We start from the raw sequence: 56,172 nt of genomic DNA on the forward strand, positions 1-56,172 counted from the left end.
CGAAGGCTGTGCCCACCCTGGTGTCGTATGCGGCTGCCGCGTGCACCATCGGTACGTATGCATTGCCGATCCTCGTCTTCGGATCCCGCTGGCCCTCGACACCGGGGAACGCGAGATCGCCACCGGTGGACATCGCCCAGGCATCGTCGACGACACGCGCGAGCTCCCGCTGCACGGCAGCGGACGGCCCGTGGTCGTCGAGGAGGCGGCCCATTGCGGTGGCTTCGAGGGCGGCGACCGTCATCCCCTGGGCATAGATCGGATCGAAACTGCAGAACGCGTCGCCGAGGACGAGGAATCCGTCGGGAAATCGGTCGAGAAGGTCGTAGCGATGCCATGTGCTCGCCCGGAAGCGATACCGGACGACGTCCTCGACCCATTCGGCATCCGCGATCGCGTCGTACACGTCCGGGTACCGCAGGGACCGTGCGAATTCGAGATAGTCCCTCCGGGTCGCCGGCACGGTTTCGCCGCGGACCCCGATCAGAGCCACCATGCATCGATCCGATTCGAGGGTGAGCAGGGCAGCGCCGCGTGGGTGTTCGGGTGTGGGCGCCATGACGATGCCCCGGTCGCCGCCGAGTGCAACCGACGAAGCGCGGAACACCGCGGTGGCGTAGCCCACATCGAGTTCGACGGTGTCGACCCGGGGCCGCGGGCAGCCCTGTCTCCCGAGCCATTCGGAGGCGCGAGATCCGCGTCCGGTCGCATCGACGACGAGGTCGGCATCGAGCACCTGCTCGGCACTTCCGTCGGCATGGCGGATGATCCGCGCACCGGCCACCCGGCTGCGGTCCGCGGTCGTGACGAGACCCGCGGCATCACACCGTTCGACGATCTCGACGTTCGCCAACGCCGCCACACGGTCACGAATGCGGCGCTCCAGCAGCGGCCGACCGGCCGCCAGCACTCGAAGTCCGCTCGGCGCACGACGAATCCGGTGACCACTGAGAATCCACCGTACGTCGCCCAGATGGTCGAGGGTGGGAACACCTGCAGCGGTCAGCTCCTGTGACAACCCGGGGAACATCTCCTCGACGAGCTGCTGTCCCCGTGAGATCAGCACGTGGATGTGCCGTCCCTGGGGCACCCCACGGCGTGGTTCGTCCGTGGCCGGCAGACGGTCACGATCGATCACCGTCACCTCGGCGAACCTGTCCGACAGGACACGGGCCGCCGACAATCCGCTCATGCTCGCGCCGAGAACCACGGCGCGCTCTCCGATCGACATGATCACACCTCCTCCGCGGAATCGATCGTCGCTGCGGAAGGTGCTCGGGCGACAGGCCGGAATCTGCTCACATGTGCTCACGGGCGGACGGTGCCTCGCCGTACACCTCCAGATCCCACAGCCATCCGACGACGCGGGTGACGCCGCGGGTCAGATGTCGGCGGTAGGTACTGAACGGCAGCCCGAGTCTGGCTGCCGCTGCTTCCTGTGTTGCAGCACCGCGCACGTACGTGCGGTCCACCGCACGGAAGAGCTTGTCGTCCCGAGGGTCGCTCGCCAAGGAGTCGATCGCCTCACGAAGGAGCGCGCGCAGCACCGCCGGATCGGGATCGTCGGGAGAGGACCGTTTGTGGAGGACCCTCGTATGCAACAAGGGATTACGAGAGAGGAGATCGGGCCGATGGAGGTCATGTAACGCACTTCGGACCGCCTCCGCGAATTCTCTCTCCGACAGGGTGAGAGGTGGGGGCATCGTGGGTTCGGGACCGCTGTGCCCCTGAGCCAGAGCACGATCGGTGACGACGGTGAGCCACTCGTCGACATCCCGTCGGCGGAAGTCGTGGGCGAACAGTCCGTAGTGACGATCGCCGACCGTGAAATCCGCTCCTTCGGCACGGGGGAGATCTGCAACCGCGAAGTACTCGTTCCACCGGTCGGGTTCCGCCAGCGTCAGGAAGTCCCACGACAGACGGGGCAGGGTGAGATAGCGCTGGAAGGTGAGCACCGGAACCGAGTTCATTGTCGGAGAAGGATTCTGGTACTCAGCGCGGTCGATGACGAGGCGTGTGATCGTGACACACTCGCCGGGACGGGGAGGCGCTGTCCGCCGGGCGAAATCCCACGCGGCGCGCGTCGCGGGATCGGCACCGACATCCTCGGGTGACGCTCGCGAGAGTTCCAGGAGACCGATCACACCACGTATCGATCCGTCGGTGTCGCGCAGCACGAAGAACCCCTCGGGTTGCCGCTCGAGCCAGCGTCGCGCGTGCACCGCGGATTCGTTTCCCTCCGATGTCCGCACGAGTTCGACGATCGCGGAGTGATCGGCCTGCTCCGCACGTTCGGGTTGCGCGCTTCCCCACGACTGCCAATCCACCGGCGAGAGCACACCGGGAAGATTGCGGAACACGAACTTCAGGTCCACGATGGCCTGCTGCTGTTCGCGTTCTTCTGCAGAATCGAGACCGCGGCGAATGGCCTTCCACACGCGGTGGAAGGTGTACCGGTAGGCGTCGGGATCCCGCCAGCGCAGATCGGCGTCGAGGACGTCGCGTGCCAGATCGTGGGGAAACAACCCGTCCGGCCCTGCTTCGACGAACGACAGCCCACGGAGCCAATCGAACTCGGCGTGTGCATCGGCGAGCTCGAGGGCGTCGCGCAGCAGGGCTTCGCTGGTCACCCGGGCGAGCGCACACACTTCCAGGGCACGGCGATGTGCGATCCCCGGCTCGGTGTCGAGAAACCGTCGGAGCAACATCCCGACGAGATCCGGCGGCCACGGCGCACGTACGTCGCCCCCTCGGACGAAGACGTCCGTGAGCAGAGCGAGCCCGAGCGGATGTCCGTGCGTTGCCCCGATGATCTCGTCGTGCAATTCCTCGGGAACCCGCGCAGCGGTGAGGTAGGCAGCGCTCGTAGCAGGGTCGAAATTCCTGAGAGACACGATCCGGAGCAGATCACCCCAGCCCGGATCGGTGCGCCATCCTGCGGAGGGCGGCGACCTGTCGGCGATCACCGTCAGCGTCGTCGCAGGAAGACCGGGAAGAAAGTCGGTTCGGATCCAGTCGTCGAGCACACGTAGCCGCTCGTACGAGTCCAGGAGAAGCACCCTCGGCCGGTCGCCGATGCGACGATCGACCGACGCGAGGACCGAACCGGGCGACGCATCCGTGTTGCGCCCGTCGATCACCGTCACCGCGCGACGGCGCCGTTCCGCAAGATCGGAGATCGCGCCGAGCAGGCAGGTCTTGCCGATGCCTCCGGGACCGTACAGGTACAGCACGGCGATCGAGGGTTCGGGGGAGTCCAGTGCGGAGCGAACGATCTCGAGCTCGGCATCGCGACCGACGAACACGCGTCGCGCCCGTGCGGCGAGACGATCGCTGAGAGGCCGTGAGGACCGCGAGGCGCTCCCCATGCCACCCGATGCTACGCCCGGGGGACCCAACGGTCGGGCAGTCCGACGAGCCGTGCGCTCTCGCGCCACAACCGTTCGGCCTGCTCGTCGCTGCGAACGAGCACCGACGGTTCCGCCCACCACGGCTCGCCGCGGCGCAGTGCGAAACAACCCCGCTCGTCCGGAACGTCGATGTCACCGAGAACGAGGTCTGCGAGCGTGTTCCCGGCTTCGGTCTGCGTGTTGAAGGTGTCCTGCACAATGTCGAGGCGGTAGAGGCATGCTGTCCCGCTTTGCGGCGATGAGAATCCGGGCCGGACAGGGTCTGCCTTCGTGACAGTGGAACACATTCGACGACACGAGGAGTCACGATGCCCAGGATCACCCCGTGGTTGTGGTTCGACATGAACGCCGAGGAGGCCGCGAACTTCTACATCGGTGTCTTCCCCAACTCCGAGATCGGTGAGATCACCCGCTACACCGAGGAGTCCACCGGAGGCGACATCCCGGTCCCACCGGGAACTCCGATGACGGTCGAGTTCTTCCTCGACGGTCAGGTCTTCTACGGACTCAACGGGGGACCGCAGTTCCGGTTCTCGGAAGCGGTGTCCTTCCAGATCGACTGCGCCGACCAGGAGGAGGCCGACCACTACTGGTACGCGCTGACCGCCGACGGCGGCGAGGAATCCGCCTGCGGATGGTTGAAGGACAAGTACGGCCTGTCGTGGCAGGTGGTACCGAAACGGCTGAACGAACTGCTCGCCGACCCCGATCCGGAGGTCGCGAAGCGCGTGACCGCCGCGATGATGAAGATGCGCCGGATCGACGTGTCGGCGCTCGAGGCCGCCGCGCGCGGCTGATCGGCGCCCGAGCGCTGCGGTACGTTTCGGTGCATGACCACTCGCACCCAGCGGCTCGACGACCTGCCGTTCACCGGCAGACATCGCCGCCTGCTGACCGGCTCCGGCGTGGGCTGGGCCCTCGACGCCATGGACGTCGGGTTGATCTCGTTCGTCATGGCAGCCCTGGCCGTGCAGTGGGATCTGTCGTCGACGCAGCTCTCGTGGATCGGATCCATCGGCTTCGTCGGCATGGCGATCGGTGCGTCCCTCGGTGGTCTGCTCGCCGACCGTATCGGACGCCGGCAGGTCTTCGCCGCGACGCTGCTCGTGTACGGACTCGCGACCGGTGCGGCGGCGTTGTCGACCTCGGTGGCGATGCTCATCGTCCTGCGGTTCGTCGTCGGACTCGGTCTCGGCGCCGAACTGCCGGTCGCGTCGACACTGGTCAGTGAGTTCGCGCCCCGCAAGGTACGAGGACGCGTGGTCGTCGCCCTCGAGGCGTTCTGGGCGGTCGGCTGGCTCCTGGCCGCGCTCATCGGTTATTTCGTTGTTCCCACCAGCGACGACGGGTGGCGGTGGGCGCTCGCCGTCGGGCTCGTCCCGGCCGCCTATGCCCTCGTCGTCCGGTTCGGCCTACCCGAATCGGTGCGCTATCTCGAGAGTCGCGGACGGCACGCGGAAGCCGAGGCGATCGTGCGCGACTACGAACGCTCGGCCGGTGTCACGTCCGCGCCGGAGGACGAACAACCCGTCCGGACCGTCGCGGAAGTCGAGCGCGCACCCCGAGGCTCGGTGTGGGCGCCGAACCTGCGCCGCCGCACCGCGGCGCTGTGGATCGTGTGGTTCGGCATCAACTTCTCGTACTACGGCGCGTTCATCTGGTTGCCGAGCCTGCTCGTCGCGCAGGGCTTCGACCTGGTCACCTCGTTCGGCTACACGCTGCTCATCACGCTCGCGCAGCTACCGGGCTACGGCGTCGCGGCGTGGCTGATCGAGGTGTGGGGACGCCGCCTGACGCTGGGGGTCTTCCTCGCCGGGTCGGCCGTCTCGGCGGGGTTGTTCGGGCTCGCCGAGACTCCGTCGACGATCGTCGCGGCAGGCATGGCGCTGTCGTTCTTCAACCTGGGCGCCTGGGGTGCCCTGTACGCGATCGGACCCGAGCTGTATCCCACGCCGGTCCGGGGCGCCGGCACCGGTTCGGCGGCGGCCTTCGGGCGGCTCGCGTCGATCATCGCGCCGCTGCTGGTACCGGTGCTGCTGGGCGCCGGGGGCAACGGTCTGGTCTTCGGTGCGTTCGCCGCGTCGTTCGTCGTCGCCGCGCTCGCGGCGTTCACGCTGCCCGAGCGGGCCGGGGCGGTTCTCGACGAGAGGTGACGTCGGGAACCGCCCCGGCCGGTGCTCAGAGACGCTCGCGCAGTTCGACCTTGCGGATCTTGCCCGAAGCAGTCTTCGGCAAAGCGCCGAAGACGATGCTGTCGGGAACCTTGAAACCGGCGAGCTGCGAACGCACGTGCGCGCGCAGTTCCGCCTCGTCGGCACTCGCGCCGCTGCGCAGTGCCACATAGGCCACGGGACGTTCGCCCCACTTCTCGCTCGGCGCCGCGACGACGGCGGCCTCGAGAACGGCCGGGTGGCTGATGAGGGCCGCCTCGACCTCGACGGACGAGATGTTCTCGCCACCGGAGATGATGACGTCCTTCGCGCGGTCGCGGATCTCGATGTAGCCGTCCGGATGCATGACGCCGATGTCGCCGGTGCGGAACCAGCCGTCCGGCACGGCGCGGGCGGTCGCGCCCGGGTTGTTGTAGTAACCGAGCATCACGTTGTTGCCGCGCAGCGCGATTTCACCGGTCGTCTCGCCGTCGGCGGGCACGTCGGATCCCATCGGGTCGACGATGCGGAGTTCGCCGGCCACGACGTTGCCCACGCCCTGCCGCGAGCGCAGCCGTGCCTTCTCGTCCTCGGGGAGGACGTCCCACTCCGAACGCCACTCGCAGATCGCCGCCGGGCCGTACGTCTCGGTGAGCCCGTACAGGTGCGTGATGTCGAGTCCGAGCGCGGTGCACCGCTCGATGAGGGCGGGCGCCGGCGGTGCGCCACCGATCGCCGCGACGACACGATGATCGATGCCGCCCGCATTCGGGGCGTCGACCAGCGACGCGAGAACGGTCGGCGCGCCGCACAGGTGCGTGACGCTCTCGGTACGGACGAGATCCCAGATCCGCTCGGGGTCGACCTTGGGCAGGCACACGTGCGTGCCACCCGCTGCGGTGACGGCCCAGGTGAACGTCCAGCCGTTGCAGTGGAACATCGGCAGCGTCCACAGATAGGTGGATCCGCTGTCGAGCCCGAAGTGCGCGACCATCGCCAGGGCCTGCAGGTAGGCGCCGCGCGCGTGGTACATCACGCCCTTCGGATCACCCGTCGTGCCGGACGTGTAGTTCAGGGCGATCATCGTGCGCTCGTCGGCGAGCGGCACGTACCGGTGGCGGGCGGCGGCGAGCTTGTCCTCGTAGTCGTCACCGACGACCGTGATCGACGGCAGATCGGCCGTCGCCTCGCGGGCCAGGTCGGCCAGCGATTCCTCGACGAGCAGGACCCGGCTGCCCGAGTGCTCGAGGATGAACCGCAGCTCCGGCGCGGTGAGGCGCGTATTGAGCGAGACGAGCACGGCGCCCGCGTAGAGCACGCCGTAGTGCGCCTCGAGCATCAACGAGGTGTTCGGCGCGAGCACCGCGACACGGTCGCCGGGTTCGACACCGAGAGCGTGCAGCATGCCCGACTGCCTCAGGCACCGGTCACGCAATTCGGCGTAGGTGCGGCGGACGTCGCCGTCCACCATTGCGAGGTCGTCACGGAAGACCCGGGCGGAACGGTCGAGAAATGCCGTGGGCGTGAGTGTTTCGAAACTGAATTGCTCGGTCACGTCTGTCGGTGCTCCTTCGGATTACGTCGCGCGCGCACTCCCCATCGCGAACGATGATGCGCACACCTCCCCGTGTGCTGTGAGGGCATTGCTCATTCTTCCAAGAGCCATTACCGATCTTGAACAGGGTCCATCCCTTTGCGTACCGGGTGAACGCTCCGTCGGCCGTTGACCGGACCCGGAATCCGGCGTTCACTGAGAGGCACCGTGCCCGTCCACGAGAGAAGGCGAGCGGTATGAGTGCTCGGCAGAACGAAGCCCGCCGCACCTCCCGTCCGGCGCGGCGGCCGACCGCGACGCGCGCGAGGACCACGAGGACGGAAACCCCCGCCGAGCCTGCGCGGACGCGCAGCCGTCGACCTCGCGAGCCCGAACCCACCGCGCGGCGCGGCACTAGCGAACCCGGCAACACCGCGCGGCGTCGGGATCGCGACCCCGGAACCGGCTCGCGGCGGACCTCGACCCGAACCTCCTCCCGATCGACCACTCGGACATCGACCCGTTCGGACGCCTCGCCCCGCGCTCGTGCGAAGCCGGCGCCTCCGCAGGAGAGGCGACGATCGCGTCCGCCGGTGAACGACGCGCGGACAGGGAAACCGACCCGTCCCGCGCGTGAGCGGACACGATCCGAGCAGACACGGTCCGAGCAGGCACCGCCGGAACCCACATCGCTCCTCGAGAGGTTGAAGGATGCTCTGCGGGCCGGTGTCCGCACCGCGCTGGCCGGACTCCGGGGACTCGGGGCGAGACTGATCCGGAAGATCCGCGGATGGGTGGACTCGCTCCTCGGCGAGGTCACCAGCGGCGGCGTGGGACTGCAGGCGGTCCTCGCCGGCATCCGGGCGGCGTTGGAGGGTCGCAACCCGGCCCTCGCCGCGCTGGGCGGGCTGATCTCCGGACTCAGCACCAAGGCGAAGATCGGCCTGGCCGTCGTGATCGCGCTGGTGCTGCTGCTCGGACCCGTCCTGCTCGTGATCCTGCTGCTGGCCGTCCTCGTCGCAGCGGTGATCAGCGCCGTCCGGTCCGCGGGGGACTGACCTGCCGGAACGACCGGTCCGTCTGCCGTGAGCAGACGGACCGCCGATTCGCGCCCGCCGGGGGTCAGGCTGGCTGCATGACGACCACCGAACCACTCTCGTACCGGGACCAACTGGTCGACAGACTCTTCCGTCAGCGCATCCTGCGACTGACCGGAGAGGTGGACGACGAGATGGCCGAGCGCGTCTGCTCGGAACTCGTCCTGCTCGCCTCCGCCGACGACCGGCGCGACATCGTCCTGCACATCAACTCACCCGGCGGATCCGTCTTCGCCGGCCTCGCCATCTACGACACGATGCAACTCGTTCCCAACGACATCGTCACCGTGGCAGCGGGATTCGCCGCCAGTATGGGGCAGGTCCTGCTCGCGGCGGGCACCAAGGGCAAACGCGCGAGTCTTGCCCACAGCCGGATCATGATGCACCAACCCTCGGCCGGATTCTCGGGGACGGCCGTCGACATCGCGATCCAGGCCGAGAATCTCGAATACATGAAACTGCAGTCACAGCAGATCCTCTCGGACGCCACCGGACATTCACTCGAGGAGATCGAACGCGACAGCGACCGCGACCGGTGGTTCACCGCCGAAGAGGCACGCGAGTACGGCATCATCGACACCGTCGTCGGGTCGCTCGCCGAACTGGCACCGTTCGCCACCGGACGGCAGATGGGACTGGGACGATGAGCACCTACACGATCCCCAACGTCATCGAACGCACACCGGCGGGGGAGCGGTCGTTCGACGTCTTCAGCCGGTTGCTCAACGAACGCATCGTCTTCCTCGGCACCGAGATCGACGACGGGGTCGCCAACGTCGTGATGGCGCAAATGCTGCATCTCGAGGCCGAATCCCCCGACCGGGAGATCGGCCTGTACATCAACTCTCCCGGCGGATCGTCCACCGCGATGCTCGCGATCTACGACACCATGCAGTTCCTGCGCCCGAAGGTCGCGACCTATTGCATGGGACAGGCCGCTTCGGCGGCCGCCGTGCTGCTCGCGGCCGGAGCGCCCGGTCGTCGGCACGTACTCGCACATTCGCGGGTACTGCTGCATCAGCCGTCGGCGCAGGGGCAGGGCACCATCTCCGATCTGGCCCTGCAGGCAGCGGAGGTGATGAGGGTGCGGGCCCAGACCGAGGAGATCCTGGCCGCGCACACCGGACGCGACATCGAACAACTGCGCCGCGACACCGACCGCGACCGGATCCTCTCACCGACGGAGGCGGTGGCCTACGGTCTCGCCGATCACGTCGTCGTCGACCGGGACGGATGACCCGTCACACCGTCACGTGGTCATACCGTCATGCCGCGCACAACTCGACGCCGGCGTGACCCGTGGTCCGGAGTGTGCGGTGCGCGGTCATCCGGCGGATCCCGCGCGCGAGCAGTTGCTCCATCGGAAGCTCCAGCGCATCGCACACGGACCGCAGCATCTCGGACGAGGCCTCCTTGCGCCCACGCTCGACCTCCGACAGGTACTGCTTCGACATCCCGACCGTTCGGGCGACGTCCTCGAGGCTGCGGTCCTGATCGCGACGCTCGTCGCGCAGGATCTCCCCGTAGATCTGGCGGAGCAGCCGGGGCTCGGTGCTGTCGGCTCCCCGCTCAGGGGTCCGCGCAACTCGTGCCGCCCTAACGGCGGTCACACGTGCCGACTCCGCGGCGCTGACGAAATCGATCACGCGACCCTGCTCCGGCTCCATGCCGACCATTGTGCCGTCGATCCGACGGCATCGGACCGGGTTCCGCCGAGGACGAACACCGCTCCGGCAGATGTGTAACGGGCCCGTAACCGCAGTTAACCGAACACATGACCTGGCGCCGATAACGTCGGCGCACCACGACGTATACAGCCGTGGATACAGGACAGGAGTTCGGGTGCCGACAGGATTGCACAGGCTTGCGGCTGCGCTCGACGCGCAGCTCGCGGACACCGACGCGGCATACGCCGCGACCTATCCCGGGACCGACGGTGCCCGCCAACCGGTGCACACCGTCTACGTCCCGGCCGACCGCTACGACGCCGGGATCGCAGCACGGTGGGGAGCCGACGCACTCGACGTCCTCGACACCCACATCGACGGTCCCGCGGACCTCGCCGCGGTCACCGGCATCGAACCCGAACTGGCCGACGCCGTCCTCCCGCTCGTGGAGGTCAAACTGCGCACCGAACCGATCGAGGATCTGCGCATCGACTTCGAGGACGGTTTCACCCGCCCCGGCATTCCCGAGCACGAACGCGACGCCGACGAGGACGCCCACGTCGCCCGTGCCGCCGTCGCGCTCGCGACCGATCCCACCGCGACACCCTTCGTCGGCATCCGGTTCAAGTCCTTCGAGGCCGCCACTCGGCGCCGCGGACTCCGCACGCTCGACGCCTTCGTCGGAGAACTCACCGGAAGGTGCGCTCTCCCGGACGGATTCGTCGTCACACTGCCCAAGGTCACCGCACCCGAACAGGTCGCCGCCATGGTGACGGTCTGCGAACATCTCGAGTCGACCTACCCGCTCGTCGCACCCCTGCGGTTCGAGATCCAGATCGAGACGCCGCAGGCGATCTGCGGACCCGACGGCACCGCGGCCGTCGCCACGATGATCCGAGAGGCCCGGGGGCGCTGTTCGGGGCTGCACTACGGCACCTACGACTACTCGGCCGCGTGCGACATCGCCGCGGAGTACCAGGCGATGGACCACCCCGTCGCCGACCACGCCAAGGCCACGATGCAGGTCGCGGCAGCGGGCACGGGGGTGCGGTTGTCCGATGGGTCCACCAATCGCCTTCCCGTCGGCACCCGCGACGAGATCCGCGCGGCATGGGGACTGCACGCCCGCCTGATCGACCGGTCGCTGCGCCGCGGCTTCTACCAGGGGTGGGACCTGCACCCGGCGCAGCTGCCCACCCGCTACGCCGCGACCTTCGCGTTCTACCGCCGGTCGCTGTCCACCGCCGCGGGACGCATCGCGGCCTACATCGACCCGGCCCTGTCGTCGGGATATCTCGACGAACCCGCCACCGCCCGTGCTCTCGCCGCCTTCCTCCTGCGAGGAGCGAGTTGCGGAGCCCTCACCGAGAAGGAAGTATGCGATCGCACCGGCACGAATCTCGACCACCTGGCCCGACTTGCGGGTCGACCGACGGTGGTGACGCGATGACCACCGTGATCCGCGCGCAACGCGCCGTGGTGGGGGACGAGGAACGCAGCTGCGCCGTCCATGTGCGCGACGGCCGCATCGTCGCGATCGACGAGTACGACGGTGCCGCTCCGGCCGGTGCGCGGGAGATCGTCCTCGCCGACGACGAGGTGCTGCTCCCCGGCCTGGTGGATACGCACGTCCACGTCAACGAACCCGGCCGCACCGAATGGGAGGGTTTCGCGACGGCCACGCGTGCCGCCGCGGCCGGGGGAGTGACGACGATCGTCGACATGCCCCTCAACTCCATCCCGTCCACCGTCGACGTAGCGGCCCTCGAGGTGAAGCAGAAGGTCGCGGCCGAGCAGGTCACCGTCGACGTCGGATTCTGGGGTGGTGCGATCCCCGGCAACCTCGCCGATCTCGAACCGCTCTGGGACGCAGGGGTGTACGGCTTCAAGTGCTTCCTCGCGTATTCGGGTCTCGACGAGTACCCACCGCTGGACCGCGAGCAGATGATCGAGGCGATGCGCGTGATCGCCGGCTTCGGCGGTCTGCTCATCGTGCATGCGGAGGACGGACCGACCCTCGACGCGCAGGACCCGCCCGCCGGACCGCGCTACGACGACTTCCTGTACTCGCGACCACCGGTCGCCGAGTCCCGCGCTGTCGCCCAGGTCATCGACGGCGCGCGGCAGACCGGATGCCGCGTTCACATCCTGCACATGTCGGATGCGGGAAGCCTTCCGCTCGTGGCCGCGGCGAAGGCCGAGGGTCTGCCCGTCACCGCGGAGACCTGCCCGCACTATCTGTCGCTGTTCAGTGAGGAGATTCTCGACGGCTCCACACATTTCAAGTGCTGCCCGCCGATTCGCGAGGCCCGTAACCGGGAAGCGTTGTGGCGCGGCCTGGCCGACGGCACGCTCGACTGCATCGTCTCCGATCACTCACCGTGCCTGCCGGAGCTGAAGAAGTTCGTCACCGGCGACTTCGGCGAGGCGTGGGGCGGTATCTCATCGCTGCAACTCGGACTGCCCATCGTGTGGTCGGAGGCCCGCAAGCGCGGGCACACACTCGTCGACGTGGTGCGCTGGATGGCCGGTCGCACCGCAGACCTCGTGGGGCTGGCCGACCGCGGTGCCATCGCCGTGGGCAACAGTGCCGACCTGTGCGTCTTCGCACCCGACGACGCGTTCGTGGTCTTCCCGGAGCGGCTGCACCACCGCAACGCCGTGACGCCCTACGCCGAACGCGCGCTCGCCGGGGTCGTGCGGCAGACCTGGCTCGCCGGTGAACCGCTCACGGTCACCCTCGGCGCCACCGACCCCGCACCGCGTGGTGCGCTGCTCTCCCGAAAGGAAAACCGTTGACCGAAGCAGATTTCCTGCAACTGCCCGATCTCGTCGCGCGATCGCTGGGCGGGGCCGTCGTCTATGCGAACGACGAGTTCTTCGCGAGTCGCGAGAACCTGATCTCGCCGGGCGCACCCGATTTCGATCCGTCCGAGTTCGGGCACAAGGGAAAGGTCTACGACGGGTGGGAGACCCGGCGTCGCCGCGAACCAGGGCACGACTTCGCGGTGGTCCGGCTCGGCGTGCCCGGTGTCGTCGAGGGCGTGGTGATCGACACCGCCTGGTTCACGGGCAACTACCCGCCCTACGCGTCCGTCGACGGGGTGAACCTCGACGGCTACCCGACCGATCAGGAGTTGCTGGACGCGCCGTGGGAACCGGTCCTCGAGCGCGTGGCCCTGAAGGGCGATACCGCGAACGCCTTCGCGGTGGACGACGACCGGCGCTGGACGCATCTGCGCCTGAACATCTTTCCCGACGGCGGTGTGGCCCGATTCCGCGTGCACGGACATGCCCGCCCGGACCCGGCCTTCCTCACAGGCACGATCGATCTCGCGGCCCTCGAGAACGGTGGCGACGTCGTCGCGTGCTCGAACCGTTTCTATTCGTCGCCGCGCAACATCATCGGCCTCGGTCGCTCGCGGCACATGGGGGAGGGCTGGGAGAACGCCCGCCGCCGCGACGACGGCAACGACTACGTGGTGATCCGCCTCGCCGGGCAGGGCTGCGTCGACCACGTGGAGATCGACACCTCCTATTTCGTCGGCAACGCACCGGGAGCGGTACGCCTGAGCGGAATTCCGAGCGAGGACGCGATGTCCGACGAATCGTCCTGGGTCGAACTCGTGCCGCGGACCGCACTGCTGCCGGACTGCCGGCATCGTTTCCGCGTCGATTCGCCGACGCCGGTGGAGTTCGTGCGGCTCGACGTCTATCCCGACGGCGGCATCGCCCGCCTGCGCGTGAACGGACGGCTGACCTAGTTCTGATGCGGGTGCGGTGAGCGGTTTCTTACCCGCACGAAACACGATGACTCGAGCCCGAAAACTTCGGCCCCCAAGCTGTATCCGGCACCGTATACAGCACTGCATCCGAAATGGGAGCGATCACATGACCTCACCGCACCCCGTCGACGCGCGACTGCCGTTCCTCCGGCAGTTCGCGTTCGGCCTCCAGCATGTCCTCATCATGTACACCGGATGCATCACCGTCCCGTTGGTTTTCGGCGCGGCCGTCGGACTCGACCGCGACACCATCGCGATGCTCATCAGCGCCGACCTGCTGATCGCCGGCCTGATCACCATCGTCCAGAGCCTCGGTGTCGGCAAACTCGTCGGCGTCCGCCTGCCCATCGTCTGCGGCGCGACCTTCGCAGGTCTGACGCCGATGATCCTCATCGCGAAGGAATACGGCCTGCAGGCCGTCTACGGCTCCATGCTGATCGGCGGCATCGTCGGTCTCGCCCTGGCCTGGCCGTTCGCCAGGATCATCCGGTTCTTCCCGCCGCTCGTCACCGGTGCCGTCCTCACCGTCGTCGGTATCTCGCTCATCGGCGTGGCAGGTGGGCTGATCGTCGGCACCGACCCGTCGTCTCCCACCTTCGCCTCGCCCACCAACATCGCCCTGGCCGTGCTGGTGATCGTCGTCGCCGTCGGCTTCCTGTGCCTCGGTCGCGGCATCTGGGCGCAGCTCGGGGTGTTGATCGCCCTCGCGGTCGGCACGGTCGTCGCGGTCCCGCTCGGCTTGATCGACCTCGGTGGCGTGGCCGGTTCGTCGTGGGTGGGTCTGCCCGCCCCCTTCCACTTCGGCGCACCCGAATTCCCGATCACCGCGGTCGTCGCCATGAGCATCGTCATGGCGGTGGTCTTCGCCGAATCCACCGCGAGCATGCTCGCCGTCGCCGAGATCACCGGCAAGCGCGTCAGCAAGGGTGACATCGCCCGCGGACTCGCCGGCGACGGAGCGTCCGCTGTGCTCGCCGGTGTCTTCAACGCCTTCGTCGACACCGTCTTCACCCAGAACGTCGGTGCGGTCGCCACCACCCGCGTGTACAGCCGCTACGTCACCGCCACGTCGGGTGTGATCCTCGTGGTCCTCGGGGCGTTGCCGAAGGTGAGCTCGGTGGTCGCGGCGCTGCCGAAGCCGGTCGTCGGCGGTGTCGGCCTGATCCTGTTCGCCACCGTCGCCCTCGTGGGCATCAACACACTGCGTTCGGTGGACCTGTCCGACCGCATCAACTCCACGATCGCCGCCGTCGCGGTGGGTGTGGGTCTGTTGCCGGAACTCGCCGAGGGCATGTTCGAGCGCTTCCCGTCCGCCGCGCAGATCCTGCTCGGCAGCGGCATCACGCTCGCCGCAATCGCGGCGTTCTCGTTGAACCTGCTGTTCAACCACACTCGTCTCGGGACACTGGCTCGCGCGTCCCGGTCCGGCACGCCGGCCCCCGTCACCTCGGCCGGTACCACCTCTCCCCACGGAGTTGCCCATGAACCAGTCGCCGTCTGACGCCTTCGTCGTTCCCGCCGTCGACATCGGCCCGTACGTCCGGGCCGGCGGTGACATCGGCCCGTACGTCCGGGCCGGCGAGGATGCCGAACGCGCCCGTGTCGCCCGTGAGATCGACGAAGCCTGCAGCCGTGTGGGATTCGTCCAGATCCTCGGGCACGGCATACCCGATCCGGTGGTCGACGGCCTCACCGGCGCCCTCGACGACTTCTTCGGTCTGCCGATGGACGACAAGCAGCAGTACCGGGTGGTCGGCGCGAACCGCGGATACAGCCCGCCCAAGAGCGAGTCGCTGAGCCTGAGCCTCGGCGTCGAATCCGCCAGCCGCATGAACGATTTCTTCGAGGCATACAACGTCGGCGTGGAGGCCCGGTCGTTCCCCCACCTGGACCTGTCGGAGGACGACTACGGACTCAACGTCTGGCCCGACGTCCCCGGTTTCGAGGACCGCGTGCAGACCTATTTCATCGAGGCCTCGCGGGTCGCGCGGACCCTCACCCGGATCTTCGCCGACGCGCTCGGGCAGGCTCCCGACTACTTCGAACAGCTCACCGACCACTCGATCGACGTGTTGCGCATGAACAACTACGCGCTGCCCGAGGGCACCGTCGACCTCGACGGCGACCTCACCGGCATGGGTGAGCACACCGACTTCGGGATCGTCACCGTGCTGTGGGCCGACCGGGTCGCAGGGCTGCAAGTGCTCGGGTCCGACGGAATCTGGCACGACGTCGAACCGCTGCCTGGGGCTCTGCTCGTCAATCTCGGTGATCTCACCGCCCGCATCACCGACGACCGGTGGATGTCGACGCTGCACCGCGTCAAGCCACCGATCGTCGACGGTCGTATCCGACGCCGTCGTTCGGTGGCGTTCTTCCACGACGGCAACGTCGACGCGGTGGTCTCCACCCTGCCCGAATATGCGGGCCCGGAGCCCTACGAACCCATCCTGATCCGCGATCACATCAAGGCCAAGCTCGCCGGGTCGCGGCACGGCAAGGCCAACACCGCTGCTGTGCGCGAAGCCGCCCGTGTGCTGGCGGCGACGGGGGAGAACCGCGCGTGAGTCATGTCGTGCTCGTGCACGGCGCGTGGGCCGGAAGCTGGGTGTGGGACACGCTGCTCGAACCGTTCCGCCGGTCCGGGCACGTCCCACACCCGCTCGCGCTTCCCGGTGTCGGATCATGGGGCGCCGACGACGTGACGCTCGACGACGTCGCCGCGGTCGTGGCCGACCACGTTGCCGGACTGGATGGCCCTGTGATCCTCGTCGGTCATTCCGGTGGTGGCATCGTCGTCACGCAGGTCGCGGAGATGCTGCCGGAACGTGTCGCCGGGGTCGCCTACATGGCGGGGATGATGCTCCCGTCCGGGGTCGACTTCGGGATGCTCTGTGACGGAATCGGTCTCGAAGCGCCGGTGGGTATCTCGCGGTGGCTCGAACCCACCGACGACGGTCGCGGCACGATCGTGCCCCCGGAGGCCGGCGCCGCGGTGTTCTTCCACGAGACGGATGCGGCCGACGCGATCGGTGCCGCACGCCGACTCGTGCCGCAACTCGAAACCGCCCGGCTCATGGCACCCAGCTGGACGCCGGAACGGTTCGGGCGCCTGCCGCGCCTGTACATCGAAGCGACACTGGACCGTTCGGTTCCCCTCGTCACCCAGCGGGCGATGCAACGCCTCACCCCGGGTGCGCAAGTCGTGTCGCTCGAGTCCGACCATGCACCACAGCTGTCCGCCCGCGACGACCTCGCGGCGGCACTGGTGGAGTGGTGCACCGAGCGCGTCCGGACATAGGCCGGATCTACGGAACGAGACCGACGTTGTGTGCGATTTCCAGCCGGAAATCGCACACAACACCGGTCTCGGCGGATCGGTCTCACTGCATGAGGCGCCAGATGCGGTCGCGGGAGAGCGGCAGCTCGTGCGGCCGCACCCCGATGGCGTTGCGCACGGCGTTCGCCAGCGCCGGGGCGACCGGATTGAACGGGGCCTCGCTCATCGACTTCGCGCCCATGGGGCCGAGTTCGTCGTAGGTGTCGGCGAAGTAGACCTCGGTACGCGGGACGTCCGCGAACTGCGGAATGTGGTAGTTGCGCAACGCATCCGTCGTCACGCGACCCGCGTCGTCGGTGATGATCTCCTCGTACATCGACGCACCGAGCGCCTGCGCAGCGCCGCCTTCGATCTGCCCGCGGCACTGCTCGGGGTTGAGGACGGTGCCGGCATCGGCGGCCTGGACCGAGCGGAGGATCCGCACCTCGCCGGTACGGGTGTCGACGGCGACGCGGAATGCCTGCACGTTGAACGACAGCGACCGCGGCAGACCGCCGTGCCGGCCCTCGGCGCGCAACCGGCCACCCGCGACCTGCAGCAGCTCACTGGGAGGAACGAGACGATCGCCGCACCGCACGCCGTCGGCCTGCAGTTCGGCCTGCTCCGGGTCGAGGCCGGTCAGCTCCGCAGCGGCCTTGGTCATGCTGCGTCGCAGTTCGTGGGAGGCTGCCAGCAGGGCCTTCGACGCGACGACCGTGCCCGACGAACCGAACGCGCCGGTGTCGTGAGTGGTGACGTCGGTGTCGGACTGGTGGACGACGATCCGGTCGGGGGTGGTGCCGAGCGCGGTGGCCGCGATCTGGGTGTGGACGGTGGTGGTGCCGTTGCCGAACTCCGCCGTGCCCACCCGGGCGAGATACCGGCCGTCGGGCAGAAGTTCGATCGACACCTCGGAGATGTGCCCGTTGGGTGGGTTGGTCGCGATCATCGCGAGCGCCATGCCCTCGCCGATCCGCCAGTGATCACCCGTCGGCGCGGGCCGGCCACCCGTGCGCGCCATCGCCCGTTCGGCAAGATCGAGGCACTCGTCGAGTCCGTAGCTGCCGTACGTCAGGTCGGCGCCCTCGGGATGCGCGGCAACCAGCGGGTCTCCCGGCACGATGATGTTGCGGCGCCGGAACTCGTACGGATCGATGCCGAGTTTTCCGGCGAGTTCGTCCATGGCCGACTCCACGGCGAAGATCACCTGGCCGAGGCCGTAGCCGCGAAAGGCACCCGACGGCCGGTTGTTCGTGTACACGGATTCGGCGTCGACGCGCTTGTTCGGGCACCGGTACACCGCGATCGACTCTGTGCAGCCGTGGAACATCACCCCGGGGCTGTGGTTGCCGTAGGCGCCCGCATCGGCGAGCACGTCGATCGCGAGGGCGGTGAGGACACCGTCGGCGTCGGCGGCGAGGGTGACGTCGACTCGCATGGGATGCCGGCACGGAGCGACGGTGAGCTGATCGGAGCGGGTGAACTCCCACTGCACCGGGCGCCCCGTCTTCAGGACCGCCGCCGCGACGACATCCTCGACCAGCATCTCCTGCTTGGCACCGAAACCGCCGCCCACCCGGGCCGTGTGCACGCGCACCCGATCCCGGTCGAGTCCGAAGATGTGGCACAACTCGTCGCGCACCAGGAAAGGCACCTGTGTGGAACTGCGGATGACGAGCCGACCGGTCTCGTCGAGATGCCCGATGGCTCCGTGTGTTTCGAGGTGGGTGTGCTGGACGCGGTGAGTCTGCCAGCGTCCCTGCACCACCGCCGCAGCGGAGGCGACCGCCGCGTCGACGTCCCCGCTGCTGCCGTGGATCGCGGCGACGACGTTGCGTCCGGGATCGGCGATGCGCGCGTCGGCGGACTTGTCGGCGTGCAGGAGGGGAGCCCCGGGTTGCCGGGCCTCGTCGGGATCGAGGACGAAGGGCAGTTCCTCGTACTCGACGTGGATCGACGCGAGCGCCTGGTGCGCGATCGCCGGGCTCTCGGCGACCACCGCGGCGACCCGCTGTCCCCGGAAGCGCACGACCCGGTCGAACAGGTAGGTGTCGTCGGGATCGTCGTTGCGGTTCTCGTGACGTGCGGTCGAATAGGCGGTGGCCGGCGCGTCACGGTGGTACAGCACCGCGTGGACACCGGGGAGTGCCTCGGCGGCCGAGACGTCGACGGAGAGGATGCGCGCATGGGTGTGCGGGCTGCCGAGGACGGCGATGTGCAGCAGGCCCTCGACGGTGGTGTCGAGGGTGTACGGCTCGGTGCCGCTGACGACACGCGTCGCGGCCGGCGCGCGCTGCGAGCGACCGCATGAGGGGCCTTCGACCTGTTCGACGTTGGTGCGCGACCGCAGGGCGTCCTCGATCGAACGGTAGCCGGTGCACCGGCACAGGTTGCCCTTCAAACGTTTCGGCAGGTCGTCGAGATCCTCGTCGGTGAAGGTGGACGCGGTGACGATCATGCCTGCGGTGCAGAAGCCGCATTGGAAACCGGCGGCGTCGGCGAATCGCTGTTGGACGGGATGCAGGTCGTCGGGGGTGCCCAGTCCGGCGACCGTGGTGACCTCGCGGCCCTCGACCCGCACGGCCGGGACCACGCACGAGTGGACGGGTTCGCCGTCGAGCAGGACCGAGCACGCGCCGCAATCGCCGGCGTCGCAGCCCTTCTTGACCTCGAAGTGTTCGGTCTCGCGCAGCAGGGTGCGCAGGCACTGGCCGGGCCGGGGGTCGACGTCGCGTTCGCGGCCGTTGACGGTGAGTTTCACGGCTGGACCTCCGTATTCGACAGCGCAGCATTCGACAGCTCGGTGCGGATCTCTTCGGCGAGAATCGCGGTGACGGCACGTCGCCAGTCGGCGGCGCCATGCGCATCGGCGTAGTAGCTCGTTGCCGGGACGAGACGGGCCAGTGCGTCGGACAACGCCTGTGCCGACGGGATCTCCGTGAACCGCAGGAGACAGGGACGCACCGTCGACGCGGTGATCGACAGCGTGACACTGCCGTCGTCGTCGCGGCGCCCGATCACGACCGCTCCCGAGCGCCCCAGCGGCGACAGGGCGATCTTGCGGAAGGCCGTGCGGGAATTCAGAGCATGCAACGGGATCCGGATGCTCCGCAGGAGCTCTCCGGGTGCGAGGGCGTTGGAGGCGACTCCGAGAACGAAATCGGCCACCGGGATCCGCCGTTCGCCGCCGTCGATCGTCCAGATCACCGCGTCCGCGTCGAGCGCGGTCGCCAGCGAGATCATGGCGCCGGCGGGGAAGGACAGGCAGATGTTGCCACCGACCGTGGCGCGCTTCCAGATCTTCCACGACGCCAGCAACGCCTCGGCGCACTGCCGGAACAGCGGTGCCGCACACCATTCCGGTTCGTCCGAGAGTGCAGCCAGGCGTTCGACCGTGCAGGTCGCGGCGATCTCCAGGGCGTCGGGATGCCGGGTCACCGCGGGCCAGTCGAGGCCGGACAGATCCACGAGTCGGTGCAGGTGCGGTTGCGGTTCGGAGAACAGCCAGGTGCCGCCGCCGAGCGGGGCCGCGCCGTCCTCGAAGGTCAGATCGGCGCGGTCGCGGGCGATGTCGTAGGCGGTGATGTTGTGCAGATCCATCGCCTTCACCCCGCCTTGGCGACCAGCGCGGCGTGTTCCGCCGCGACCTGCCGTGCCACGACGTCCTCGTCGACGGTGCGGACCTCGTCACGGACGACCACCTCGCGACCGTTGATCAACAGCAGTTCGAGAGGCGGGGTGCTGCCGAGGACGAGGGCCGCGACCGGATCGGCGATGCCGGAGTGGGCGAGGCCGTCGATCCGCCACAGCGCCAGATCGGCGAGCTTGCCGGCCTCGATCGATCCGATCTCGTTCTCGCGCCCGAGGACCCGGGCACCGCCGATGGTGGCGAGTTCGAGGCTCTGCCGCACCGTCATGGCGCGGGGGCCGCTGCGGGCACGGGCGAACAGGGCGGCGTGGTGGGCCTCTTCGAGCATGCAGCACGACTCGTTGCTCGCGGCACCGTCGACACCGAGGCCGAGCGGCACGCCCGCGGCGTAGAGGTCGGCGGCGCGGGCGATGCCGGCACCGAGCCGGGCGTTCGAGGTGGGGCAGTGGGCCGCACCCGTACCCGACGCGGCGAGCACACCGATGTCACGGTCGTCGAGGTGCACCGCGTGCGCGTACCAGACGTCGGGGCCGGTCCAGCCCAGCGACTCCATGTACTGCACGGGCTTGCATCCGAACTTCTCGAGGCAGAAGTCCTCCTCGTCGAGGGTCTCGGCGAGATGGGTGTGCAGCCGCACCCCGAGGTCGCGGGCGAGCAGCGCGGACTGCTTCAGCAGCTCGCCGGTCACCGAGAAGGGCGAGCACGGCGCGAGCGCGACCCGCAGCATCGAATCGAACGACGGATCGTGCCAGCGCTCGACGGTCTCGCGGCTGCCCTCGAGGATCGCGTCGATGTCCTCGACGATGTGATCGGGCGGCAGACCCCCGGCGCTCGCACCGAGGTCCATGGACCCGCGGCAGGGATGGAAGCGGATACCGACCTCGGCCGCTGCGGCGATCTCCGCGCCGAAGACGTCACCGCCCTCGCGGGGCACGACGTAGTGGTGGTCGGTGCTGGTCGTGCAGCCGGTGCGCACCAGATGCGCGAGTGCGCCCTTGGCCGCGACGTGCACGGCGTCGGCGTCGATGCCACCCCAGACGGGATAGAGGGTGGTGAGCCATTCGAACAGCGTGTGGTCGGCGGCGAGCCCACGCGCGATCCATTGGTACAGGTGGTGGTGGGTGTTGATCAGGCCGGGGGTGAGCACGCACCCGGTGCCGTCGACGATCTGCGCGTCGTCGTAGCCGGTCGGTTCGCCCGACCCGACCGCGACGATCCGGTTGCCGGAGACGACGACATATCCGTCGCGGTGTTCGGCGCGGGCGGCGTCCATGCTCACCACGTGTGCGCCGCGGATGACGAGCGGCCGGGTGGTGGGATTCGCGTGCATAGTCGACTCCTCGGATCGTCGGGAGTCTCCAGTCAACTGCGCCGAACAGATGTACCTCTGCGGCAGCACGCACGAAACACCTCGGAAATCCGCGGCTCGTACTGTGCGATCGTCCAAGACCGTCACCAGGAGGTGAACATCGTGCTTCTTCGAGATGTGGTGGAGGCGCCGGGGCTCGGAATCGGTGTACTGCACGGCGACACGGAGGCCCTGAGCCGTCCGGTGCTGCGCGCGTGCACCACCGACATGCCCGACCCCACGCGCTACGTCAGCGCAGGCTCGCTCGTGTTCACCGGCCTGGTGTGGCGACGCTCCGCCGAGGACTCCGACCTGTTCGTCAAACGACTCGTCGGAGCGGGGGTGACGGCGATGGCCGCCGGCGAGGCCCTGCACGGCCGCGTCCCCGACGACGTGGTCGAGGCGTGTGCACGACACCGCATGCCGCTGCTGGTCGTGCCCGACGAGGTGCCGTTCAGCCGGGTCATCGAATACATGACCGGGCGGATGGCCGGGGCCCGGATGGATCGTCTGCAGACGGGGCTGGCGCGGCAGCGGCAATGGCTCGCCGCCGTCGCCGACGGTCGAAGTGTGGGGGAGCTGCTCGACGGACTCGCGCAGCAATTCGTGGTGGAATCGGCGCTGATCACCTCCACGGGCGTGACGGTCGCAGGAGGTGCCGAGCTCGACGAGACCGAACTCGACCGGATCACCGCAGCAGCGCTGACCGCCGACCGCTTTCCACTGCGGCTCGCGGGCGACCTCACCGTCCTGCCGGTGGGACGCGGACTGACGGACCGGATCGACGCGTGGTTCCTGGTGATCCGGCACGATGAGAGCGGACCGGAGTGCGTCGAGGCGTTCTCCGAGCTCGCCTCGGTGGTCGCTCTCGATCGGATCCGGCGCGACGAACGGCGCCGGGTGGCATGGGAGATCACCGACCGGGCCACGACCGTGCGTGCTGCGGACTCGCGGGTCGCGGTGATGGCCGAAGCCGAGGGTCGGATCTCGCCGGACGTCCTGCGCGGTCTCGTCGAGGATGTTCTCGACGGCGCCGTCACGTCCGTCGACGCGGCGAACAGGGTGGTCGCCCCGGCGATCGGCAACGACGTCGACGTGGCACGGCTGTTGAGCCGACGGCTCGGCCGTCTCGCGCCGGCACTGCGCGGCGACCGGATGTTCGTCGGTGTCGGCGGGCAGAGTTCCGACGACGACCCGGCGGGCGCGGTCCGCGCGGCAGCGTCGGCATGCGCTGCCGCACACAATGATCCGGGTCCGGTGTCGGTGCGGCGCGCCGAACTCGATTCGGCGCTCGACCTGCTGTCGACCCTGCCCGACGAACTGCGTCGCGCCTACGCCGACCGGCTGCTCGGGGACGTCGTCGAACACGACCGGCGCACCGATGCGGGTCTGCTCGCGACCCTCGAGGCATTCCTCGACTGCGACGGATCGTGGCGGCGCACGGCCGATCGACTGCACGTGCACCTGAACACGGTCCGCTACCGCATCGGGCGGGTCGAAGCGCTCACCGGGCGTTCCCTCGCGCGCACCGGTGACCGCTTCGACCTGTATCTCGCGTTGCGTTCCTTGGAACCCGCTCTCGCGTGAGCGGTATCCGTTGTCGTGCCGCGTGAGTGGTCACATGGCGCCGGTGTAGGGCTCCCAGGAGATGCCGGCATCGGGGGCGTCCTCGCGCAGCACGCTCGCCTGGATCAGTCCGTAGGGCCGGTCGTCGGCGTGGAAGACCTCACCGGCGTTCTCCACTCCGAAACGTGCCAGATCGTAGAGGAAGTGGTGCTTGTTCGGTGCGGACAGGCGGATCTCGGCGATCGACGGGTAGCGCTCGAGCACGGCGCGGCCCATCTCGTACAGGCTCTGTTGCAGGGCCTTCGAATGCAGGTTCGCGAACACCTCGAGGAGGGTGGCGCGCACGCCCGCGTAGACGGCGTCCCAGTCGACGTCGGTCGACGCGAACCGCCAGCGTGCCTGGAGGCTCGTCGCCATGATGCGATCCTCTGCCGGTTCGAGGACCGTGTACGGGTCGGTGAGGAAGCCCTGGAACTCCGAGCCGGTGGACTTGAGGACGACGAGGTCCTTCAGGCCGCCGACCACCCATTCGCGGCGGTCGGTCCCGGTGTCCTCGACGGTGATCGCGGCGGTGCGGACCTCGGATCCCTTGCGGGTCCAGGTGTGGTCGTGCCCGGCGCCGTCGACGACGACCCGCTCCCAGGCGTACTCCTCGATCTCGATGCGTGCCGAGCGGACGGGTTCGACGTCGTCGACGAAATGCCGTGCGAGCGCGAGACCGTACTCCTCGACGAACTCGACGCCCTTCTCCTTGGCGTAGGAGTAGATGGTCTGCTTCTGGCTGTCGGTGGGCAACACCGTGCCCTGATCACCCTCCAGGTGTGCGGTGTCGAAATCGCCGTGCAGGCAGGACGAGACGTTCAGGTCGCGGATCTCGTGCCGGTCGGTGTCACGCACGATGCGCACCACCCGGTTCTCGGCCTTGCCGTAGCGGTGCGGTCCGAGGACGATCTTGCCGGTCAGTTCGGTCATGGTGGTCAGCTCCCGCGGTAGGTGGAATACGAATAGGGCGACAGGAGGAGCGGCACGTGGAAGTGGCTGCTGCCTTTCGGGATACGGAAGGTGATGGTCACCTCCGGATAGAAGGACGCGACTCCACGGCTCGAGAACCAGTCGCCGGTGGCGAAGGTCAGGTGGTAGGTGCCCTCGGGCAGCGCGTCGGTGAAACCGGTGAGGCGGCCGTCGTCGTCGGTGACGCCGGCGCCCAGCGAGGTTCCGTGCGTGTCGGTGAGGGTGACGTGCAACCCCACCGCGGGTGCACCGGCCGTCGCGTCGAGCACGTGGGTACTCAGGGTGTTCATGCGCGGCTCCCTGCGGTCTCGGTGACGATCCGTTCGAGGCGGAGTCGGGTGATCTCGGCGAGCGCCGCTCGCATCTCGGCCTTCTCGGTCTCCGGGTCGTTGCCGAGGCGACGTTCGAGGATCTCCAGCAGTTCCGATGCCGTGCGGCCGGCGGCGCGGACGAGGTAGACGTGCCCGAACCGTTCCTCGTATTCGCGGTTGCCGGCGGCGAGCCGGTCGAGGATGTCGGCGTCGGCCGTGGTGACGGCGGACTGCTCGCGGCGGGAAGCAGCGTGTTCGCTGCGTTCGCCGATGCGCGGGTGGCCGGCGAGGGCGTCGGCGAGGTCGTCACCGTCGAGGTTCTCGGCCGCGGCAGCGGCGGTGGTGAGCAGCACGGTGCGCGAACCGAACGGGCGCGCCGCGACGACGGAGTGCGCCCATGTCCGGCTCGAACAGCAGTCGAGCAACAGAGCGACGGCCTCGTCCTCGGGCATCGCATCGAACCGGGCCGTTGTGAGCTGCACGGACCCTCCTTTCGTCGGTGCATTCGATACTGTCCGGTGGGCGTGCGGCGGGGGAGGTGCAAGCGCTACAGAGTTCGGTTCGCCGCGGGTGCGTCGGTTGGATGATCGACCAACGAGGTGGTTGCGTCTCGAACGTTTTTCTGGAATAGTTCCAGTTATTGGATTTATTCCAGAAAAAGTGGCGACCCGGATGGGGTCGCAGGGGTTGAAGGAGTGATCACATGTTCACCGCCGACCGTCCTCGAGCAGTGACGCTTCCGCCGGTCGTGCTCGGCGGACTGCGGCCTCTCTACCGGCAGATGGTCCGCAACAACGTTCCGGCCGCATCGTTCGAGCACACCGCCGGACGGGCCGTCTTCGACGTCTGCCTGATCGCGGGGGAGCACGGTCCGCAGCTGCAGGTCCGCGCCCGCGACTTCGGGATCGACTTCACGCTCGCGATGACCACGCACTTCCGTATCGCGCCCGTGATGAGCGACGACCAGTACCGCGCACTGTGCTCGGTGCTCGCACCCGGCGCCGAACCGGCACCGGACGTCGTCCTCGACTTCCTGCAGCAGGTGGTCGTGCAGTCGCCCGCGGTGCTCGCGCGGACGCACACCTGCGCTGCTTGAGTCCGAATTTGCTCGTCCTGTGGACATGAGCACACGCTTCGGCAGCGTGTTTCTGTCCGCACGGTGCGCACATCCACCCGAACGCGAACGGCCCGGCAGGAATCCTGCCGGGCCGTTCGGGGTAGTGCGTCTACAGCGAGTCGGGTCTACAGACCGGGGCGCTTGCCGACCGTGAGCGTGACCTCGCCGGTGTGCGCGAAGAAGTCGTTGCCCTTGTCGTCGACGACGATGAAGGCAGGGAAGTCCTCGACCTCGATCTTCCAGACCGCTTCCATGCCGAGCTCTTCGTACTCGACGACCTCGACGTTCTTGATGCAGTCGAGCGCCAGGCGCGCGGCCGGGCCGCCGATCGAACCGAGGTAGAAGCCGCCGTACTTGTGGCAGGCGTCGGTGACCTGCTTCGAGCGGTTGCCCTTCGCGAGCATCACCATCGAGCCGCCGGCGGCCTGGAACTGGTCGACGTAGGAGTCCATGCGACCGGCCGTCGTCGGGCCGAACGAACCCGACGCGAGGCCCTCGGGGGTCTTCGCCGGACCGGCGTAGTAGACCGGGTGATCCTTCAGGTACTGCGGCATCTCCTCCCCGCGGTCGAGGCGCTCCTTGATCTTCGCGTGCGCGATGTCGCGCGCAACGACCAGCGGACCGGTGAGCGACAGGCGCGTCTTGACCGGGTGCTTGGACAGCTCGGCGAGGATCTCCGGCATCGGCCGGGTGAGGTCGATCTTGACCGCGGCGCCCTTGCCGGTGCCCGAGACCCCCGACGTCTCGGAGTCGAGCTGGCTGTCGGTGACCTCGGGCAGGAACCGACCGGGGTTGAACTCGAGCTGCTCGAGGAAGACACCCTCGGGGGTGATCTTGGCCTTGGCCTGGCGGTCGGCCGAGCAGGAGACGGCGATCGCGACGGGCAGCGACGCGCCGTGGCGCGGCAGGCGGACGACGCGGACGTCGTGGCAGAAGTACTTGCCACCGAACTGCGCGCCGATGCCGATCTTCTGGGTGAGCTCGAAGACCTTCTTCTCGAGTTCGAGATCGCGGAAGCCACGGCCGGTGATGGCACCCTCGGTGGGCAGCTCGTCGAGGTAGTGCGCCGAGGCGTACTTGGCCGTCTTGAGCGCGAACTCGGCGGAGGTGCCGCCGACGACGATCGCGAGGTGGTAGGGCGGGCACGCCGCGGTGCCGAGCGACCGGATCTTGGCCTCGAGGAACTGCATCATCGAGTCCGGGTTCAGGATGGCCTTCGTCTCCTGGTACAGGTACGACTTGTTGGCCGATCCGCCGCCCTTGGCCATGAACAGGAACTTGTAGGCGTTCTCGTGGCCCTTCGCGGTGTCCGCGTACAGCTCGATCTGCGCCGGCAGGTTGTTGCCCGTGTTCTTCTCGTCCCACATCGTCAGCGGGGCGTTCTGCGAGTACCGCAGGTTCAGCTTCGTGTACGCGTCGTACACACCGCGCGCGATGGACTCCTCGTCGTCGCCCGGAGTGAGTACCTGCTGGCCGCGCTTGCCCATGACGATGGCGGTGCCGGTGTCCTGGCACATGGGCAGCACGCCGCCGGCGGCGATGTTCGCGTTCTTCAGGAGGTCGAGCGCAACGAACTTGTCGTTGTTCGACGCCTCGGGGTCCTCGAGGATGCTCGCCAGCTGCTTCAGGTGATCCGTGCGCAGGTAATGAGAGATGTCGTGCAGCGCGGTCTCGGTGAGCAGGCGCAGGGCCTCGGGCTCCACCTTCAGGAAGGTGCGGCCGTCGGGTCCTTCGACGGTGGACACCCCCTCGGTGGTCAGCAACCGATACTCGGTGGGGTCTTCCCCGATCGGCAGCAGGTCCTCGTAGAGGAAGTCGGCCATTGTTTCTCCTGGAAGAGGGCTGATGATCGCCGTACACGTTAGCGGCGCCGACGCAAGGCCTTGACAACGGGGCATGTGACGGACTCGACCTGCAGACTGAATGTGACTTGCGTCTCGAGACTTTCGGCGGCGTGTTTATGTCGCCGACGACCGGAAATCCCGGAAGGAAGTCGAGGCCGGAGTGTTCGCCGTCACGGCGGCCGGCAGGCCCCGATCCGTACACTTGACCGGATGTTCGAGAGTTTCCGGAGGGATCGCACGTGACCGTAGAAATCGAACGGTTGCCCTCGCCCGAGACCGGACGCCTGCCGTCGCTGGCCTGGCTTCCCCGTTTCCACGCCTGGATCGATCTTGCCGTCGTGATCGCGGTGCTCGTCACCACCAACCTGATCGCCCACTTCACCACCGCGTGGGCGTCGATCGCGACCGTGCCGATCGCAGCATGCGTGCTGGTCGCGATGATGCGTCGACGCGGCATGCGCTGGTCGGAACTCGGACTCTCACCTCGGCACTGGAAGAAGGGGACGCTCTACTCGGTAGCAGCCGTGGCCCTCGTCCTGGCGGTCGTCGCGATCGGTATCGCCCTGCCGTTCACCAGGCAGTTCTTCCTCTCCGAGCGCTACGCCACGATCTCCGGTGCCCTCGTCGCCTCGATGATCATCATCCCGCTCCAGACCGTCATCCCCGAGGAACTCGCCTTCCGCGGGGTGCTCCACGGAACCCTCGAGCGGGTGTGGGGCGCACGCGGCGTCTTCGCCGCGGGATCCCTGCTGTTCGGCCTGTGGCACGTCGCCTCGTCGTTCGGTCTCACGGCGGGCAACGCCGGCCTCAGCGCCTTCCTCGGCGCCGGACTGCTCGCGCAGATCGCCGGCATCGTCGGCGCGGTAATCGCGACCGCCGCCGCGGGCTTCGTGTTCACGTGGCTGCGTCGTCGCAGCGGCAGCATCCTCGCGCCCATCGCGCTGCACTGGTCGCTCAACGGCGCCGGTGCCCTCGCTGCCGCGCTCGTCTGGCACGCCACACTCAACTGATGGCGCTGGCGGTCTGTCTCCTGTTCGACACCGAGACCGACCGCGCGATCCGGCGACTGTGGGGCCGGCTCGAGGAGAGCGGCATCCCGACCCTGCTCACCCACACGCACCGCAAGCACGTGCCGCACCTGTCGTACGCGGTACTGCGGACCTACGATCCACCCGCCGTCGTCTCGGCCCTCGAGAACATGCCCGACGGGGGACCCGTCCCGGTCTACATCGACACGCTCGGGCTGTTCCGGCGCGGCCGGGCGTCGCTCGTGCCTGCCCCCTCGACCGAACTCGTGCAGCGGCAGGACCGCGTCGTGCAGGTCGTGGAGACGACGGGAGCGGACCTGCACCGCTACTACGTCCCGGGACGCTGGACCCCGCACTGTTCGCTGAGTCCCCGAACCCGGCGCGAGGAACTCGACCGCCTGGGCGCGGTCGTCTACGACGTGCTGCCCATCGAAGCGACACTCGATCGCGCGGTGCTGATCGACACCGCCACCGGCGAGCACACGCCGCTACGGATGATCCCGTGAGGGAAACTCACTCCTCGGGGTTCTCCACCCACGGTCCGTACGGGGGTGGGCCCTCGCTCTGGATCTGCAGGCCGAAGTGCGGACAGTGCTTCCACACGTAGCCGTGCAGGACGTGTTCTTCCGACGTCGCGGTGTTCATCAGGACGAGGTCGCCGCTGGGGCGGTGTTCGAGGGCGAAGCCGGACTCCCGCTGATCGAGAACCCACCATTTCGCAGTGCTCATGTCGGTGTCCTCCGCATGATCCGCTCGGCAGACGCGCACCTCCCACGTTAGCGCGGAAACCGTTCGTGATCGGCCGATTCGGCGATCACGCTCCGCTCAGCGCCCGGGCCGTCGCCTCGTCGGCGGGATAGAACGCCTCGATCGCCAGTTCCGACACCGTCACGTCGAGCGGGGTCCCGAAGAGGGTCGTCGTGCTGAAGAACGACAACTCGCCGGCCTCGGTCCGCAACCGCATCGGCACGACCAGCGAATGCGGTTCGACCTCGTCGACCGGATCGTCGCAGGGATAACCGGCGAGTTCGTCGTACAGGCGCAGCAGGACGGGGTCGGCGGTCGCACCGATCTGGTGTTGCAGCCGGGCGAGCAGATGACCGCGCCACTGCCCGAGATCGACGATGCGCGGCGCCAGTCCCCGCGGGTGCAGGGTCAGGCGCAGCACGTTGATCGGCGGTTCCAGCAGTTCCGGAGCGCACCCCTCGACGAACACCCCGACGGCGTCGTTGGAATCGACCATCGTCCAGTGCCGGTCGACGACGAGTGCGGGAAAGGGGTGGTGCGACGACAGGATTCGCGTGATCGCGTCGGAGATCGCCGCCATCGGCAGGTCGCCGAGGTGATGCTCGGGGTAGACGGGCGCGTGGCTCGCCGCGACCAGGATGGTGTTGCGTTCGCGCAGCGGGATGTCCAGCCGGTCGCTCAGCTTCAGCACGGTCGCTCGTGACGGGCGGGACCGGCCGGTCTCGACGAAGCTGAGATGCCGCGACGAGATGCCGGCGGTGTGGGCCAGGGCGAGCTGGCTCAGGCCGCGGCGCTCGCGCCATGCCCGCAGCAGGGCTCCGGCGTGGGGAGTGTCGACCGTGGTCATGCACCCGACAGTAGAGCCGGCGGGGAACGGTCACCATTACTTCCGGGGTAATCGATTCCGTGCACGACGAGGCGCAGGGTGGTCCCCATGAACGCATACGCAGTGGCTCATCTCCGCAACGTCGACCTCAACGACGACATCGTCCGGTACATCGAGACCATCGACGACACCCTCGCCCCGTACGACGGACGCTTCCTCGTCCACGGCGTCGACCCCGAAGGGATGGAAGGCCCCTTCGAGGGGAACCTCGTGATCATCGAATTCCCCGACGTCGACCGTGCCCGATCCTGGTACGAATCCCCGGAGTACCAGGCGATCCTCCCGCTCCGCACCGAGAACTCCGAGGGATGGGCGGTCGTCGTGCAGGGCACACCGCCCGGCTACCGCGCCACACACTTCCTCGACAAGGTGTTCGGCGCTCAGCGGTAGTTCAGGACAGGATGCCGGCCGCCCGGGCCGGTTCGGCGTAGGCCCGCGCCAGCGACTCCACCGTCTCGTGGGCGTTCAACCCGCTCGGATTGGGCACCACCCACAGCGGGACGTCGTCGATCGTGTCGTCCTGCCGCCCGGCCTTCGCCTTGCGCCGGCCGAAGGCCGCGCGGTAGGCGGTGATGCCCGCGACCGCCACGGCACGAGGGCGGAACTCGGCCACCACGTTCGCCAGATGGCGCCCGCCCTCACGCAGTTCTTCGTCGGTGAGCTCGTCGGCGCGGGCCGTCGCGCGCGGCGCCAGGTTCGTGATGCCGACACCCCGCTCGAGCAGGTGATCGCGGTCGGCGTCGCTCATGCCGGACGACGCGTCGATCAGCCGATCGACGATGCCGGCGCGGAACAGGGCGGGGTAGAAGCGATTTCCGGGCCGTGCGAAGTGGGCTCCCGTTGCCGCGGTCCACAGTCCCGGATTGATGCCGACGAACAACAGGCGGCAACCGGGCGCGACGAGATCGGGGATCACCGCATCGCGGAAGGACTCGAGTTCGGCTCGTGTGAAACCCATCCACCCAAACTAGCCGGAGCGACGCTCAGTCCGGCGGGAGCCAGGCTCCGTGCAGGCCGGCCGGGACACGGATCGGCAGACGGACCCGCGCGATCGGGCCCGACGCCGGGTCGGTCTCGGGGAAGACGAGGAACCAGCTCGTCATGTCCGCCCGGTCGGTCGCGATCGCGCCCCAGTAGCCGCCCGAATCACCCGAGAGATAGGCCGGTTCGCCGGGGGAGAGGGTCTCGTGCGCCCAGACCGATTCGGTTCCGGACGCCACATCGAACCAGAAGAGCGAATCGGCCGCTCCCGCAGGGAGTTTCTGCGGCCTGCTGCGCCCGATGGTCGCGACGACGGAGTGGCCGAGGGTCATCGACCGATCATCGATGCGGGGGAACTCGATGTCGCGTTCGTGCAGAGTCGTGCGGGTGATCCCGTTGCGACCGATCACGGCGCGTCGTAGGACGGACCGGTTCGGACCCGTTTTCTCGGTCAACGCGCCCGGATACGCCCACTCCACGTAGTCGAGTGCGACGTCGCCGTCGGGCAGGTCGAACGCGTTGGCGGTGTGCCACATCCAGAAGGTGTCGGTCGAGAACCACCGCACCTCCCCGCCGTCGCGGGGGACGAGTGCGACACGCGTTCCGCGCTCCGGCTTCCAGTCGAGCGGCGATCCGCCGGAGAAGATCTGCGAGAGGTCGAACACGAGCGGGGCCAGGACCAGAACGACATAGGTCGGTGTCAGCGCCATGTCGTGGATCATCAACGGCCGGTCGACGCCGTCGATCGGGGTCGGCGCGCGCGTCACCGTCCCGTCCGGTGCGACCACCGACCAGGTCAGATACGGCGGGTCGAGCATGTAGCAGAAGGCGACCATCTCGCCGGTGTGCGGATCGATCTTCGGGTGCGCCGTCAGCCCGACCGGCAGGGTTCCGTCGAAGGTCTCGCGTCCGAGCGTCTCGAGGTCGGAACCCAGGGTGTACGGCGGTGACGCCTCGGCCATCGCCATGAGCCGCCCGCCGTGCCGGACGACGTTGATGTCCGGCAGCTCGCGCATGGTGTTCGCGAGGTCGGGCCCGACCTCCTCCTCGGGAGGGAAGTACGGATCGGTGATGCCGGCCCACAGCGCGCGGCCGGCCTTCTCCTCCGCGACGACCTGCGGGGTCCGCACGAACCGGTTCGTGTAGCGGGCGGTGCCCTCGGAGATCTGCACGCGATGGACCATGCCGTCGCCGTCGATCGGGTAGACGTAGTGGCCGATCGGGTCGAAGCGCGGATTGGGTCCGTTGCGGAGATAGCTTCCGTGCAGATCTGCGGGAAGTTCCCCGTCGACCTCCAGCTCGCGGACGTCCACTTCCTCGCGTTGAGGCGCGAACAGGCCACTGAGATGCGGATGGTGTGCCAGATCGACAGGCGCCGGACGTTGCATGGCGACTCGCTTCGGTGGAGGCGAAATTCTTCCGTGGGGAAATCGTAGGACCGGGAAGGGCGATCGGTTCGTGATTCGGCGCGCCCGATCCGGCACCCGCGGACAGGGGCCGTGCATCGGATAGGGTTGTTGCCTACGTGCAGGACCGATAGTGCGGCCGCACGGCCGCGACGTTAGGGGAAGGTGTGCAGCGCCGGAACGCGATCGGAAACTCCGTCCGGAACACCGGAGGTGGCGAGGCCACGTTGCCGCCGTACACGGATCTTCTCTGGCCGACCGTGCAGGCGGTGATCGAGCTCGGCGGATCCGGCGTCATCGAGGAGATCGATTCCGCCGTGATCGCCCGGACCGGACTGTCCGAGGAAGCACGGGCAGTACTCCACGGCGACGGCCCCGGAACGGAGATCGAATACCGGCTGGCCTGGGCCCGGACGTACCTCAAGGGCATGGGCCTGCTGTCGAACACCCGCCGCGGTGTGTGGAGCGTGACCGACCGCGGCCGCGCTGTGCGCGAGTCGGAGATCAAGCCCATGCAGGTCGCGTACACGGCCGAGAAGCGCCGCAAGCGCATGGTGCGGAACGTCTCGCAGGGCGCCCAGGTCGTGCCGCTCGCAGCCGCCCCCGAGGATCCCGAACTGTGGCGCGAACCGGTCCTCGGCGCCGTCGCCGACCTGTCGGAGGACGGTTTCGAACGGCTCGCCACCGCGGTGCTGCGCGCGGCCGGATTCACCACCCTGACGATTCCGGCGCCGGGCGGATCCCACGCCCCCGAGGGCCACGTCGAGGGCACCGGAGTCCTGCGCGTGTCGCTGCTGAGCTTCTCGGTGTTCTTCCGTTTCCTGCGGGCACCGGAGAAGGCGGGTGCCGACGTGGTCCGCGAGTTCCGCGCCGCAATGGTCGGGCGGGGCGAGAAGGGCCTGCTCGTCACCACCGGATCGTTCACCGAGGACGCACGCGCCGAAGCCCACCGGCACGGTGCCCCGCCGATCGATCTCGTCGACGGCGACGGGTTGTGCGATCTGCTCAAGGAGCACGGTCTCGGTGTCCGCTCCACGGTGCGGACGATCGAGGACGTCTCCCTGGTGCCGGCCTTCTTCGCCGAACTGTCCGGCCGCTGACCTCGTAGCGCCGTCGCGATATCGGCTGCCGCGACCTGTCGAATTCCCCGTGTGGCCGGTGGGACACCTGTGATTGTGATGCAATACGGCGGACGTACGGACGGCAATACGAAGGACAGGTGGCGATGACCTTTTCGCGGCGGGACATGTTGCGGTACGCGACGCTCGGATCGGGCGTCGCGTTGATCTCTGCGCTCGGCGCGCCGGGCCTGGCCCAGGGACGCCCGGTGCTCGGGACGATCATCGACTACTCGGCCGCCGTGCCGTCGCCCTCGTCGATCCGCGCCGCCGGCCATATCGGCGCCATCCGGTACGTGTCCGACGCGCGGCCCGACGCGGCGTGGATGCGCGCCAAGCCGCTCACCGGACGGGAAGCGGACGCGCTGGTCGACAGCGGCCTCGAAGTGGTCTCGTGCTACCAGTACGGCAAGGCCGAGACCGCCGACTGGCTCGGTGGTTACGAGGCCGGTCTGAAGCACGCCCGGCGCGGCCTCGACCTCCACTACGCGGCCGGTGGCCCGGAGAACCGGCCGATCTACGCCTCGATCGACGACAACCCGACCTTCGAGCAGTTCACGCTCCAGGTCGTGCCGTACCTGCTGGGCTGGCAGGAAGTGGTCGGCGCCGGAAATCTCGGTGTGTACGCCAACTCGCCGACCATCGACTGGGCGTCGGCGGTCTCCCTCGGGTCCTTCTACTGGCAGCACGACTGGGGCACGCCCAAGGGGTACGTGCATCCGCGGGCGAACCTGCACCAGATCCCGGGCGAGGTCCGGATCGACGGCATCGGCGTCGACATCAACCACGTGCTCACGCCCGACTACGGCCAGTGGTCGCTTGCCGGCAGCGCACCGAGTTCCGCCCCGGGACTCCTGGGAAGTTAGCGCTCGGGTCGGGTCTCGTCGACGGGTCGCACGGAGCGGCCCGGCGGCGGGATGAGGATCGTGAAGACCAGCGCCACCACTGCCGCGCCCACCGCCACCAGGAAGCTGGCGCGGAACCCTTCCAGGGCGGGCACCACGGCGTCGCCGATGCGCTGGGTCATCGCCGCCAGCATCACACCTACCACCGCTGCGGCGCTCGTCGTGCCGATCGACCGCATCAGGGTGTTGAGGCTGTTGGCCGCGGCGGACTCGCGCAACGGCACGGCGCCCATGATGAGCGCGGGCATCGCGGCGTAGGCGAGACCCACACCGGCGCCGATGAGCATCGAGGCGCCGACGATGTGCCAGACCTCCTGGTACCGCACGTACGCCATCAGATAGCCGAGGCCCACCAGTACCGCGCCGCAACCGAGGGTCACGCGAGCCCCGAACCGCGTCGTGATGCGCGCCGAGACGGGGGACAGCGCCATCATGACGAGCCCCGCGGGAGCGAGCGCGATCCCGGCGGTGACCATCGTCTGCCCGAAACCGTAACCGGTCTCCGTCGGCGCCATCAGTAGCTGCGGGAACGCCAGGATGTTCGAGTACATCGAGAAGCCGAGTGCGACCGACGCGAGATTCGTCATGAGGATCGGCCGGCGGGCGGACAGCCGAAGGTCCACGAGCGGTCGCGGTATCCGCAGTTCGTACAGGCCCCAGCCGACGAACACCACGAGTGCCCCGGCGAGCATTCCGAGGGTGGCCGGGGCGGTCCATCCCCAGTCGTTGCCCTTGGTGACCGGCAGGAGCAACAACACGAGGGCGACGGAGAGCAACAGTGCCCCGGCGACGTCGAAGCGTCCCGGATTGCGTTGCGACGACTCGGGCACGACGAACAGGATCGCGGCGATCCCGATGAGTCCGAGGGCCAGCGAGGCGACGAAGAGCATATGCCAGTCGGTCGCCTGGGCGACGAAGGCCGCGGCGGGCAGGCCGATCGCGCCGCCGACACCCATCGTGGCGCTGATGGTGGCCATGGCGCCCGGGAGTCGCCGGGCGGGCAACTCGTCGCGCAGAATCGCGATACCGAGCGGGATCGCGCCCATCGCGGCGCCCTGTAGTGCCCGACCGACCACGAGCGGAACGAGGGTCGTCGCGAGCGCGCAGACCGCCGAACCGAGCACCATCAGCGACAGCGAGGCCAGCAGCATCCGGCGTTTGCCGAACATGTCGCCGAGGCGACCACTGATCGGAGTGACCACCGCGCCGGCGAGCAGAGTCGCCGTCACGGCCCAGGACGTGTTCTCGGGCGTCGCGCCGACGAGCACCGGCAACCGGGGGAGGAGCGGAACGATCAGGGTCTGCATGAGCGCGACGCTGATACCGACGGTCGCGAGGACCGGCACGATCCCGCGCGGGGCAGGAATCTCCCGGGTGGAGAGCGGTGTCTCTACGGCCATGCGGCTCCTCGGTCCGGGGCCGGGGTGACGCGGCCTACGACGACAATTTGTGCGCAATACGAACGACGCTGCCATCGTGTCTAACATGACGGGCCCGTCGATCCCTAGTGACCTTCCGCCTTCCGGTCCTGCGTGGTCGTTCGACCGGCTCCCGGTGTCAGGACTGACAGTGCTTGTCGGGCTCGGATTCGTCGACGGTGATCGAGAGCGGCGGATGCTCGTCGGGTGCGGAATGATCGCCCCGCCACGCCAGCAGCGACCAGCGCGACAGTCCGGACAGCGCCGAGCCGAGACTCGCGAACGACAGTGACGACAACGCCGAACCGAACGATCCGACGGAGCCGATGGACAGGACCGACCCGCAGCTACCGATCGACAGGATCGAGTACGAGGAACCGATCGACAGGATCGACCGCTCCGAGGCGATCGACAGGATCGAGCGGTGAGAGAGGAGCGAACGGCGGGAATTCACGGACGCGGCGCCGGCTCGGTGCCGCAGACGACGCTGCTTCGACGGGATGCGCGACGCGGGGAAGGCCATGCTCCGGTCTATCACGCCCGACAGCGACGGGGGAAGAGACGCGAAGGCCGCCGGGAGAAACTCCCCGGCGGCCTTCGGTACGTTCGACGTGATCTGCGTTCGACGTGATCAGGGCACGGCGACGAGACCCACGGTGGGCAGGAAGGTGCACGAACGCGGATCGGCGCCCTCGTCCTGCGTGGTGATTCCACCGGAGATCACGGCGAGGACCTGACCCGAACCGGTGTCGGCGATCGCGCTCAGCGTGGTCGGGCCGTCGGGGTTGATCTTCGCGTCGTTGGTGAGCGGCTGCGTTCCCGTGCGTCCGTTGGAGACGTTGACCCAGCTCAGGGTGAGCGGCTGCTGCTGTTCGCCGGCGGCGGGGGCGGTGCCCAGCGCGGTGAAGACGAAGCCGGTCTGGCCTGCGGCCGGTCCGGGAGGGGGAAGGTGGGACGGACCCGCGACCGCGAGGGCGGTGCCCACGGAGTCCTGGCTGTCGCCGATGCAACCCTTGCCGATCGTCGGGTAGAGGAACTGCGAGATCACCACGGCGCCGGGCTCGGGGATCTCGGGTCCGCCACCGCCGCTGCCGTCGAGGAAGGTGATGACGCGCTGGAGGGTGCTCTTCACGGACTCGGGGAGCTCGGAGTTCGCGAGCAGTTCCTTGGCCTGCGCCAGCAGGTCGTTCTTGCCGTCGGCCGCGTCGGCGACATCGGCGGGGCCTGCGGCCGCACCGATGATCGCGGGCGCGAGGGAAGCCAGGGCCTCGACCTCTTCGGGGTTCGCCCGGACCCCGGCGAGGAGGTCGGTCAACGACTCGACGGAAAGATCGGCGGGAATCTCGAACCGGGGCAGTTCGACGAGCCCTGCCAGATCCGGCAGCGCGGGTGGCGCCGGTTGCGCGACGGCCTGCGTAGGCACGGCCAATCCCGCGGTGGCGGCGAGTGCGCACAGCGTGAGCACCCGTCGCATTCCTCGAGTACGAAGCACTGTTCCCCATCCTTGTCGTTGAAGCATCCGGTTGTTCGGGACGAACGACCGGATGCTGACGGCTCGAGGGGACACTCTATGGACCCCCCGCACACGGGACAAGCCTGCCGTTTCGGAACGGCGCGCCCATCGCTGGTTCGGGATTCTAACCACGGGGTGTTCCGTCCCTCGGTTCCTGTCGAACATAACGCGTCCGACCTGAGAAGATTGTGACTGTAGATGAAATCGTTACGGGAGTGAACTCCGGTTCGTTTGCATGCCTATCGGAACGGTAATCTCCTTCGCCGGGTCCGGTTCACCGGACGGACGTTCGACGGGAGAGGCCGCACCGTAGTGCCACGAGGGTTTCCTTCGCACCGGATGTGGTGGTGCGCGGCGTTACTGGCGCTGTCCGTCGTCGTCCGGCTCGCCTGGGGATTCATCACTCCCAACGGCATGAACCTCGTCGACCTGCACGTCTACGTCGAGGGATCGGCCGCTCTGCTGCAGGGCGACCTCTACGGGTTCACCTATTCGGAGGACACCCCCGACTTCCCGCTGCCGTTCACCTATCCACCCTTCGCCGCCCTCGTCTTCCTGCCCCTGCACCTGATCCCGTTCGGGGTCCTGGGCGTGGCCTGGCAGCTGCTGACGGTCGCGGCGCTGTTCGCCGTCGTGTGGATCTCCCTCGAACTCGTCGTGGGCGCGCGGGCGCGGAACCGGTCGTGGATCGGTATCGCGATGCTGTGGACGGCTGCGGGCATATGGACCGAGCCGGTACGCACGACCCTCGACTACGGCCAGATCAACGTCTTCCTCGTCCTCGGCGTGATGCTCGCGGCCCGCAGTTCCCGATGGTGGCTGTCGGGTGGACTCGTCGGCGTACTCGCCGGGATCAAGCTCACGCCCGCCATCACCGGGCTCTACTTCCTCGCGCAGAGGCGCTGGCGGGAGGTGGTGTTCTCCGCGGTCGTCTTCGTAGGGACCGTCCTGGTGAGCCTGCTGGTGCTCGGCTCCCAGGCCGCCACCTACTTCGGGTCTCTCTTCGGCGACGCGGACCGGATCGGACCTGTCGTCTCGGTGTGGAACCAGTCGCTGCGCGGAGCGCTGGGTCGTCTCGCGGGTGAGGACGTCGGGCTCGGTCCGGTGTGGCTGGTCGGCGTCGTCGTCTGCGCGGTCCTCGCGTTCGCGGCGTGGCGGTCGCTGGGACCGCTGCCCGACGGAACGCACGACCGTCTCGGCACGCTGCTGATCGTGCAGCTGTTCGGTCTGCTCGTCTCGCCCATCTCGTGGGTCCACCACTGGGTGTGGGTCGTCCCGTTGCTGCTGTGGCTCGTCTACGGGCCACTCGTGCGGTCGCTCGGAGCCCGCATCGTGGCCGCGTGCTGGGCCGCGGTCACGCTGATCGGCGTTCCGTGGGTGCTGAGTACGGCGCAGAACTCGATCTGGGACGTCGAACGTCCCGCTCCGCTCGCCTGGCTCGGCGCCGTCAACGTGGTCGGTGTCCTCGCCGTCTACGTCGTCGTGATCCTCGCCGCCCGGGGACGCGAGGAGCAGGACGAACGGGCGACTACAGACCCGAGCGCCGTGCCTCCTCGTCGATCCGACGCGCAAGAGCCGGATCCGACTCCGTGATGCCACCGGCGGAATGTGTGCTCAACGCGAAGGTCACCTTCCGCCACCTGATGTCGATGTCCGGATGGTGATTCGCCTCCTCGGCGACGACGGCCACCCGGTCGACGAGCGCGATCGCGTCGGGGAAGGTGGGCGCCTCGATGGTGCGGACCAGCGACTGTCCCGCGCGGTGCCAGTGCGGCAACTCGGCGAGCGCGGCGTCGATCTCTCCGTCCGTCAGCAGCTGGGACATGACTCATTCTGGGACGATGCAGGTCATGTCTGCAAGCACATCGTCTGCGAGTACACCGGCGCCCGATGGGCACGTCGTGGCCGGCGCCGTCATCCGGGACCGACGCGTGCTGCTCGCCCAGCGCACGCGGCCCGTCGACCTCGCGGGCCTGTGGGAGTTGCCCGGCGGCAAGGCGGAACCGGGGGAGAGCGTGGAAGCGGCGCTCGTGCGGGAGCTGAGGGAAGAACTCGGTGTCGAGGTGCGCGGTGCGGAGCGGCTCGGGGTCGCGGTGCCGTTGGCCGGAGGCCGCGAGTTGTGTGCCTACAGGGTCGAACTCGTCTCGGGTGATCCCGAGCCGCTGGACCATGCGGCGTTGCGGTGGGTCGACGCGGACGAACTCGAGCAGGTCGATCTCGTGCCGGCCGATCGTGCGTGGATCCCGGACCTACGCGAACATCTGCGGCGCTGAGGTCATACGGCGCATGCCTTGTGGTCAGGCGGCGCGTGCCTTGTCGAGATACTTGCGCAGTTCCTTCTTGCTCAGGCCGTCGTTCTCGACCTTCCTCATGCGCATGACGACGACGGGGCATTTGAGGCACCGCGTCTTCTTACGGCAGCACTTCTTCTTCGGCTTCAGGCCTGCGACCTTGCTCGCCTTCACCTTCCCCATAACGTTCCGCCTGCCTTCCACGGTCCTGCGTGCGGCGAATCCACCGGCGGGCGAAGGTTAGCATCCCCTTACTTGTGAGCCAAGGGGTGCATGTGGTGCCGGATTCGGTGCTTACGTCTCCCGTGGGAGTGTCGAGCGTCACCCCGATCGTCGCCGACCTGCGGGTATCGGATGAGGTAGAAGCGGCGACCGACAAACGGCCTGTAAAGTGTATTGACGGCCGCAGTGCCTGCACGCCGAGAATCGGACGGGGCAGGTAGCTCGCAATCTCGCGTCGCGGCCATCGAGACGAACGCCGTACGGGCGAGGTGCCGACCGGGTCCAGTGCCGTGTGGCCGGACTACAGCCAGGAGAGCTATCGCGTGAGCACCGCTGATTTTCGGAACGTCGCCATCGTGGCGCACGTCGACCATGGAAAGACCACTCTCGTCGACGCCATGTTGCGCCAGTCGGGCGCGTTCGCCGAACGTGCGGAACTCGTCGACCGGGTCATGGACTCGGGCGACCTCGAGCGCGAGAAGGGCATCACCATTCTCGCGAAGAACACCGCGGTGCACCGTCACCACCCGGACGGCACCGTCACTGTCATCAACGTCATCGACACCCCCGGCCACGCCGACTTCGGCGGTGAGGTCGAACGCGGCCTGTCCATGGTCGACGGCGTCGTCCTGCTGGTCGACTCCTCCGAGGGCCCGCTGCCGCAGACCCGCTTCGTGCTCCGCAAGGCGCTCGCCGCGTCGCTGCCGGTGATCCTCGTGGTCAACAAGACCGACCGCCCGGACGCCCGCATCGCCGAGGTCGTCGAGGAGAGCCAGACCCTGCTGCTCGACCTCGCGTCCGACCTCGACGACGAGGCCGCGGAAGCTGCCGAGCTCGCTCTCGAGCTGCCCGTCCTCTACGCCTCCGGTCGTGAGGGCAAGGCGTCGAAGAAGCAGCCCGAGAACGGCCAGGTCCCCGACGCCGAGAACCTCGACGAGCTCTTCGAGGTCCTCATGGAGTGCATCCCCGCACCCAAGGGTGATCCGTCGGCGCCGCTGCAGGCGCACGTCACCAACCTCGACGCCTCCGAGTTCCTCGGTCGTCTCGCGCTGCTGCGCATCCACCAGGGTGAGCTGCGCAAGGGCCAGACCGTCGCGTGGATGCACGCCGACGGCGTCAAGAACGTCAAGATCACCGAGCTGCTCAAGACCGTCGGTGTCGAGCGGCAGCCGGGCGAGGTCGCGGTCGCCGGCGACATCGTCGCCGTGGCCGGTATCCCGGAGATCATGATCGGCGACACGCTCGCCGATCCGGAGAACCCGGTGGCGCTGCCGCGCATCACCGTCGACGAGCCGGCCATCTCGATGGTCATCGGCACCAACACCTCGCCGCTCGTCGGCCGGGTCAAGGGCCACAAGCTCACCGCCCGCATGGTGAAGACGCGGCTCGACTCCGAGCTCGTCGGCAACGTCTCGCTGCGCGTCCTCGACATCGGACGCCCCGACGCGTGGGAGGTGCAGGGCCGAGGCGAACTCGCCCTCGCCATCCTCGTCGAGCAGATGCGCCGTGAAGGCTTCGAGCTGACCGTCGGCAAGCCGCAGGTGGTCACCCGCACCATCGACGGCAAGCTGCACGAGCCCTACGAGGAGCTGACCATCGACAGCCCCGAGGAGCACCTCGGCGCCATCACCCAGCTGCTCGCGAACCGCAAGGGCAAGATGGTCCAGATGACCAACCAGGGCACCGGTTGGGTTCGTATGGAGTTCATCATCCCGTCGCGCGGTCTGATCGGTTTCCGTACCGACTTCCTCACGGAGACCCGCGGCACCGGCATCTCGAACGCCATCTTCCACGGTTACGCGCCGTGGGCCGGCGAGATCCGCGCCCGCCACACGGGTTCGCTCGTCTCCGACCGTGCCGGTTCGGTCACCCCGTTCGCGATGATCCAGCTCGCCGACCGCGGCACCTTCTTCGTCGAACCGGGCAGCGACACCTACGAGGGCCACGTCGTGGGCATCAACCCGCGCGCCGAGGACCTCGACATCAACGTCACCCGCGAGAAGAAGCTCACCAACATGCGCTCTTCGACCGCCGACGTGATGGAGACCCTCGCCAAGCCGATCGAGCTGACCCTCGAGGCAGCGCTCGAGTTCTGTGCTGCGGACGAGTGCGTCGAGGTCACGCCGGAGGACGTGCGCGTGCGCAAGCTGCACCTCTCGCAGACCGACCGTGCGCGTGCGCGGTCGCGGGAGAAGGCCCGTAACAAGTAGTCCAGGTGTGGGGTGGCCCCGGCGAGCGCATGCTGGCCGGGGCCACCCACGTACCACCTGCCTCACGGAAGGAGCCCGAGTGTCGCGTACGCGCGCTCGTCGCCGACTGATCGGGGCGACGGCCGGCCTGGCCGTGGCTGCGCTGGTCCTCACCGGTTGCACCGCCGACCCGCCGCCGCCCATCGAGCAGACGGAGCCGACCACGACCCCGGCTCCCGCTCCGAAGCGCAGCACGGTGGTGGTCGCGATCGACGAGGTCGGTTCGGGCTTCAACCCCCACCTGCTCGCAGACCAGTCGCCCGTCGCGAACGCCGTCGCCGAACTCGTCCTCCCGAGTGCCTTCCGAGCCGTGCCCGATCCGGAGAATCCCGCTGCAGCACTGTGGGTTCCGGACGACTCGCTGCTGCTGTCCGCCGAGGTCACCGACGAGGCGCCGTTCACCATCACCTACCGCCTGCGCGACGAGGCCCAGTGGTCGGACGGAGCGCCGATCGCTGCCGAGGACTTCCGGTATCTGTGGCGGCAGATGGTCACCCAGCCCGGCGTGGTCGATCCCGCCGGCTACCGCCTCATCGACGACATCCGATCGTCGGGCGGAGGCAAGACCGTCACCGTCACCCTGCGCGAGCCGTATCCGGCCTGGCGCGAACTGTTCACGAATCTCCTGCCCGCGCACCTGGTCAAGGACACTCCGGGTGGCTTTTCCACCGGCCTGTCCGAGACGATTCCCGTGTCCGGCGCGCGATTCCACGTCGACAACGTCGACCGAGGGCGCGCCGAGGTGCTGCTCGAACGCAACGACCGGTTCTGGGGCACCCCGGCCGGACCCGACGAACTGATCATGCGCCGCGCCGGCACCGACGCCCAGGTGACCGAATCGGTGCGCAGCGACGACGCCCAGGTGGTCCAGAGCGCGGGCGGGGTCGCTCTCGAGGCGCAGCTCGCCGCCGTGCCGGGTGTGCGGACCGGCGTCCAGCTCCAGCCGCGCACCCTCGAGCTGACCCTCAACACACGCACCGCCGAACTCGCCGACCCCGGAGTCCGACGAGGCGTTATCGACCTGCTCGATCCCGAGCTGCTCGGGCTCGTCGCGACGGCCGACAGCACCGAGGTCGTGCGAGCCCGTGCCCAGGTGCTCGCGCCGTCCGATCCGGGATACACCGACACGATGCCGGCGCGTCTGCCCCGGGAGCAGGCCCTCGGACGTCTCGCCGAGGCCGGATATCTGCCCGTCCCGCCTGCCGTGCCCCCGGTGCCGGCAGACCCTGACGCACCCGGCCCCGAAGCACCGGAGGCCGCTGCACCGGAGACCGAGGCATCCGAGACGGGGGCATCCGAGACGGGGGCATCCGAGACGGCGGCGCCGACGAGCGCGACTCCCGGACCGAGAACCCCCGACGGACCGGCCCTGCCCGAGGGCACCCTGGCCCGGGCCGGCGTGCCGTTGACGCTGGTCGTGGGCGTGCCGGAGGGCGACGAGACCGCCCGCGCCGTCGCACGCACCGCCGTCGACCTGTGGCGTGGCGCCGGGATCGATGCGTCGGTCGACGCACTGCCTCCCGACGAGCTGTACGGCGAAGCCCTCGTCGAGGGCAGTGTGCACGCGGTCGTCGGCTGGATGCGTGCCGGTGGAGACCCTGCCACCGCCGCGCTGTCCCGATTCGGATGCGTCCCGGTGGCCGCAGCACCCACGGCAGCGGGGGAGGATCTGCCGACCGCGCCCGGGCCCGACCTGCCGGCGCAGCCCGACGCCGCCGGGACGACGGAGGCTGCCCGACCCTCGGACTCCGCGACCACCACGCTCGACGAGGACGACGTCGAGGAACGTGAGGACGCGCTCGCAGCGCAACTCGAGGCTCCGAGCAACCTCTCGGGAGCGTGCGATCCGGGTCTCGAACCCGATCTGCTGGCAGCGCTGAACGGCACCACCGACCCGGCGAAGGTCGTCGCCGACGCGCAGGCCAGGCTGTGGGATCTCGCGGTGAATCTGCCGATCCTGCAGGACCGGGCCGTTGTCGCCGCCGGTCCGGGCGTCGAGAACGTCTCGCTGACAGCCGCTGTCGCCACCGGTATTCTCGGCGACGCCCATCTGTGGGGAAGGACCACACCGTGACCGATGCTCCGGGAGCTCTCCCCGACGTTGCGGATCGACGACTTCTGCTCGTCCACGCCCATCCCGACGACGAGACCCTCACGACCGGCGGCACCATCGCCCGGTACGTCGCCGAGGGCGCCGAGGTCACCGTCGTGACCTGCACGCTCGGCGAGGAGGGCGAAGTGATCGGCGACGAGTGGGCCCAGCTCACCGCCGACCGCGCCGATCAGCTCGGCGGATACCGCATCCTCGAACTCACCCGGGCGCTCGACGCGCTCGGCGTCGACCGACCGCGTTTCCTCGGCGGTGCCGGGCACTGGCGCGACTCCGGGATGGCGGGCACACCGTCCGCCGACAATCCTCGTGCCTGGGTCAACGCCGACCACGATGAGGCGGTCGAAGCGCTCGTCGCCGTGATCCGCGAGACGCGTCCGCACGTGGTCGTCACCTACGACCCGTTCGGTGGCTACGGGCATCCCGACCACATCGCGGTACACGAACGGGTGACCGCGGCCGTCGAAGCGGCCGGCACCGAGGACTATCCGTCCGCCGGGGCGGCGTGGACCCCCGCGAAGGTGTACTGGACCGTCACCGAACGATCCGCGCTCGAACGCGGCATCGCCGCCATGGGCACGCTGCCCGAGGGCTGGCGCCGACCGGATGCCGGCGAACTGCCGAGCGTGCCCGACGACGAGGTCACCACCGTCGTCGACGTCCGCTCGGTTCTCGACGCGAAGCGGACCGCGATGGCCGCGCACGCGACCCAGGTGCTGGTCGCGGAGGACGGCGAGCAGTTCGTGCTCTCCAACCTCGTCGCCCAGCCCGTCTTCGACCAGGAGCACTTCGTGCTCGTGCGCGGGCAGCTCGGCCTGACCGACTCCACGGGACGAGAGGACGACCTCTTCTCCGGCATCGGCTAGTGTGATCCGAGTCATCAACGAGGCTGTGGGTGGTTCGCGTCACCCGGCCTCGCGCATCACGCAGGCACACCGTGCAGGGGGTTGTCGATGTACAACTGGTCCGTCCAGAACCAGATCGTCGCGTTCGTGGATTCGTTGAGGCCGTACGCCGACGAGATCCGGGCCGACTACTGGCACGCCCTGTACTCCTTCGCCGACCAGCAGAGCGCGCTGCTCACGATGCTCGGATACCCGCCGGTTCCCTGACGTCCCGTGCGCGGGTGGCGGATGGTTCCGCGGACCCCGGTTGCGCTCGGGCGCGTCCGGTAGCGCACCATCGAAGCATGACGGTCGATCCAGCAACCGCTGCACCCCTCGCGTCACCGGCGGACATCCAGCCCCGCCGGGGGCTCGTCGCGCTGCTCGTGCTCGACGGTGCGCTGTGCGCCCTGTTGTCGGTCTTCTATCTCGGCGTGTACATCGCCGGGGTGCCCTTCCCGATCACCATCCTGCTGGCCGGCGTCGTCAACCTGCTCCTCGTGATGGCGGTTCGCGCCGAGACCGGATCCCTGCGCAGCGCGGCTCTGCCGCTGCTGGCCTGGGCCGTCGTCTTCCTCGTCTGCCTCGTGGGTGGGCCGGGCGGCGACCAGCTCGCGCTCGGCGACTGGCGGACCCTGCTGCTGCCCGTGGCCGCGCTCGCCCCCGCCGGCGGGTACCTGTTCTCGGCTCGCATCAAGGAGATCACCCGGGCAGTGGGAGGGACGCAGCCCGCGCCGCGTCCCTGAGCACCTCGGTCACCATCTCCTTCGTCAACCGACCGGTGAAGGTGTTCTGCTGGCTGACGTGATAGCAACCGAACAGGTGCAGCGGGTGCTCCCGTGCCTCGGTGGAGGCCAGCAGCGCATGCGCGCCGTGCCCGAACTTCGGGCGGGGAACCGGGATCGTCCACCCCGCCGCCGACAGGACCGGTAGCAGCGCCTGCCACCCGAATCCGCCGAGCACGACGACCGACCGCAAGGTGGGGGAGAGCAGGTCCAGTTCCTGTTCGAGCCAGTGCCGGCAGGTGTCGCGTTCGACGACCGTGGGGCGATTGGCCGGTGGCGCGCAGTGCACCGGCGACGTGATGCGCGTGCCGAACAGCTCGAGGCCGTCGCCGATGTGCGTCGCGGTCGGTTGCGACGCGAGTCCCGCGTCGTACAGGGCCGCGTACAGCACGTCACCCGACCGGTCTCCTGTGAACATCCGTCCCGTGCGGTTCCCGCCGTGCGCGGCAGGCGCCAGCCCGACGATCAGCAGCGACGCATCGGCCGGGCCGAAGCCGGGGACGGGCCGGCCCCAGTACTCCTCGTCGCGGAAGGCTGCTCGTTTCTCCCGCGCGACCTGCTCACGCCATGCGACCAGCCGCGGACACGCGTGGCAGTCGACGAGTGCGTCGTCGAGTTCGGCCAGCGTCGCCGGGGGAGTGCCGTGCAGGGGGCCTTTGCCGGAAGAGGGCTTCATCGGTCGATCCATGCTTCTCCCATACCCGATGTGACCTCTTGGACAAGCGCCCACGCCTCGTCCACGGGGATGTCGATCACCTCGTAGCGTCCCGCACCCGCCGGGGTCGCCGCGACGACGGTTGCGAGACCCGCACGGCGCTGGAAGAAGGTCTGCCGCACCGTCCAGCCGATCACACCGTCCGCGTCGAGGCAGATGCGCTGCCGATCGATCGAGCCGCTGCGGGCGACGAGATGCCCGTCGACGACGGCGTGGCCGAGACCCCGGTAGCGGTCCTGCGCCAGCGCGCACGCCCCCGCGACCAGCACCACGACCACCGTGGCGATCACAGCGAACGGCACGTGCCGGTCGGTGACGGTCAGGGCGACGAGCCCGGCGGCGACCACGACGGCCACCGGCCACAGCGTCCGCGTGTAACGGCGACGACGGGCACGGGGGCCGTGGCTGCGCAGCGGAACCTCGAGTGGCAGCCGTCCGGTGAGCACCTCGGCCGCGACCCGCCGGACCTCCTCGTCGGGTGCCGACGGCAGGACCAGCGACGAACCGCCCTGCTGCGCGGTCCTGCCCGTCATGACGGCGTCGAGCCGTGCGGCGCCGACGAGTCGCAGCGCCAGCGGTTCGTGCAGCGCGACCCCGCGCAGCCGCGCCCGGTCGAGGGTGGTGTGACGGGTGGTGAGCAGGCCGTGCGCGATGCGCAGGACCCGGTGGTCGTCGGTCACCCGCAGATCGCCGTAGAGCAGCAGATACCGCACGCACGCGGCCGGGCTGGCGACGAGCACGACGACCAGCACGAGGATCACGAGCGCGACCACCAGGCCGAGGTCCTCCGCGGTCTCCACCGCGCGGCGGACGACCTGCGATTCGGCGATCCACCGGCCGAGCCCGAACTGGAAGGCGGCACCGGCGATGGCCGCGACGGCGAGCAGTCCCGTCGTGGAGAACGGCGCGTAGCGCACCCAGGCCGGGTCGAATCGTGCCAGCTGACGCTCGGTGACGGCAGCAGTCGAGGTCGTCTCGGCCGGCATGTCGTCCTGCTGCCCGCCCCTCAGGAGAACGGCACGGAGCTCGGGGACTGCTGCGATCGGGAGGCCGTTGAGTTCGAACCGGTTGCGATCGGCGCCCCCGCTCTGGCCCGTGCCGATCTTCACGACCGCGAGGCCCAGCACGCGATGCAGGAGGCGTTGCTCGACGTCCACCGACCGGATGCGGCTGCGGGGGATCGACAACTCGCGTCGTTGCAGCAGGCCGCGGCGGAGTTCGACGTGCTGCGGTCCCACGCGGTAGGTGGTGGTGAACCAGCGCAGCAGACCGACCAGCACGAGCACGCCCGTCGCTGCGAGGCCCCACACAGGATTGCCGCTGGTGGTCCCGATGACGAACGAGCCGGCGAGGACGGGCAGCAGGCGCAGGATCTCCTCGATCGGGTGGATCAGCAGCATCCGGCGATCGAGGCGCGACCACGGCACCTCCTCGTCCGTGCCGGTCCCGGGTGCGACGGCCTCGTTCATGTCGCGTCCGCCTCCGAGCTTGCGGCGAGCGTGGTCAGACGGGCGACGGTCTCGTCGGCGACCCGGCTGTCGAGCCCGACGATCTCCACCGCACCCGCCGCTGAGGCGGTGGTGACGGTGACGGTGGTCAGGTCGAGCCACCGGTCGAGCGGACCCCGCTCGGTGTCGACGGTCTGGATCCGGGAGATCGGTGCGATGCGGTGTTCCTGCGTCCACCAGCCCGAACGCGTGTAGACCGCGGTCTCGTCCATCTCCCAGCGATGGACGCGGTATCGCCAGACCGGCACCACCGCGACGTGGAGTCCACCGAGCACGACGGTCGCCGCCGCGGCGGCGATGTGCCATCCCGCGCCCACCGGCGCGACGAGCGCCCACACGACCTGCGCGACGACCAGCGGCAGCCACATCGAGGCCGCGCTCACGGCCCACAGCACACGCGCCTTCGGGCTCGGCCGCCACGACGGCTCCCTCATCACCACACCCGTCACCGCGGCACCGTCGGCCGGCCCCGCCGGCGTGCTCTCGGCCGGCCTCGCCGATGTGTCCTCGACCGGCCCCGCCGGTGCACCCTCGTCGTCCTCCACCCGCACCTCCTGCTCCATCGGGCCCCGTGTCCGGTTCCACGCTAGGCTGGGACCTGTAGAACCCGGCCCGGACTCGCCCGATCCGACCTCGCGATCGGGCCCTGTGAGGAGGAGATCGCAATGACGGAGTCGAATGCGCTCGACATCGAGATCCAGTCCGACAACGATTCCGAGGCCGACCGGCTCGAGCAGGCCACTCCCGTCTACGACGATCCTGCCGACGACCTGCCTTCGGATGTGCCCCTCGAGGCCGACCCGGCAGACACCTACGAGCAGTCCCGCGAAGTCCCGGCGGACGACGACTACCCGCGCGAATAGACCCCGAAGTGGCATGGGGGTGCTCGTAGGCGCATGATCGGGCGCATGACCGATTCCGCAGACGACACCCCGCAGTCCGCGATGCTCCCGACCCCCACCGTGCGTCCCGGCGCTGCGCACCGATCCGCGGCGACTCCCTCGGGAATGCGTCGAGCGCTGCGCCGGGCTCGCGACGGGGTCGCACTGAACGTGGACGAAGCGGCGGTCCTGCTGCAGGCCCGGGGCGCCGATCTCGAGGATCTCTGTGCGTCGGCGGCGCGGGTGCGCGATGCCGGCCTTCTCGCGGAGGGTCGACCCGGCACGGTCACCTACTCGCGCAAGGTCTTCGTCCCCATCACCCGGCTGTGCCGGGACCGATGCCACTACTGCACCTTCGTCACCGTCCCCGGTAAGCTCCGCGCCGAGGGTCACGGCATGTACCTCGAACCCGACGAGATCCTCGAGATCGCCCGTCAGGGAGCCGAACTGGGTTGCAAGGAAGCCCTGTTCACACTCGGCGACCGGCCCGAGGACCGGTGGCCCGAAGCGAAGCAGTGGCTCGACGAGCGCGGCTACGACTCCACCCTCGACTACGTGCGAGCGATGGCGATCCGCGTCCTCGAGGAGACCGGTCTGCTGCCGCACCTCAATCCCGGGGTGATGAGCTGGGCCGAGATCTCGCGGCTGAAGCCGGTCGCCCCGTCCATGGGCATGATGCTCGAGACCACCTCCGAACGGTTGTTCACCGAGAAGGGTCAGTGCCACTACGGCAGCCCCGACAAGGATCCGGCGGTGCGGCTGCGGGTGCTCACCGATGCGGGCCGACTCGCGGTGCCGTTCACCACCGGCATCCTCGTCGGCATCGGTGAGGACTTCACCGAGCGTGCCGAATCGATCCATGCGATCCGCAAGTCGCACAAGGCATTCGGTCACATTCAGGAAGTGATCGTCCAGAACTTCCGCGCCAAGGACGACACCGCGATGCGCGAGCACGACGACGCCGATCTCGACGAGTTCCTCGCCGCGATCGCCGTCGCCCGGCTCGTCCTCGGGCCGGGCATGCGCATCCAGGCCCCGCCGAATCTCGTCTCGCTCGACGAGTGCCGCGCGCTGCTCGGGGCGGGTGTCGACGACTGGGGTGGTGTCTCGCCGTTGACGCCCGATCACGTCAACCCCGAACGGCCCTGGCCGAATCTCGACACCCTGGCGCGCCTGAGCTCCGAGGCCGGCTTCGAGCTCACCGAGCGGATCGCCGCGCAGCCGAAGTACGTGCTCGCCGGGCAACCGTGGATCGATCCGCGCATCACCGCGCACGTGCACGCCCTCGCCGATCCGGCCACGGGCCTCGCGCGCGAGGTGATCCCGTCCGGACTGCCCTGGCAGGAGCCCGACATCGACTGGGAGTCGTCGGGCCGCGTGGATCTGAACTCCGAGATCGACGTGACCGGACGCAACACCGAGCACCGGTCCGATCTCGGGAGCGCCTTCGGTGACTGGGAGACCGTCCGCGAGCAGGTGCTCGAGCTGGGCGCCTCCGCACCGGTGCGGCTCGACAGCGACGTGCTCTCGGCGCTGCGCTCCGCGGAACGGGATCCGGGCGGTTGCACCGAAGCGGAGTACATCGCCCTCGCCAACGCCGACGGCGCCGGTCTCGAAGCGCTCGTGGCGCTCGCCGACCAGCTGCGCCGCGACACCGTCGGCGACGACGTCACCTACGTCGTCAACCGGAACATCAACTTCACCAACATCTGCTACACCGGCTGCCGGTTCTGCGCCTTCGCGCAGCGCAAGGGCGACGCCGACGCGTTCACCCTGTCGGCGAGCGAGGTCGCCGACCGCGCCTGGGAGGCGCACGTCGCCGGCGCCACCGAGGTGTGCATGCAGGGCGGCATCGACCCGGAACTGCCGGTGACCGGCTACGCCGATCTCGTCCGCGCCGTCAAGGCACGGGTGCCGTCGATGCACGTCCACGCCTTCTCGCCGATGGAGATCGTCAACGGTGTCGCGCGCAGTGGCACGTCGATCCGGGACTGGCTCACCGAACTGCGTAAGGCCGGGCTCGACACCATCCCGGGCACCGCCGCGGAGATCCTCGACGACGAGGTGCGGTGGGTGCTCACCAAGGGCAAGCTCCCGACCGCCGAGTGGATCGAGGTGGTGACCACCGCGCACGAGGTGGGCCTGCGCTCGAGCTCGACGATGATGTACGGGCACGTCGACCAGCCGCACCACTGGGTCGGCCACCTCGAGGTGATCCGTGGAATCCAGGACCGCACAGGCGGATTCACCGAGTTCGTGCTGCTGCCCTTCGTGCACCAGTCGTCGCCGTTGTATCTGGCCGGCGCGTCGCGTCCCGGCCCGACCATGCGCGACAACCGTGCCGCGCACGCCCTCGCGCGGGTCATGCTGCACGGCCGGATCGACAACATCCAGACCAGCTGGGTCAAGCTGGGCGTCGCCGGAACACAGGCCATGCTCGAGGGTGGGGCGAACGATCTCGGCGGCACGCTCATGGAGGAGACGATCTCGCGCATGGCGGGCTCGCAGCACGGCTCGGAGAAGACCGTCGCCGAACTGGTCGCGATCGCCGAGGGCATCGGGCGGCCGGCGCGCCGGCGGACCACCGCGTACACGCCGATCGAGCTTCCGGTCACCTCGGGCTGAGCCGCCACGGCGGCCGGCACTCCGAAGTAGGTAACCCTTACTCCCGAGGCCTACGGTGGGTCGGGGGATACTGGAGGACCGTGGGCGCCGAGGGTGCCCGCTCGGGCGAGACCGCGCAGGTCGGCGGGCTTACAGAGAGGCAGGGAGAACAGCAGTGACGTACACGATTGCGGAACCGTGCGTGGACGTGTTGGACAAGGCATGCATCGAGGAGTGCCCCGTCGACTGCATCTACGAGGGCGGTCGCATGCTGTACATCCACCCCGACGAGTGCGTCGACTGCGGTGCGTGCGAGCCCGTGTGCCCCGTCGAAGCGATCTTCTACGAGGACGACGTCCCGGACGAGTGGTCCGAGTACGTCAAGGCCAACGTCGACTTCTTCAACGATCTCGGCTCGCCCGGTGGCGCCGCGAAGCTCGGCAAGGTCGACTACGACCCGCCGTTCGTCAAGAACCTCCCTCCCATGGGCGAAGAGTGACGAACGGACCGGTGGAACTTTCGTGAGCACGCGTATCCGCCGTTCGGTGGCGAAGGGCCTGCCGGACTTCCCCTGGGACTCCCTGACCGACGCGAAGGCGAAGGCAGCGGCGCATCCCGACGGCATCGTCAACCTGTCGGTGGGCACACCGGTCGACCCGGTCGCCCCCGTGATCCGGGAGGCGCTCGTCTCCGTCGCGGAGGAGCCGGGTTATCCGACCACCCACGGCACCGCCGCACTTCGGCGGGCGGCCGTGGGTGCGCTCGAACGTCGCTACGGCATCACCGGTCTCGACGACTCGGCGATCCTGCCGGCGATCGGCACCAAGGAGATGATCGCCTGGCTGCCGTCGCTGCTCGGCCTCGGTGCCGACGATCTCGTCGTGATCCCCGAACTGGCGTACCCGACCTACGAGGTGGGCGGCCTGCTCGCCGGTGCCCGCATCATCCGCGCCGACGGGCTGACCCGCCTCGGCCCCGAGGTCGCGTCGCTGGTCTTCGTGAACTCGCCGTCGAACCCCACCGGCAAGGTGCTCGGACCCGACCACCTGCGCAAGGTCGTCGACTGGGCGCGCAGCCGCAACGCGATCGTCGTCTCCGACGAGTGCTATCTCGGGCTCACCTGGGAGGGTGAGGCCCTGTCGATCCTGCACCCGAGCGTGTGCGGGGGCGACCACACCAACCTCCTCGCGGTGCACTCGCTGTCGAAGACTTCGAATCTCGCGAGCTACCGGGCCGGTTTCGTCACCGGCGACGCCGACCTCGTCGCCGACCTGCTCGAGGTCCGCAAGCACTCCGGCATGATGCTGCCGCTGCCGATCCAGGCCGCGATGACCGCGGCACTGAACGACGACGAGCACGAGAACGCCCAGCGCGAGAAGTATCGCAAGCGTCGCGAGGTGCTCCTCGAGGCCGTGCGCGGCGCCGGCTTCACCGTCGACCATTCGGAGGCGGGCCTGTACCTGTGGGCGACGCGCGGTGAGGAATGCCGCGCGACCGTCGACTGGTTCGCCGAACGCGGCATCCTCATCGCGCCCGGTGAGTTCTACGGTCCCGGTGGTGTCCTGCACGTCCGGATCGCGCTCACCGCAACCGACGACGCCATCGACGCCGCCGCTGCCCGACTGCGTGGATAGAGCGCAGCCTCCGGCTCCGCTGGGCGGATAGTCGCAGCCACTGATGTGACAGCGTCGACGCACCGCCCGGCGAGCGGCTCGCCGGTAGATTGGCCCCGTGAGTTCGTCCGGTGAGGATCCGCTGCTGTGGGTGCTCTACGTCGCCGTGGTGGCCATCGCTGCGGTGAGCGCGTCGCGCTCCCACTCGGGAAGCTCCGCGCACGCGACGACGCGATCGTTCTGGTGGCCCCCACCCGTCGCGGCGACGATCCTGTGGTCGGTGGTCGCGGTGGCCTCACTCGCGCGGCTCGTCTTCCCCGGACTGCTCGACGTCTTCCGGCGGCAGCCGGTCCGCACCCGTGACCGGGGGGAGTGGTGGCGGGTCCTCACCGCCGGTCTGATCGAGGACGGCGGCGTGCTCCTCACCGTCGTGAACCTGCTGTTGCTCGCGGTGGTCGCCGTCGCGATCGTGCGGGTGTGGGGGTGGTACCGCGCACTCGGGTTGTTCCTGGTCGGCCAGGTGCTGTGGGGGTTGTTCACCACCTTCGTCTTTCCGTCCGACGGCGCGGGAACGACCGGCGCGACGCTCGCCTCGGCCGCGACCCTCGCGGGACTGTGGCCGGTCGTCGGAGCGACCCGCTCGCTGCTCGTCGCCTCCGCGGCGACCTTCCTTCTCGGTGTGGTCCTCGTGATCGCGGGCGACGCGCACGGCGTGGCCGTCCTCATCGGAATGCTGCTGGGCGCGGTCCTGGCCACTGTGCTTCCCCCGGCACATCTCGCGCGGACATCGATGTCCGCGGCGCGCGGCGACATCCACACCTGACCGCCACACCCGACCGCCTCCGCGAGGCTGCGGGAGCGATATGGAATCGTGGCTGCTGTGTCTGCACTGCTTCGTTCGCTGAACCCGCTGGCCGTCGCGCGCGGCGACGATCTCCCGGACGCCGTTCGTATCGACGGCCACACCTTCTCCCGCAGCGATCTGCTCGGCGCGGCCACCGCGGTCGCGGCGCGGGTGGCACGCGCCGATCGGGTGGCCGTGCTCGCCACTCCGAGCGCGACCACCGTCGTCGCCGTGACCGGTGCCCTGCTCGCCGGGACGACCGTGGTGCCGGTGCCGCCGGATTCGGGGCCCGCCGAACTCGCCCACATCCTGACGGATTCGGGTGCGCAGGCCTGGCTCGGTCCGGCGCCGGAGGTGCAGCATCCCGACGTTCCACAGCTGCCGAGCCTGCCGGTCCGCCTGCACGCCCGCGACTGGCACCACCTGCCCGAGCCGAACCCCGCGCGAATCGCGTTCGTGCTCTACACCTCCGGTACCACCGGCGCTCCGAAGGGTGTGCTGCTGAGCCGCCGGGCGATCGCCGCGGGCATCGACGCGCTCGCCGAGGCGTGGGCCTGGACCGAGCGCGACACGCTCGTCCACGGACTGCCGCTGTTCCACGTGCACGGACTCGTGCTCGGTGTGGTCGGGGCCCTGCGTGTGGGCAGCCGGCTGATCCACACGGGCAAGCCCACCCCGCAGGCCTACGCCGAAGCGCAGGGATCCCTCTACTTCGGGGTGCCGACGGTGTGGACACGCGTCGTCGAGGACGAGGACTCCGCCCGCGCGCTCAGCGGCGCGCGACTGCTCGTCTCGGGCAGCGCGCCGCTGCCGGTGCCGGTCTTCGAACGACTGCGTGAGCTCACGGGGCTGGTTCCGATCGAGCGCTACGGCATGAGCGAGACGATGCTGACCCTCAGCACGCGGGTCGACGGCGAGCGCCGTCCCGGCTGGGTCGGCACGCCGGTGGCCGGGGTCGAGACGCGACTGCGCGACGAGCAGGGCCGCGACGTGCCCCACGACGGGGAGAGCATCGGTGTCCTGCAGGTGCGTGGACCGATGCTCTTCGACGGCTACCTGAACAGGCCGGAGGCCACTGCGGCCGCGTGGACCGAGGACGGATGGTTCGTCACCGGCGACGTGGCGGCCGTCGACGAGGGTGGATTCCACCGCATCGTGGGTCGCGAGTCGACCGATCTGATCAAGACCGGCGGGTTCCGGGTCGGTGCGGGGGAGATCGAGACCGTTCTGCTCGGCCATCCCGCTGTGCGGGAGGTGGCCGTGGTGGGCCTGCCCGACGACGACCTCGGTCAGCGGATCGTCGCGTTCGTGGTGCCCGCCGCCGACGGCTCGGAGGTCGACGAATCGGAACTGATCGACCTTGTCGCACAACAGCTCTCCGTGCACAAGCGGCCCCGGGAGGTGCGTGTGGTGAGCGACCTTCCGCGCAACGCGATGGGCAAGGTGCAGAAGAAGAAACTGGGCTGACAGGGTCGGTGGGGGAGCGCCCGCGGGCAATTCCTGTTACCGGAACTTCGTGGAAAATCGGTCACAGGGGTTGCATGTGTCACACTGCGAGGCGGATTCTCTACTGCACCGTATGTAGATCTACTCACTTCGATGGGGGTTCGAGGGATGTCTGTAACGGATCAGGTCCGGTTGCCCGGGCACGACCGT

At 69.0% G+C, this 56,172-nt stretch carries 56 protein-coding genes (2 of these 56 only partly in view); 32 read left to right on the forward strand and 24 right to left on the reverse strand.

Annotation, left to right across the window (positions count from 1 at the left end; all coding sequences use genetic code 11):
* The 3 genes from C6Y44_RS06705 to C6Y44_RS06715 form a co-directional block, all read right to left on the reverse strand.
* On the reverse strand, positions 1-1,231 hold the 5' portion of the coding sequence (locus tag C6Y44_RS06705; protein WP_225623740.1) for an FAD-dependent oxidoreductase. 212 nt of this gene lie to the left of the window's left edge; 1,231 of the gene's 1,443 nt are visible here — the first part of the coding sequence; its start codon is at positions 1,229-1,231; the stop codon falls past the left edge of the window.
* A 67-nt stretch (positions 1,232-1,298) separates the two neighbouring features.
* Entirely contained in the window at positions 1,299-3,368 is a 2,070-nt protein-coding gene (locus tag C6Y44_RS06710; RefSeq protein ID WP_159418930.1) for an ATP-binding protein, read from the reverse strand.
* An 11-nt stretch (positions 3,369-3,379) separates the two neighbouring features.
* Positions 3,380-3,607 (reverse strand): hypothetical protein, encoded by a 228-nt coding sequence (locus C6Y44_RS06715; RefSeq protein ID WP_120281818.1) that lies wholly within the window; start codon positions 3,605-3,607, stop codon positions 3,380-3,382.
* A gap of 111 nt (positions 3,608-3,718) precedes the next feature.
* Here C6Y44_RS06715 and C6Y44_RS06720 point away from each other — a divergent pair, with 111 nt between their 5' ends.
* Positions 3,719-4,207, forward strand: a complete 489-nt coding sequence (locus tag C6Y44_RS06720) for a VOC family protein (RefSeq protein ID WP_088896644.1) — start codon at positions 3,719-3,721, stop codon at positions 4,205-4,207.
* 33 nt (positions 4,208-4,240) lie between these two features.
* Positions 4,241-5,563, forward strand: a complete 1,323-nt coding sequence (locus tag C6Y44_RS06725; RefSeq protein ID WP_159418929.1) for an MFS transporter — start codon at positions 4,241-4,243, stop codon at positions 5,561-5,563.
* Positions 5,564-5,588: 25 nt separating this feature from the next.
* Here the strand turns inward: C6Y44_RS06725 and C6Y44_RS06730 are convergent, their stop codons facing one another.
* Complete coding sequence (locus C6Y44_RS06730; RefSeq protein ID WP_159418928.1) at positions 5,589-7,115, reverse strand: AMP-binding protein; 1,527 nt, start codon at positions 7,113-7,115, stop codon at positions 5,589-5,591.
* Positions 7,116-7,798: 683 nt separating this feature from the next.
* Here C6Y44_RS06730 and C6Y44_RS06735 point away from each other — a divergent pair.
* The 3 genes from C6Y44_RS06735 (at position 7,799) to C6Y44_RS06745 (ending at position 9,428) form a co-directional block, all read left to right on the forward strand.
* A complete protein-coding gene (locus C6Y44_RS06735) occupies positions 7,799-8,152 on the forward strand; it encodes a hypothetical protein (protein ID WP_120284048.1) in 354 nt (117 codons plus the stop codon).
* A gap of 77 nt (positions 8,153-8,229) precedes the next feature.
* Complete coding sequence (locus C6Y44_RS06740; protein ID WP_159418927.1) at positions 8,230-8,838, forward strand: ClpP family protease; 609 nt, start codon at positions 8,230-8,232, stop codon at positions 8,836-8,838.
* On the forward strand, positions 8,835-9,428 hold the full coding sequence (locus C6Y44_RS06745) for an ATP-dependent Clp protease proteolytic subunit (protein ID WP_120281822.1): 594 nt from the start codon (positions 8,835-8,837) through the stop codon (positions 9,426-9,428). Before C6Y44_RS06740 ends, C6Y44_RS06745 begins: the two co-directional genes overlap by 4 nt.
* A gap of 28 nt (positions 9,429-9,456) precedes the next feature.
* On the opposite strand, the gene C6Y44_RS06750 is transcribed toward C6Y44_RS06745, so the two are convergent.
* Positions 9,457-9,867, reverse strand: coding sequence for a helix-turn-helix domain-containing protein (locus tag C6Y44_RS06750; RefSeq protein WP_159418926.1), 411 nt, complete (start codon positions 9,865-9,867; stop codon positions 9,457-9,459).
* 166 nt (positions 9,868-10,033) lie between these two features.
* Between C6Y44_RS06750 and C6Y44_RS06755 the strand changes: the two genes are divergently transcribed.
* The 6 genes from C6Y44_RS06755 to C6Y44_RS06780 all read left to right on the forward strand — a co-directional run bounded on the left by C6Y44_RS06755 (position 10,034) and on the right by C6Y44_RS06780 (position 16,944).
* Entirely contained in the window at positions 10,034-11,308 is a 1,275-nt protein-coding gene (locus tag C6Y44_RS06755) for a DUF6986 family protein (RefSeq protein WP_159418925.1), read from the forward strand.
* Positions 11,305-12,657: an allantoinase AllB gene (gene allB, locus C6Y44_RS06760; RefSeq protein ID WP_159418924.1), complete on the forward strand. Its 1,353-nt coding sequence runs from the start codon at positions 11,305-11,307 to the stop codon at positions 12,655-12,657. Before C6Y44_RS06755 ends, allB begins: the two co-directional genes overlap by 4 nt.
* On the forward strand, positions 12,654-13,622 hold the full coding sequence (gene alc / locus C6Y44_RS06765) for an allantoicase (RefSeq protein WP_159418923.1): 969 nt from the start codon (positions 12,654-12,656) through the stop codon (positions 13,620-13,622). The genes allB and alc overlap by 4 nt, the downstream gene beginning before the upstream one ends.
* A gap of 127 nt (positions 13,623-13,749) precedes the next feature.
* Positions 13,750-15,144, forward strand: coding sequence for a uracil-xanthine permease family protein (locus tag C6Y44_RS06770; RefSeq protein ID WP_159418922.1), 1,395 nt, complete (start codon positions 13,750-13,752; stop codon positions 15,142-15,144).
* A complete protein-coding gene (locus C6Y44_RS06775) occupies positions 15,125-16,210 on the forward strand; it encodes an isopenicillin N synthase family dioxygenase (RefSeq protein WP_159418921.1) in 1,086 nt (361 codons plus the stop codon). The genes C6Y44_RS06770 and C6Y44_RS06775 overlap by 20 nt, the downstream gene beginning before the upstream one ends.
* Positions 16,207-16,944 (forward strand): alpha/beta fold hydrolase, encoded by a 738-nt coding sequence (locus tag C6Y44_RS06780; RefSeq protein ID WP_159418920.1) that lies wholly within the window; start codon positions 16,207-16,209, stop codon positions 16,942-16,944. Before C6Y44_RS06775 ends, C6Y44_RS06780 begins: the two co-directional genes overlap by 4 nt.
* An 82-nt stretch (positions 16,945-17,026) precedes the next feature.
* Here the strand turns inward: C6Y44_RS06780 and C6Y44_RS06785 are convergent, their stop codons facing one another.
* Genes C6Y44_RS06785 through C6Y44_RS06795 form a run of 3 tightly spaced genes read right to left on the reverse strand, consistent with a single transcriptional unit; the run spans position 17,027 to position 21,941 of the window.
* Positions 17,027-19,723, reverse strand: coding sequence for a molybdopterin-dependent oxidoreductase (locus C6Y44_RS06785; protein WP_159418919.1), 2,697 nt, complete (start codon positions 19,721-19,723; stop codon positions 17,027-17,029).
* On the reverse strand, positions 19,720-20,562 hold the full coding sequence (locus C6Y44_RS06790) for an FAD binding domain-containing protein (protein WP_174247072.1): 843 nt from the start codon (positions 20,560-20,562) through the stop codon (positions 19,720-19,722). The genes C6Y44_RS06785 and C6Y44_RS06790 overlap by 4 nt, the downstream gene beginning before the upstream one ends.
* A 5-nt stretch (positions 20,563-20,567) precedes the next feature.
* The gene (locus C6Y44_RS06795) at positions 20,568-21,941 is read right to left on the reverse strand and encodes an 8-oxoguanine deaminase (protein WP_159418917.1); all 1,374 of its coding nucleotides are present in this window, start codon (positions 21,939-21,941) and stop codon (positions 20,568-20,570) included.
* Between the two features lie 141 nt (positions 21,942-22,082).
* On the opposite strand from C6Y44_RS06795, the gene C6Y44_RS06800 reads away from it, so the two are divergent.
* Positions 22,083-23,546 (forward strand): PucR family transcriptional regulator, encoded by a 1,464-nt coding sequence (locus tag C6Y44_RS06800; protein WP_225623741.1) that lies wholly within the window; start codon positions 22,083-22,085, stop codon positions 23,544-23,546.
* A 30-nt stretch (positions 23,547-23,576) separates the two neighbouring features.
* Here C6Y44_RS06800 and pucL read toward each other — a convergent pair whose 3' ends face one another.
* Genes pucL through uraD form a run of 3 tightly spaced genes read right to left on the reverse strand, consistent with a single transcriptional unit; the run spans position 23,577 to position 25,329 of the window.
* Positions 23,577-24,497: a factor-independent urate hydroxylase gene (gene pucL, locus C6Y44_RS06805; protein ID WP_159418915.1), complete on the reverse strand. Its 921-nt coding sequence runs from the start codon at positions 24,495-24,497 to the stop codon at positions 23,577-23,579.
* Between the two features lie 5 nt (positions 24,498-24,502).
* On the reverse strand, positions 24,503-24,826 hold the full coding sequence (gene uraH, locus C6Y44_RS06810) for a hydroxyisourate hydrolase (protein WP_159418914.1): 324 nt from the start codon (positions 24,824-24,826) through the stop codon (positions 24,503-24,505).
* On the reverse strand, positions 24,823-25,329 hold the full coding sequence (gene uraD, locus C6Y44_RS06815; RefSeq protein ID WP_159418913.1) for a 2-oxo-4-hydroxy-4-carboxy-5-ureidoimidazoline decarboxylase: 507 nt from the start codon (positions 25,327-25,329) through the stop codon (positions 24,823-24,825). The genes uraH and uraD overlap by 4 nt, the downstream gene beginning before the upstream one ends.
* A gap of 221 nt (positions 25,330-25,550) precedes the next feature.
* Between uraD and C6Y44_RS06820 the strand changes: the two genes are divergently transcribed.
* Complete coding sequence (locus C6Y44_RS06820; protein ID WP_019288027.1) at positions 25,551-25,943, forward strand: hypothetical protein; 393 nt, start codon at positions 25,551-25,553, stop codon at positions 25,941-25,943.
* Positions 25,944-26,089: 146 nt separating this feature from the next.
* On the opposite strand, the gene C6Y44_RS06825 is transcribed toward C6Y44_RS06820, so the two are convergent.
* Positions 26,090-27,787, reverse strand: coding sequence for a fumarate hydratase (locus C6Y44_RS06825; RefSeq protein ID WP_120281847.1), 1,698 nt, complete (start codon positions 27,785-27,787; stop codon positions 26,090-26,092).
* Positions 27,788-28,068: 281 nt separating this feature from the next.
* Here C6Y44_RS06825 and C6Y44_RS06830 point away from each other — a divergent pair, with 281 nt between their 5' ends.
* Together C6Y44_RS06830 and C6Y44_RS06835 are read left to right on the forward strand one after the other, a co-directional pair.
* On the forward strand, positions 28,069-28,818 hold the full coding sequence (locus C6Y44_RS06830; protein WP_085989295.1) for a CPBP family intramembrane glutamic endopeptidase: 750 nt from the start codon (positions 28,069-28,071) through the stop codon (positions 28,816-28,818).
* Positions 28,818-29,342: a 2'-5' RNA ligase family protein gene (locus C6Y44_RS06835; protein ID WP_120281849.1), complete on the forward strand. Its 525-nt coding sequence runs from the start codon at positions 28,818-28,820 to the stop codon at positions 29,340-29,342. The genes C6Y44_RS06830 and C6Y44_RS06835 overlap by 1 nt, the downstream gene beginning before the upstream one ends.
* A gap of 7 nt (positions 29,343-29,349) precedes the next feature.
* Here the strand turns inward: C6Y44_RS06835 and C6Y44_RS06840 are convergent, their stop codons facing one another.
* Positions 29,350-29,565, reverse strand: a complete 216-nt coding sequence (locus tag C6Y44_RS06840) for a hypothetical protein (RefSeq protein WP_026061451.1) — start codon at positions 29,563-29,565, stop codon at positions 29,350-29,352.
* Between the two features lie 85 nt (positions 29,566-29,650).
* Positions 29,651-30,430 (reverse strand): helix-turn-helix domain-containing protein, encoded by a 780-nt coding sequence (locus C6Y44_RS06845; RefSeq protein WP_159418912.1) that lies wholly within the window; start codon positions 30,428-30,430, stop codon positions 29,651-29,653.
* An 87-nt stretch (positions 30,431-30,517) separates the two neighbouring features.
* Between C6Y44_RS06845 and C6Y44_RS06850 the strand changes: the two genes are divergently transcribed.
* Complete coding sequence (locus C6Y44_RS06850) at positions 30,518-30,859, forward strand: DUF1330 domain-containing protein (RefSeq protein ID WP_006550595.1); 342 nt, start codon at positions 30,518-30,520, stop codon at positions 30,857-30,859.
* A gap of 1 nt (position 30,860) precedes the next feature.
* Here C6Y44_RS06850 and mug read toward each other — a convergent pair whose 3' ends face one another.
* Both mug and C6Y44_RS06860 read right to left on the reverse strand, forming a co-directional pair.
* Complete coding sequence (gene mug, locus C6Y44_RS06855; protein WP_159418911.1) at positions 30,861-31,427, reverse strand: G/U mismatch-specific DNA glycosylase; 567 nt, start codon at positions 31,425-31,427, stop codon at positions 30,861-30,863.
* Between the two features lie 25 nt (positions 31,428-31,452).
* Positions 31,453-32,838 carry a carotenoid oxygenase family protein gene (locus tag C6Y44_RS06860; RefSeq protein WP_159418910.1) on the reverse strand — a complete coding sequence of 462 codons (1,386 nt, stop codon included), beginning with the start codon at positions 32,836-32,838 and terminating at the stop codon, positions 31,453-31,455.
* Between the two features lie 185 nt (positions 32,839-33,023).
* Here C6Y44_RS06860 and C6Y44_RS06865 point away from each other — a divergent pair, with 185 nt between their 5' ends.
* Both C6Y44_RS06865 and C6Y44_RS06870 read left to right on the forward strand, forming a co-directional pair.
* A complete protein-coding gene (locus C6Y44_RS06865) occupies positions 33,024-33,956 on the forward strand; it encodes a restriction endonuclease (protein ID WP_060651722.1) in 933 nt (310 codons plus the stop codon).
* A 125-nt stretch (positions 33,957-34,081) separates the two neighbouring features.
* The gene (locus C6Y44_RS06870; RefSeq protein WP_174247071.1) at positions 34,082-34,840 is read left to right on the forward strand and encodes a DUF1906 domain-containing protein; all 759 of its coding nucleotides are present in this window, start codon (positions 34,082-34,084) and stop codon (positions 34,838-34,840) included.
* Here the strand turns inward: C6Y44_RS06870 and C6Y44_RS06875 are convergent.
* The 3 genes from C6Y44_RS06875 to C6Y44_RS06885 all read right to left on the reverse strand — a co-directional run bounded on the left by C6Y44_RS06875 (position 34,837) and on the right by C6Y44_RS06885 (position 37,771).
* Positions 34,837-36,279, reverse strand: a complete 1,443-nt coding sequence (locus C6Y44_RS06875) for an MFS transporter (RefSeq protein ID WP_159418909.1) — start codon at positions 36,277-36,279, stop codon at positions 34,837-34,839. The genes C6Y44_RS06870 and C6Y44_RS06875 overlap by 4 nt on opposite strands.
* Before the next feature lie 157 nt (positions 36,280-36,436).
* Positions 36,437-36,820: a hypothetical protein gene (locus C6Y44_RS06880; protein WP_120281854.1), complete on the reverse strand. Its 384-nt coding sequence runs from the start codon at positions 36,818-36,820 to the stop codon at positions 36,437-36,439.
* 108 nt (positions 36,821-36,928) lie between these two features.
* Entirely contained in the window at positions 36,929-37,771 is an 843-nt protein-coding gene (locus C6Y44_RS06885) for an Rv1157c family protein (RefSeq protein WP_159419303.1), read from the reverse strand.
* A gap of 378 nt (positions 37,772-38,149) precedes the next feature.
* Between C6Y44_RS06885 and C6Y44_RS06890 the strand changes: the two genes are divergently transcribed.
* On the forward strand, positions 38,150-39,403 hold the full coding sequence (locus C6Y44_RS06890) for a mannosyltransferase (RefSeq protein ID WP_159418908.1): 1,254 nt from the start codon (positions 38,150-38,152) through the stop codon (positions 39,401-39,403).
* On the opposite strand, the gene C6Y44_RS06895 is transcribed toward C6Y44_RS06890, so the two are convergent.
* A complete protein-coding gene (locus C6Y44_RS06895; RefSeq protein WP_006550586.1) occupies positions 39,339-39,635 on the reverse strand; it encodes a 4a-hydroxytetrahydrobiopterin dehydratase in 297 nt (98 codons plus the stop codon). The genes C6Y44_RS06890 and C6Y44_RS06895 overlap by 65 nt on opposite strands.
* Before the next feature lie 25 nt (positions 39,636-39,660).
* Between C6Y44_RS06895 and C6Y44_RS06900 the strand changes: the two genes are divergently transcribed.
* Complete coding sequence (locus C6Y44_RS06900) at positions 39,661-40,083, forward strand: (deoxy)nucleoside triphosphate pyrophosphohydrolase (protein ID WP_174247070.1); 423 nt, start codon at positions 39,661-39,663, stop codon at positions 40,081-40,083.
* A 24-nt stretch (positions 40,084-40,107) separates the two neighbouring features.
* On the opposite strand, the gene C6Y44_RS06905 is transcribed toward C6Y44_RS06900, so the two are convergent.
* Positions 40,108-40,284: a hypothetical protein gene (locus tag C6Y44_RS06905; protein WP_095092009.1), complete on the reverse strand. Its 177-nt coding sequence runs from the start codon at positions 40,282-40,284 to the stop codon at positions 40,108-40,110.
* A gap of 362 nt (positions 40,285-40,646) precedes the next feature.
* Between C6Y44_RS06905 and typA the strand changes: the two genes are divergently transcribed.
* The 5 genes from typA (at position 40,647) to C6Y44_RS06930 (ending at position 46,312) form a co-directional block, all read left to right on the forward strand.
* Entirely contained in the window at positions 40,647-42,533 is a 1,887-nt protein-coding gene (gene typA / locus C6Y44_RS06910; RefSeq protein ID WP_006550583.1) for a translational GTPase TypA, read from the forward strand.
* A 79-nt stretch (positions 42,534-42,612) separates the two neighbouring features.
* Positions 42,613-44,646 (forward strand): ABC transporter family substrate-binding protein, encoded by a 2,034-nt coding sequence (locus C6Y44_RS06915; RefSeq protein ID WP_174247069.1) that lies wholly within the window; start codon positions 42,613-42,615, stop codon positions 44,644-44,646.
* On the forward strand, positions 44,625-45,548 hold the full coding sequence (gene mshB, locus C6Y44_RS06920) for an N-acetyl-1-D-myo-inositol-2-amino-2-deoxy-alpha-D-glucopyranoside deacetylase (RefSeq protein ID WP_159418907.1): 924 nt from the start codon (positions 44,625-44,627) through the stop codon (positions 45,546-45,548). The genes C6Y44_RS06915 and mshB overlap by 22 nt, the downstream gene beginning before the upstream one ends.
* Before the next feature lie 87 nt (positions 45,549-45,635).
* On the forward strand, positions 45,636-45,794 hold the full coding sequence (locus C6Y44_RS06925) for a hypothetical protein (protein WP_016693616.1): 159 nt from the start codon (positions 45,636-45,638) through the stop codon (positions 45,792-45,794).
* 77 nt (positions 45,795-45,871) lie between these two features.
* Complete coding sequence (locus tag C6Y44_RS06930; RefSeq protein ID WP_120281859.1) at positions 45,872-46,312, forward strand: hypothetical protein; 441 nt, start codon at positions 45,872-45,874, stop codon at positions 46,310-46,312.
* Here C6Y44_RS06930 and C6Y44_RS06935 read toward each other — a convergent pair.
* The 3 genes from C6Y44_RS06935 to C6Y44_RS06945 are packed head-to-tail and all read right to left on the reverse strand — an operon-like array spanning position 46,269 to position 49,137.
* Positions 46,269-47,027: a uracil-DNA glycosylase gene (locus C6Y44_RS06935; RefSeq protein ID WP_120281860.1), complete on the reverse strand. Its 759-nt coding sequence runs from the start codon at positions 47,025-47,027 to the stop codon at positions 46,269-46,271. The genes C6Y44_RS06930 and C6Y44_RS06935 overlap by 44 nt on opposite strands.
* Positions 47,024-48,535, reverse strand: a complete 1,512-nt coding sequence (locus C6Y44_RS06940; protein ID WP_159418906.1) for a PH domain-containing protein — start codon at positions 48,533-48,535, stop codon at positions 47,024-47,026. Before C6Y44_RS06940 ends, C6Y44_RS06935 begins: the two co-directional genes overlap by 4 nt.
* A complete protein-coding gene (locus C6Y44_RS06945; protein WP_404817787.1) occupies positions 48,532-49,137 on the reverse strand; it encodes a PH domain-containing protein in 606 nt (201 codons plus the stop codon). Before C6Y44_RS06945 ends, C6Y44_RS06940 begins: the two co-directional genes overlap by 4 nt.
* Positions 49,138-49,239: 102 nt before the next feature.
* Here C6Y44_RS06945 and C6Y44_RS06950 point away from each other — a divergent pair, with 102 nt between their 5' ends.
* The 7 genes from C6Y44_RS06950 to C6Y44_RS06980 form a co-directional block, all read left to right on the forward strand.
* The gene (locus C6Y44_RS06950; RefSeq protein ID WP_120281862.1) at positions 49,240-49,437 is read left to right on the forward strand and encodes a hypothetical protein; all 198 of its coding nucleotides are present in this window, start codon (positions 49,240-49,242) and stop codon (positions 49,435-49,437) included.
* A gap of 45 nt (positions 49,438-49,482) precedes the next feature.
* On the forward strand, positions 49,483-52,080 hold the full coding sequence (locus tag C6Y44_RS06955) for a bifunctional FO biosynthesis protein CofGH (RefSeq protein ID WP_159418904.1): 2,598 nt from the start codon (positions 49,483-49,485) through the stop codon (positions 52,078-52,080).
* Positions 52,081-52,234: 154 nt separating this feature from the next.
* Complete coding sequence (gene fdxA / locus C6Y44_RS06960; RefSeq protein ID WP_006550573.1) at positions 52,235-52,558, forward strand: ferredoxin; 324 nt, start codon at positions 52,235-52,237, stop codon at positions 52,556-52,558.
* A gap of 22 nt (positions 52,559-52,580) precedes the next feature.
* Positions 52,581-53,693, forward strand: a complete 1,113-nt coding sequence (dapC, locus tag C6Y44_RS06965) for a succinyldiaminopimelate transaminase (RefSeq protein WP_225623743.1) — start codon at positions 52,581-52,583, stop codon at positions 53,691-53,693.
* A 97-nt stretch (positions 53,694-53,790) separates the two neighbouring features.
* Positions 53,791-54,495 carry a rhomboid family intramembrane serine protease gene (locus C6Y44_RS06970; RefSeq protein ID WP_120281863.1) on the forward strand — a complete coding sequence of 235 codons (705 nt, stop codon included), beginning with the start codon at positions 53,791-53,793 and terminating at the stop codon, positions 54,493-54,495.
* 57 nt (positions 54,496-54,552) lie between these two features.
* Positions 54,553-55,983, forward strand: coding sequence for an acyl-CoA synthetase (locus C6Y44_RS06975; protein WP_159418903.1), 1,431 nt, complete (start codon positions 54,553-54,555; stop codon positions 55,981-55,983).
* 171 nt (positions 55,984-56,154) lie between these two features.
* Positions 56,155-56,172, forward strand: partial view of a PucR family transcriptional regulator gene (locus C6Y44_RS06980; protein WP_120281865.1) — the beginning only. 1,236 nt of this gene lie beyond the right edge of the window; only the first 18 of its 1,254 coding nucleotides appear in the window; it begins with the start codon at positions 56,155-56,157; the stop codon falls past the right edge of the window.

This window comes from Rhodococcus rhodochrous (assembly GCF_014854695.1).
Classification (GTDB): Bacteria; Actinomycetota; Actinomycetes; order Mycobacteriales; family Mycobacteriaceae; genus Rhodococcus.

Excerpts from the sequence above, each read along its gene's own strand:
- C6Y44_RS06710 (WP_159418930.1), bottom strand. The coding sequence starts at position 3,368 with ATGGGGAGCGCCTCGCGGTCCTCACGGCCTCTCAGCGATCGTCTCGCC.
- C6Y44_RS06720 (WP_088896644.1), top strand. The coding sequence starts at position 3,719 with ATGCCCAGGATCACCCCGTGGTTGTGGTTCGACATGAACGCCGAGGAG.
- C6Y44_RS06725 (WP_159418929.1), top strand. The coding sequence starts at position 4,241 with ATGACCACTCGCACCCAGCGGCTCGACGACCTGCCGTTCACCGGCAGA.
- C6Y44_RS06740 (WP_159418927.1), top strand. The coding sequence starts at position 8,230 with ATGACGACCACCGAACCACTCTCGTACCGGGACCAACTGGTCGACAGA.
- C6Y44_RS06745 (WP_120281822.1), top strand. The coding sequence starts at position 8,835 with ATGAGCACCTACACGATCCCCAACGTCATCGAACGCACACCGGCGGGG.
- C6Y44_RS06750 (WP_159418926.1), bottom strand. The coding sequence starts at position 9,867 with ATGGTCGGCATGGAGCCGGAGCAGGGTCGCGTGATCGATTTCGTCAGC.
- allB (WP_159418924.1), top strand. The coding sequence starts at position 11,305 with ATGACCACCGTGATCCGCGCGCAACGCGCCGTGGTGGGGGACGAGGAA.
- C6Y44_RS06770 (WP_159418922.1), top strand. The coding sequence starts at position 13,750 with ATGACCTCACCGCACCCCGTCGACGCGCGACTGCCGTTCCTCCGGCAG.
- C6Y44_RS06775 (WP_159418921.1), top strand. The coding sequence starts at position 15,125 with ATGAACCAGTCGCCGTCTGACGCCTTCGTCGTTCCCGCCGTCGACATC.
- C6Y44_RS06790 (WP_174247072.1), bottom strand. The coding sequence starts at position 20,562 with ATGGATCTGCACAACATCACCGCCTACGACATCGCCCGCGACCGCGCC.
- C6Y44_RS06795 (WP_159418917.1), bottom strand. The coding sequence starts at position 21,941 with ATGCACGCGAATCCCACCACCCGGCCGCTCGTCATCCGCGGCGCACAC.
- pucL (WP_159418915.1), bottom strand. The coding sequence starts at position 24,497 with ATGACCGAACTGACCGGCAAGATCGTCCTCGGACCGCACCGCTACGGC.
- uraH (WP_159418914.1), bottom strand. The coding sequence starts at position 24,826 with ATGAACACCCTGAGTACCCACGTGCTCGACGCGACGGCCGGTGCACCC.
- C6Y44_RS06820 (WP_019288027.1), top strand. The coding sequence starts at position 25,551 with ATGTTCACCGCCGACCGTCCTCGAGCAGTGACGCTTCCGCCGGTCGTG.
- C6Y44_RS06825 (WP_120281847.1), bottom strand. The coding sequence starts at position 27,787 with ATGGCCGACTTCCTCTACGAGGACCTGCTGCCGATCGGGGAAGACCCC.
- C6Y44_RS06835 (WP_120281849.1), top strand. The coding sequence starts at position 28,818 with ATGGCGCTGGCGGTCTGTCTCCTGTTCGACACCGAGACCGACCGCGCG.
- C6Y44_RS06840 (WP_026061451.1), bottom strand. The coding sequence starts at position 29,565 with ATGAGCACTGCGAAATGGTGGGTTCTCGATCAGCGGGAGTCCGGCTTC.
- C6Y44_RS06845 (WP_159418912.1), bottom strand. The coding sequence starts at position 30,430 with ATGACCACGGTCGACACTCCCCACGCCGGAGCCCTGCTGCGGGCATGG.
- C6Y44_RS06850 (WP_006550595.1), top strand. The coding sequence starts at position 30,518 with ATGAACGCATACGCAGTGGCTCATCTCCGCAACGTCGACCTCAACGAC.
- mug (WP_159418911.1), bottom strand. The coding sequence starts at position 31,427 with ATGGGTTTCACACGAGCCGAACTCGAGTCCTTCCGCGATGCGGTGATC.
- C6Y44_RS06860 (WP_159418910.1), bottom strand. The coding sequence starts at position 32,838 with ATGCAACGTCCGGCGCCTGTCGATCTGGCACACCATCCGCATCTCAGT.
- C6Y44_RS06870 (WP_174247071.1), top strand. The coding sequence starts at position 34,082 with ATGACCTTTTCGCGGCGGGACATGTTGCGGTACGCGACGCTCGGATCG.
- C6Y44_RS06875 (WP_159418909.1), bottom strand. The coding sequence starts at position 36,279 with ATGGCCGTAGAGACACCGCTCTCCACCCGGGAGATTCCTGCCCCGCGC.
- C6Y44_RS06880 (WP_120281854.1), bottom strand. The coding sequence starts at position 36,820 with ATGGCCTTCCCCGCGTCGCGCATCCCGTCGAAGCAGCGTCGTCTGCGG.
- C6Y44_RS06885 (WP_159419303.1), bottom strand. The coding sequence starts at position 37,771 with ATGCGACGGGTGCTCACGCTGTGCGCACTCGCCGCCACCGCGGGATTG.
- C6Y44_RS06890 (WP_159418908.1), top strand. The coding sequence starts at position 38,150 with ATGTGGTGGTGCGCGGCGTTACTGGCGCTGTCCGTCGTCGTCCGGCTC.
- C6Y44_RS06895 (WP_006550586.1), bottom strand. The coding sequence starts at position 39,635 with ATGTCCCAGCTGCTGACGGACGGAGAGATCGACGCCGCGCTCGCCGAG.
- C6Y44_RS06900 (WP_174247070.1), top strand. The coding sequence starts at position 39,661 with ATGTCTGCAAGCACATCGTCTGCGAGTACACCGGCGCCCGATGGGCAC.
- C6Y44_RS06905 (WP_095092009.1), bottom strand. The coding sequence starts at position 40,284 with ATGGGGAAGGTGAAGGCGAGCAAGGTCGCAGGCCTGAAGCCGAAGAAG.
- C6Y44_RS06925 (WP_016693616.1), top strand. The coding sequence starts at position 45,636 with ATGTACAACTGGTCCGTCCAGAACCAGATCGTCGCGTTCGTGGATTCG.
- C6Y44_RS06930 (WP_120281859.1), top strand. The coding sequence starts at position 45,872 with ATGACGGTCGATCCAGCAACCGCTGCACCCCTCGCGTCACCGGCGGAC.
- C6Y44_RS06935 (WP_120281860.1), bottom strand. The coding sequence starts at position 47,027 with ATGAAGCCCTCTTCCGGCAAAGGCCCCCTGCACGGCACTCCCCCGGCG.
- C6Y44_RS06940 (WP_159418906.1), bottom strand. The coding sequence starts at position 48,535 with ATGAACGAGGCCGTCGCACCCGGGACCGGCACGGACGAGGAGGTGCCG.
- C6Y44_RS06945 (WP_404817787.1), bottom strand. The coding sequence starts at position 49,137 with ATGGAGCAGGAGGTGCGGGTGGAGGACGACGAGGGTGCACCGGCGGGG.
- C6Y44_RS06950 (WP_120281862.1), top strand. The coding sequence starts at position 49,240 with ATGACGGAGTCGAATGCGCTCGACATCGAGATCCAGTCCGACAACGAT.
- C6Y44_RS06955 (WP_159418904.1), top strand. The coding sequence starts at position 49,483 with ATGACCGATTCCGCAGACGACACCCCGCAGTCCGCGATGCTCCCGACC.